This window comes from Stenotrophomonas sp. YJH_SMC_40, assembly GCF_059368615.1.
Genome location: NZ_JCAFRX010000007.1, coordinates 1 through 57,671, shown reverse-complemented (window position 1 = coordinate 57,671; position 57,671 = coordinate 1). Strand labels below are relative to the sequence as shown.

At 67.7% G+C, this 57,671-nt stretch carries 44 protein-coding genes (1 of these 44 running past the window's edge); 28 read left to right on the top strand and 16 right to left on the bottom strand.

The window, feature by feature from the left end; genetic code table 11:
• The 3 genes from rfbC to AC5P6X_RS14495 all read left to right on the top strand — a co-directional run.
• On the top strand, positions 1-491 hold the 3' portion of the coding sequence (gene rfbC / locus AC5P6X_RS14505) for a dTDP-4-dehydrorhamnose 3,5-epimerase (protein WP_099604996.1). 67 nt of this gene lie to the left of the window's left edge; the window shows 491 of its 558 coding nt (coding positions 68-558); the start codon falls outside the window, past its left edge; it ends in the stop codon at positions 489-491.
• Positions 488-1,393 carry a dTDP-4-dehydrorhamnose reductase gene (gene rfbD, locus AC5P6X_RS14500; protein WP_099604997.1) on the top strand — a complete coding sequence of 302 codons (906 nt, stop codon included), beginning with the start codon at positions 488-490 and terminating at the stop codon, positions 1,391-1,393. The genes rfbC and rfbD overlap by 4 nt, the downstream gene beginning before the upstream one ends.
• Before the next feature lie 186 nt (positions 1,394-1,579).
• On the top strand, positions 1,580-2,881 hold the full coding sequence (locus tag AC5P6X_RS14495; RefSeq protein WP_143572887.1) for a hypothetical protein: 1,302 nt from the start codon (positions 1,580-1,582) through the stop codon (positions 2,879-2,881).
• A 49-nt stretch (positions 2,882-2,930) separates the two neighbouring features.
• On the opposite strand, the gene AC5P6X_RS14490 is transcribed toward AC5P6X_RS14495, so the two are convergent.
• The gene (locus tag AC5P6X_RS14490) at positions 2,931-4,334 is read right to left on the bottom strand and encodes a mannose-1-phosphate guanylyltransferase/mannose-6-phosphate isomerase (RefSeq protein WP_099604999.1); all 1,404 of its coding nucleotides are present in this window, start codon (positions 4,332-4,334) and stop codon (positions 2,931-2,933) included.
• Between the two features lie 11 nt (positions 4,335-4,345).
• Positions 4,346-5,692 carry a phosphohexomutase domain-containing protein gene (locus tag AC5P6X_RS14485; protein WP_099605000.1) on the bottom strand — a complete coding sequence of 449 codons (1,347 nt, stop codon included), beginning with the start codon at positions 5,690-5,692 and terminating at the stop codon, positions 4,346-4,348.
• Positions 5,693-5,831: 139 nt separating this feature from the next.
• Here AC5P6X_RS14485 and AC5P6X_RS14480 point away from each other — a divergent pair, with 139 nt between their 5' ends.
• From AC5P6X_RS14480 to AC5P6X_RS14470, 3 genes are read left to right on the top strand one after another with little or no spacing between them, the layout of a single operon-like run.
• Positions 5,832-6,566, top strand: a complete 735-nt coding sequence (locus tag AC5P6X_RS14480) for a CoA transferase subunit A (protein WP_099605001.1) — start codon at positions 5,832-5,834, stop codon at positions 6,564-6,566.
• 1 nt (position 6,567) lies between these two features.
• Positions 6,568-7,200: a CoA transferase subunit B gene (locus tag AC5P6X_RS14475; RefSeq protein WP_099605002.1), complete on the top strand. Its 633-nt coding sequence runs from the start codon at positions 6,568-6,570 to the stop codon at positions 7,198-7,200.
• A 47-nt stretch (positions 7,201-7,247) separates the two neighbouring features.
• Complete coding sequence (locus AC5P6X_RS14470; RefSeq protein ID WP_414539699.1) at positions 7,248-7,835, top strand: alpha-ketoglutarate-dependent dioxygenase AlkB family protein; 588 nt, start codon at positions 7,248-7,250, stop codon at positions 7,833-7,835.
• 18 nt (positions 7,836-7,853) lie between these two features.
• Here the strand turns inward: AC5P6X_RS14470 and AC5P6X_RS14465 are convergent, their stop codons facing one another.
• The 5 genes from AC5P6X_RS14465 to AC5P6X_RS14445 form a co-directional block, all read right to left on the bottom strand.
• Positions 7,854-8,816, bottom strand: coding sequence for a glycosyltransferase family 2 protein (locus AC5P6X_RS14465; protein WP_099605004.1), 963 nt, complete (start codon positions 8,814-8,816; stop codon positions 7,854-7,856).
• Positions 8,817-8,904: 88 nt separating this feature from the next.
• Positions 8,905-9,546 carry an ABC-type transport auxiliary lipoprotein family protein gene (locus AC5P6X_RS14460; RefSeq protein ID WP_099605005.1) on the bottom strand — a complete coding sequence of 214 codons (642 nt, stop codon included), beginning with the start codon at positions 9,544-9,546 and terminating at the stop codon, positions 8,905-8,907.
• Positions 9,543-10,469, bottom strand: a complete 927-nt coding sequence (locus tag AC5P6X_RS14455) for an MlaD family protein (RefSeq protein ID WP_005408000.1) — start codon at positions 10,467-10,469, stop codon at positions 9,543-9,545. Before AC5P6X_RS14455 ends, AC5P6X_RS14460 begins: the two co-directional genes overlap by 4 nt.
• Before the next feature lie 3 nt (positions 10,470-10,472).
• Positions 10,473-11,300, bottom strand: a complete 828-nt coding sequence (locus AC5P6X_RS14450) for an ABC transporter ATP-binding protein (protein WP_005408001.1) — start codon at positions 11,298-11,300, stop codon at positions 10,473-10,475.
• A gap of 1 nt (position 11,301) precedes the next feature.
• Complete coding sequence (locus AC5P6X_RS14445; RefSeq protein WP_005408002.1) at positions 11,302-12,423, bottom strand: ABC transporter permease; 1,122 nt, start codon at positions 12,421-12,423, stop codon at positions 11,302-11,304.
• Positions 12,424-12,516: 93 nt separating this feature from the next.
• Here AC5P6X_RS14445 and AC5P6X_RS14440 point away from each other — a divergent pair, with 93 nt between their 5' ends.
• Positions 12,517-13,776 carry a threonine/serine exporter family protein gene (locus AC5P6X_RS14440; protein WP_005408003.1) on the top strand — a complete coding sequence of 420 codons (1,260 nt, stop codon included), beginning with the start codon at positions 12,517-12,519 and terminating at the stop codon, positions 13,774-13,776.
• An 80-nt stretch (positions 13,777-13,856) separates the two neighbouring features.
• On the opposite strand, the gene AC5P6X_RS14435 is transcribed toward AC5P6X_RS14440, so the two are convergent.
• The 3 genes from AC5P6X_RS14435 to AC5P6X_RS14425 all read right to left on the bottom strand — a co-directional run bounded on the left by AC5P6X_RS14435 (position 13,857) and on the right by AC5P6X_RS14425 (position 17,143).
• A complete protein-coding gene (locus AC5P6X_RS14435; protein WP_005408004.1) occupies positions 13,857-14,240 on the bottom strand; it encodes an H-NS histone family protein in 384 nt (127 codons plus the stop codon).
• 224 nt (positions 14,241-14,464) lie between these two features.
• Entirely contained in the window at positions 14,465-16,168 is a 1,704-nt protein-coding gene (locus tag AC5P6X_RS14430) for a proline--tRNA ligase (protein ID WP_099604687.1), read from the bottom strand.
• Between the two features lie 600 nt (positions 16,169-16,768).
• Positions 16,769-17,143, bottom strand: a complete 375-nt coding sequence (locus tag AC5P6X_RS14425) for a DUF4124 domain-containing protein (protein WP_005408006.1) — start codon at positions 17,141-17,143, stop codon at positions 16,769-16,771.
• Between the two features lie 80 nt (positions 17,144-17,223).
• Between AC5P6X_RS14425 and pssA the strand changes: the two genes are divergently transcribed.
• Genes pssA through rimI form a run of 3 tightly spaced genes read left to right on the top strand, consistent with a single transcriptional unit; the run spans position 17,224 to position 19,000 of the window.
• Positions 17,224-18,000, top strand: coding sequence for a CDP-diacylglycerol--serine O-phosphatidyltransferase (gene pssA, locus AC5P6X_RS14420; RefSeq protein WP_005408007.1), 777 nt, complete (start codon positions 17,224-17,226; stop codon positions 17,998-18,000).
• Positions 17,997-18,506: a hypothetical protein gene (locus tag AC5P6X_RS14415; RefSeq protein ID WP_099606011.1), complete on the top strand. Its 510-nt coding sequence runs from the start codon at positions 17,997-17,999 to the stop codon at positions 18,504-18,506. Before pssA ends, AC5P6X_RS14415 begins: the two co-directional genes overlap by 4 nt.
• Positions 18,503-19,000, top strand: a complete 498-nt coding sequence (gene rimI, locus AC5P6X_RS14410; protein ID WP_049447575.1) for a ribosomal protein S18-alanine N-acetyltransferase — start codon at positions 18,503-18,505, stop codon at positions 18,998-19,000. Before AC5P6X_RS14415 ends, rimI begins: the two co-directional genes overlap by 4 nt.
• A gap of 36 nt (positions 19,001-19,036) precedes the next feature.
• Here the strand turns inward: rimI and AC5P6X_RS14405 are convergent, their stop codons facing one another.
• The 4 genes from AC5P6X_RS14405 to AC5P6X_RS14390 form a co-directional block, all read right to left on the bottom strand.
• On the bottom strand, positions 19,037-19,858 hold the full coding sequence (locus AC5P6X_RS14405; RefSeq protein WP_099606012.1) for an EamA family transporter: 822 nt from the start codon (positions 19,856-19,858) through the stop codon (positions 19,037-19,039).
• Positions 19,859-19,991: 133 nt separating this feature from the next.
• The gene (locus AC5P6X_RS14400) at positions 19,992-22,820 is read right to left on the bottom strand and encodes a valine--tRNA ligase (protein WP_099606013.1); all 2,829 of its coding nucleotides are present in this window, start codon (positions 22,818-22,820) and stop codon (positions 19,992-19,994) included.
• Positions 22,821-22,892: 72 nt separating this feature from the next.
• The gene (locus AC5P6X_RS14395) at positions 22,893-23,318 is read right to left on the bottom strand and encodes a DNA polymerase III subunit chi (RefSeq protein ID WP_005408012.1); all 426 of its coding nucleotides are present in this window, start codon (positions 23,316-23,318) and stop codon (positions 22,893-22,895) included.
• A gap of 82 nt (positions 23,319-23,400) precedes the next feature.
• Complete coding sequence (locus AC5P6X_RS14390; RefSeq protein ID WP_049450010.1) at positions 23,401-24,879, bottom strand: leucyl aminopeptidase; 1,479 nt, start codon at positions 24,877-24,879, stop codon at positions 23,401-23,403.
• Positions 24,880-24,983: 104 nt separating this feature from the next.
• Between AC5P6X_RS14390 and lptF the strand changes: the two genes are divergently transcribed.
• Positions 24,984-26,066, top strand: a complete 1,083-nt coding sequence (gene lptF / locus AC5P6X_RS14385; protein WP_005408014.1) for an LPS export ABC transporter permease LptF — start codon at positions 24,984-24,986, stop codon at positions 26,064-26,066.
• The gene (gene lptG, locus AC5P6X_RS14380) at positions 26,063-27,169 is read left to right on the top strand and encodes an LPS export ABC transporter permease LptG (RefSeq protein WP_005408015.1); all 1,107 of its coding nucleotides are present in this window, start codon (positions 26,063-26,065) and stop codon (positions 27,167-27,169) included. The genes lptF and lptG overlap by 4 nt, the downstream gene beginning before the upstream one ends.
• A 189-nt stretch (positions 27,170-27,358) precedes the next feature.
• Here lptG and AC5P6X_RS14375 read toward each other — a convergent pair whose 3' ends face one another.
• Positions 27,359-27,850 (bottom strand): RDD family protein, encoded by a 492-nt coding sequence (locus AC5P6X_RS14375; protein WP_033834373.1) that lies wholly within the window; start codon positions 27,848-27,850, stop codon positions 27,359-27,361.
• Between the two features lie 56 nt (positions 27,851-27,906).
• On the opposite strand from AC5P6X_RS14375, the gene xerD reads away from it, so the two are divergent.
• Together xerD and AC5P6X_RS14365 are read left to right on the top strand one after the other, a co-directional pair.
• Positions 27,907-28,884: a site-specific tyrosine recombinase XerD gene (gene xerD / locus AC5P6X_RS14370; RefSeq protein WP_024958537.1), complete on the top strand. Its 978-nt coding sequence runs from the start codon at positions 27,907-27,909 to the stop codon at positions 28,882-28,884.
• A 100-nt stretch (positions 28,885-28,984) separates the two neighbouring features.
• Positions 28,985-29,767, top strand: coding sequence for a DsbC family protein (locus AC5P6X_RS14365; protein WP_088437026.1), 783 nt, complete (start codon positions 28,985-28,987; stop codon positions 29,765-29,767).
• Positions 29,768-29,825: 58 nt separating this feature from the next.
• Here the strand turns inward: AC5P6X_RS14365 and AC5P6X_RS14360 are convergent, their stop codons facing one another.
• On the bottom strand, positions 29,826-31,925 hold the full coding sequence (locus AC5P6X_RS14360) for a glycosyl hydrolase family 18 protein (protein ID WP_099606014.1): 2,100 nt from the start codon (positions 31,923-31,925) through the stop codon (positions 29,826-29,828).
• A gap of 828 nt (positions 31,926-32,753) precedes the next feature.
• Here AC5P6X_RS14360 and purL point away from each other — a divergent pair.
• The 14 genes from purL (at position 32,754) to gspD (ending at position 57,143) form a co-directional block, all read left to right on the top strand.
• Positions 32,754-36,638 carry a phosphoribosylformylglycinamidine synthase gene (gene purL / locus AC5P6X_RS14355; protein WP_176414785.1) on the top strand — a complete coding sequence of 1,295 codons (3,885 nt, stop codon included), beginning with the start codon at positions 32,754-32,756 and terminating at the stop codon, positions 36,636-36,638.
• A gap of 439 nt (positions 36,639-37,077) precedes the next feature.
• A complete protein-coding gene (locus AC5P6X_RS14350) occupies positions 37,078-44,259 on the top strand; it encodes an ESPR-type extended signal peptide-containing protein (RefSeq protein ID WP_049451365.1) in 7,182 nt (2,393 codons plus the stop codon).
• Positions 44,260-44,416: 157 nt separating this feature from the next.
• Positions 44,417-46,309: a S8 family serine peptidase gene (locus tag AC5P6X_RS14345; RefSeq protein WP_049451366.1), complete on the top strand. Its 1,893-nt coding sequence runs from the start codon at positions 44,417-44,419 to the stop codon at positions 46,307-46,309.
• A gap of 137 nt (positions 46,310-46,446) precedes the next feature.
• A complete protein-coding gene (gene gspE / locus AC5P6X_RS14340) occupies positions 46,447-48,168 on the top strand; it encodes a type II secretion system ATPase GspE (RefSeq protein WP_005408024.1) in 1,722 nt (573 codons plus the stop codon).
• A 24-nt stretch (positions 48,169-48,192) separates the two neighbouring features.
• Positions 48,193-49,413, top strand: coding sequence for a type II secretion system protein XpsF (xpsF, locus tag AC5P6X_RS14335; RefSeq protein ID WP_049451368.1), 1,221 nt, complete (start codon positions 48,193-48,195; stop codon positions 49,411-49,413).
• 49 nt (positions 49,414-49,462) lie between these two features.
• Positions 49,463-49,906, top strand: a complete 444-nt coding sequence (gspG, locus tag AC5P6X_RS14330; protein WP_004142831.1) for a type II secretion system major pseudopilin GspG — start codon at positions 49,463-49,465, stop codon at positions 49,904-49,906.
• A gap of 6 nt (positions 49,907-49,912) precedes the next feature.
• Positions 49,913-50,407, top strand: a complete 495-nt coding sequence (xpsH, locus tag AC5P6X_RS14325; protein ID WP_005412202.1) for a type II secretion system protein XpsH — start codon at positions 49,913-49,915, stop codon at positions 50,405-50,407.
• On the top strand, positions 50,404-50,829 hold the full coding sequence (xpsI, locus tag AC5P6X_RS14320) for a type II secretion system protein XpsI (protein WP_005408027.1): 426 nt from the start codon (positions 50,404-50,406) through the stop codon (positions 50,827-50,829). Before xpsH ends, xpsI begins: the two co-directional genes overlap by 4 nt.
• Positions 50,826-51,458 carry a type II secretion system protein J gene (locus tag AC5P6X_RS14315; RefSeq protein WP_012479114.1) on the top strand — a complete coding sequence of 211 codons (633 nt, stop codon included), beginning with the start codon at positions 50,826-50,828 and terminating at the stop codon, positions 51,456-51,458. The genes xpsI and AC5P6X_RS14315 overlap by 4 nt, the downstream gene beginning before the upstream one ends.
• Positions 51,455-52,318 (top strand): type II secretion system minor pseudopilin, encoded by an 864-nt coding sequence (locus AC5P6X_RS14310; protein ID WP_005408029.1) that lies wholly within the window; start codon positions 51,455-51,457, stop codon positions 52,316-52,318. The genes AC5P6X_RS14315 and AC5P6X_RS14310 overlap by 4 nt, the downstream gene beginning before the upstream one ends.
• Positions 52,315-53,460 (top strand): PilN domain-containing protein, encoded by a 1,146-nt coding sequence (locus AC5P6X_RS14305; RefSeq protein WP_099605810.1) that lies wholly within the window; start codon positions 52,315-52,317, stop codon positions 53,458-53,460. Before AC5P6X_RS14310 ends, AC5P6X_RS14305 begins: the two co-directional genes overlap by 4 nt.
• Positions 53,435-54,148 carry a type II secretion system protein GspM gene (gene gspM / locus AC5P6X_RS14300; RefSeq protein ID WP_010482015.1) on the top strand — a complete coding sequence of 238 codons (714 nt, stop codon included), beginning with the start codon at positions 53,435-53,437 and terminating at the stop codon, positions 54,146-54,148. The genes AC5P6X_RS14305 and gspM overlap by 26 nt, the downstream gene beginning before the upstream one ends.
• Entirely contained in the window at positions 54,138-54,932 is a 795-nt protein-coding gene (locus tag AC5P6X_RS14295; RefSeq protein WP_099605811.1) for a type II secretion system protein, XpsN-like, read from the top strand. Before gspM ends, AC5P6X_RS14295 begins: the two co-directional genes overlap by 11 nt.
• A gap of 9 nt (positions 54,933-54,941) precedes the next feature.
• Positions 54,942-57,143: a type II secretion system secretin GspD gene (gspD, locus tag AC5P6X_RS14290; protein WP_099605812.1), complete on the top strand. Its 2,202-nt coding sequence runs from the start codon at positions 54,942-54,944 to the stop codon at positions 57,141-57,143.
• Positions 57,144-57,671 lie beyond the last annotated feature (528 nt).

Here is a 57,671-nt window from a genome sequence, read left to right as displayed (position 1 = left end):
GTGGCTACTTCTTCGAAACCTGGAATGCCGAGCGCTTCGCTGCGCTGGGCCTGCCGGATCGCTTCGTGCAGAGCAACGTCTCGACGTCGGCCAAGGGTGTCCTGCGCGGGCTGCATTACCAGTGGCCGCGGCCGCAGGGCAAGCTGGTCAGCGTGCTGGAAGGCGAGGTCTATGACGTGGCCGTCGACATCCGTCGCGGCTCGCCGACCTTCGGCCAGTGGGAAGCGGTGGTGCTGAGCGCGGAGAACAAGAAGCAGTTCTGGATTCCGGAAGGCTTCGCCCACGGCTTTGCCGTACTGTCCGAGCGCGCGGTGTTCAGCTATCTGTGCACCGAGGTCTACCTGAAGGACTTCGATGCCGGCGTGCGCTGGAACGATTCCGATATCGCCGTGGACTGGCCGATCAGTGCGCCGACGTTGTCGGCCAAGGACGAGAATGCCCCCTTCCTGAAGGACATCGCCGAAGACCGCCTGCCGGTCTACGTGCCATGACCGTTCTGGTCTTCGGTGGCAACGGCCAGGTCGGCCAGGAGCTGCTGCGCGCGCTGGCGCCGCTGGGCAAGGTGGTCGCGACCACCCGCAGCGGCACTCTGCCGGATGGCAGCGCCTGCGAAACCGCCGATTTCGGCCAACCTGACAGCCTGCCGGCACTGCTGGATCGGCTGCAGCCGTCAATCGTGGTCAATGCCGCCGCCTACACGGCCGTTGACCGTGCCGAGCAGGAGGTCGACGCTGCCGTTGCGGCCAATGCGCAGGCACCGGGCGTGATCGCGCGCTGGTGTGCGGCGCAGGGTGTGCCGTTCGTGCATTACTCCACCGACTACGTATTCGATGGACAAGGCACGCTGCCGTACCGCGAGGACGAGCCCACGGCGCCGCTGGGTGTCTATGGCACCAGCAAGCGTGATGGCGAGGATGCGGTGCGTGCAGCGGGTGGGCGCCACCTGATCTTCCGCACGGCGTGGGTGTATGCCTCGCATGGTGCGAACTTCCTGCGCACCATGCTGCGGGTGGGCGCCGAGCGCGACCAGCTGCGCGTGGTGGCTGATCAGATCGGTACGCCGACGCCGGCAGCACTGATCGCCGATGTCACTGCGCAGGCATTGCAGCACCCGGGCCAGTTGTCCGGCACCTGGCACCTGACCGCCACGGGCCAGACCAGTTGGCATGGGTTCGCCGAGGCGATCTTCGCCGAAGCGCTGGCGAAGGGGCTGCTGGACAAGGTGCCCGTGGTGGAGGCCATTCCCAGTTCGGACTATCCGACCCCGGCGCAACGCCCGGCATGGTCGGTGCTGGACAACCACCGGATCCAACGGGATTTCGCGATCGAACTGCCCAGTTGGCAGGCCGGTCTGGCGCGGGTGATGGGCGAGATTGAACTGCCCCGCAACTGAGGCTGGGAACCCCCGAGTGGCGCGTTGCGAACGGGATTCGCGGCGCGCCTTCTCTTTGACAGCCCCTACAAATAGCTTCACCATCGCGCGGCATATTCATCGCCGACGAGAAGGATTTTCATGAGCAGAGCGCTTGCAGGGTCCGCAGTGCGGAGTGGGTTGTCTCCGTTTACCGTGGCTGCAGGCGTGGCGTTGATCACACTGCTGGTACGCCTTCTCTACGTCCAGTTCTTCAGTACGCCAATGCCCTTCTGGGACCAGTGGGACGGAGAGGGGGCCACCGCCCTGCAACCCTGGTTGCATGGGACGCTGCAATGGAGCACGTTGCTGCAACTGCACAACGAGCATCGCATACTGCCCACGCGACTGTTTGCACTGCTGTCGTACTTTCTGACAGGGCAGTGGAACAATGTGTATGAAGCACGCATCGGCGCCGTGGTGGCCTGTTTCATACCCGCGATGCTGGTCTGGTACGCCCTGCGTGACGCTGGCCCGATGAATGGGCGCAAGCTGCTGGTCGTGTTCGCGTTGCTGATGTCGGTCCTGCCGTTCTCCTGGGAGAACTTCCTGGTCGGCTTCCAGAGCCAGTTCTATGTCCTGATCCTGTCCAGCATCGTGGCTGTTGGACTGGTTGCACGCCACCATCAGAGCATTCCTGCGCTGTTGGCGGCGATAGCGCTGAGTCTATTGGCGGCGGTTACCATGGCCTCGGGCATGCTGACTGCAGTGGCGGTGGGCGCTACGTGTGTGATGGCCTGCCTGTGCCTACCCGGCAAGCGTGCGCCTGCGCTGTGCACGACGGTGGTGCTGGCGGTGCTGGCGATCGTTGCCTATCGCTCGATTCCGGTGATTGATGGCCATGCCGTGCTGCGCGCGCAGTCGCTTGGCGAACTGTTGTTGGCCACGACACGCATCCTGTCGTGGCCGGCGCGCTCGAACGGCTGGGTTGCCGTTGTATGGCTGCCGGGGGCGGTGATGATCACTCGCATGCTGCTGCGCCGGCAGGCCACCCGGGCCGACCTGGTGATGGCTGGCCTGTGCATCTGGACCGCGCTGCAGGCCCTGGCGATTGCCTACGGTCGTGGCCACAACATGACTTCCCCGGCACCGCGCTATACCGAGCTGTTCGTTCCCGGCCTGTTCGGCAATGCCTGGTTCGCGCTGCAGCTCTGGGGCCTGCTGCCGCGCTCGGGCCTGCGCAGCGCGGCGCGTGCCGCGGTGGTCGTGTTCGCGCTGGTGGCTGTGGGGGCTCCGCTGAGCCAGGTGGGCAAGGACTTCCGCAGGATCCAGACCTTTGCCGCAGAGAGCCGCCTGCAACAGGAGAATGCCACGCGCTATCTGGTCACGGGTGATCCTGCCGCGTTGGACGTGGGCGAGCGCGAACTGCCTTACCCGGATGCTGCCAAGCTGAAAGCACAATTGGATGACCCCAAGCTTCGCCAGATCCTGCCAGTGAAACTTGAGAGCGTTGCCCCCGAAGGGCGATAGGGGCATCGGAGGCGGTCGATCCGACCGCCCACGAAGCGACGCGCAGGCGTCAGCTCCGGCCGTAGGTATCCTCGAACCGCACGATGTCGTCCTCGCCGAGGTAACTGCCTGACTGCACTTCAATCAGTTCCAGCGGCAGCTTGCCGGGATTGCGCAGGCGATGGGTCACGCCCAGCGGTATGTAGGTGCTCTGGTTCTCGCTGAGCAGGATCACTTCGTTGCCCCGGGTCACCTCGGCGGTGCCGCTGACCACGATCCAGTGCTCGGCGCGGTGATGGTGCATCTGCAGGCTGAGCGTTCCACCGGGCTTGACCGTGATCCGCTTGACCTGGAACCGCTCGCCGTTGTCGATTGAGTCGTAGGCGCCCCACGGGCGATAGACCTTGCGATGCCAGGTGGCTTCGCTGCGACCCTCGGCCTTCAGCTGTGCCACTACGGTCTTGACCTCCTGCATGCGGTCGGCCTTGCCGACCAGCACCGCGTCATCGGTCTCGACCACGATCACATCGTCCAGACCGACCAGGGCCACCAACCGCTGGGCGTAGGCATAGGTATTGCGGCAGTCGATGGCGATAACGTCGCCCAGGTGGGCATTGCCATCGCCGTCCTGCTGCGAGACGTCGCGCAGCGCGGTCCACGAGCCCACGTCGTTCCAGCCGGCATCCAGTGGGATCACCACCGCATCGGCGGTCTTCTCCATCACTGCATAGTCGATCGAATCGGACGCAACCGCAGTGAAGGCGTCCTTTTCCAGGCGGGTGAAGTCGGCATCGCGGCGCGCCTGCTGCCAGGCCTGGTGGCTGCCGGCCAGCATGGCGGGATGGAAGCGCTCAAGCTCCTGCAGGTAGCGCGAGGCCTTGAACAGGAACATGCCACTGTTCCAGTAGTACTGGCCGCTGCTGACGTAGCCGGTGGCGGTATCCAGGTCAGGCTTTTCGACGAAGCGCTCGACCGCGCGCAGGCCCCGGCCTTCGGCGGCTTTGATATAGCCATAGCCGGTTTCCGGTCCGGTCGGCACGATGCCGAAGGTGACCAGTTTGCCGGCCTCGGCGGCACCGGCTGCAGCCTGCACCGCGCTGCGGAAGGCGGCCTCGTTGGTGATCACATGGTCGGACGGCAGCACCAGCAGCAGTGCGTCGCCACCGTCACGAGTGGCTTCCAGTGCGGCCACGGCGATCGCTGGCGCGGTGTTGCGCCCCACCGGCTCCAGGATGATCGCGGCCGGCTCGGCGCCGACCTGCTGCAGTTGCTCGGCGACGACGAAACGGTGTTCTTCGTTGGCGATCACCAGTGGCCCACGCGCGGCGATCGGCGCCACGCGCTTCCAGGTGGCCTGCAGCATCGTCAGCTCGCCCGCCAAGGGCAGGAACTGCTTCGGGTACGCCTCGCGCGAAAGCGGCCACAGGCGGGTACCGGATCCACCGGACAGGATGACGGGCTGGATGCTGCTCATGTGTTCCTCGATTACTGCTGGATGAGGCGGGAAATTTCGTCGGTGCGCGCCTGCATCAGTGCGGCATCGCCCCGGGCTTCAACGTTCAGGCGCAGCAGCGGCTCGGTGTTGGAGCTGCGCAGGTTGAAACGCCAATCGCCGAAGTCGGCACTGATGCCATCGGTGTGGTCCAGCGCGGGCGACTGTGCCGCGAAGTGCTCCATCACGCGTGCGACGGCGGCCTTGGCATCGGCGACCTTGAAATTGATCTCGCCGCTGCACGGATAGGCTGCCATCCGGTCTTCGACCCAATCGGCCAGCGAGCGGCCGCTCTCGGAGACCAGCTGGGCGATCAGCAGCCACGGGATCATCCCGGAATCGGCATAGGCAAATTCGCGGAAGTAGTGGTGGGCGCTCATCTCACCGCCGTACACCGCGTCTTCGGCGCGCATCTTTTCCTTGATGAAGGCGTGGCCGCTCTTGCACTGTACCGGCACGCCGCCGGCCTGCTCGACCATGTCCACGGTGTTCCAGACCAGGCGCGGGTCATGCACGATCTTGCCGCCCGGGTTGCGCGCCAGGATCGCCTTGGCCAGCAGGCCGACCAGGTAGTAGCCCTCGATGAAGCGGCCGGTATGGTCGAAGAAGAAGCAGCGGTCGAAGTCACCGTCCCAGGCAATGCCGAAATCGGCACCGTGTTCGCGCACCGCATCGGCGGTGGCGGCGCGGTTTTCCGGCAGCAGCGGGTTGGGAATGCCATTGGGGAAGCTGCCGTCCGGTTCGTGGCAGATGCGGATGAATTCGAACGGCAGATGCGGTGCCAGCAGGTCGACGATGGCACCGGCGCCGCCGTTGCCTGCGTTGACTACCAGCTTCAGCGGGCGCAGCTTGCCGGCGTCGACGTAGCTCAGCAGGTGCTGGATGTACGCGCTCTTGTCGTGCTGGGCGTTCTGCCCGGCGCGCGGCGGTTGCGCCTCGGACGTATCGGCGGCAACCGCATCGGAAATCGCGAACAGGCCGGTATCGGAGCTGATCGGCCGCGCGTTTTCCTTGACCAGCTTCATTCCGTTGTAGTCCATCGGGTTGTGGCTGGCGGTGACCATCACGCCGCCGGCAGCACCCAGGTGGTCGGTCTGGAAATAGACTTCCTCGGTGCCGCACAGGCCGATATCGATCACTTCGCGCCCGGTACCGCGCAGGCCAGCGGCCAATGCGTCCTGCAGCGCGGGGCTGGTCAGGCGCACGTCGTGACCCAGTACCACCGGGCCCGGCGCAAGCTGCGCCGCCAGTGCGACGCCGATACGGCGAGCCAGCACTTCGTTCAGTTCTTCCGGCACGCGGCCGCGGATGTCATAGGCCTTGAAGGCGGGCAGGGGCATCGATCGGATCCTTTGGGAGCTCAGCCTGCGATTGTAGTCCCTGTCCTGTATGGGAATCGTTTCCATGCCGCAACGCCACGTGACCCGCCGCCTTGCTGGCCTAGAATGTGCGGATTACATCAACGAGGTGAGGGCGTAGATGAGCAACCCGGCAACGACCGGCGGAAAGCGCTGCAAGCGCTTCGCCAGTGCGTCCCAGGCCCTGCAGGGGGTGGTCGCCGATGGGCAGACCCTGGCCGTGGGCGGCTTTGGCCTGTGCGGCATTCCCGAGGCGCTGATCGCCGCCCTGCGCGACAGCGGCGCCAAGGGCCTGACCGTGATTTCCAACAATGCCGGCGTCGATGGTTTCGGCCTCGGCCAGCTGCTGGAAACGCGGCAGATCAAGAAGATGATTTCGTCCTACGTGGGCGAGAACAAGGAATTCGAGCGGCAGTTCCTGGCCGGCGAGCTGGAGCTGGAGTTCAACCCGCAGGGCACCCTGGCCGAGCGCCTGCGTGCCGGCGGTGCCGGCATCCCGGCGTTCTTCACCGCCACCGGCTACGGCACGGTGGTGGCCGAGGGCAAGGAAACCCGCGAGTTCGATGGCAAGCACTACGTGATGGAGACCGCGCTGCGCGCCGACGTCGCCCTGGTCAAGGCCTGGAAGGCTGACGAGGCCGGCAACCTGGTGTTCCGCAAGACCGCGCGCAACTTCAACCCGGCCTGCGCGATGGCCGGCAAGGTCTGCATCGTGGAAGTGGAAGAAGTGGTGCCAGTGGGCGCCATCGACCCGGACCAGGTACACCTGCCGGGCATCTACGTGCACCGCATCGTGCACAACGCGCATCCTGAAAAACGCATCGAACAGCGCACCATCCGCGCGGAGGGCAATTGACATGGCGTGGACCCGTGATGAGATGGCGGCCCGCGCTGCCCAGGAATTGACCGATGGCGCCTACGTGAACCTGGGCATCGGCCTGCCGACGCTGGTGGCCAACCACATTCCCGAAGGCGTGGATGTGTGGCTGCAATCGGAAAACGGCCTGCTCGGCATTGGCCCGTTCCCCATCGACGCTGAAGTCGACGCCGACCTGATCAATGCCGGCAAGCAGACCGTCACCGCGCGTGCCGGTGCCAGCTATTTCGGCAGCCATGACAGCTTCGCGATGATCCGCGGTGGCCACGTCAACCTGGCCATCCTTGGCGCCATGCAAGTGACGGCCAAGGGCGACCTGGCCAACTGGATGGTGCCTGGCAAGATGGTCAAGGGCATGGGCGGTGCGATGGACCTGGTGGCCGGCGTGCAGCGCGTGGTGGTGCTGATGGAGCACACCGCCAGGAACGGCGAGCACAAGATCCTGTCCGAATGCACGCTGCCGTTGACCGGCGTCGGTGTGGTCGACCGCATCATCACCGATCTGGCCGTGTTCGACGTGACCGACAAGGGGCTGCTGCTGGTGGAAGCAGCACCGGGTGTCAGCGATGACGAACTGAAGGAAAAGACCGGCGTGCCGTTCCAGCGCGGCTGATTCCCTGCGCGGCGCGAGTTCTGAGGAACGTGCCGCGCCTTTGACGGATGCTCATGGATCTCCACCTGACCGACGCCAGCGTGCATTGGCATCGCCGCTGGCTGGATCGCGACACGGCCGACGTGCTGCACCGGACCTTGCGTGAGGACTTGCCTTGGGAGGTTCACCGCATCCGCATGTTTGGGCGCACGGTCGATTCACCGCGGCTGAGCTGCTGGATGGGTGAACCTGATGCACGCTACCGCTATTCGGGTACCGACTTCATTCCGGCACCTTGGCATGCGGCACTGCTGCCGCTGCGTGACCGCTTGGCAGGCTTTTGTGCGGCACCCTTCAACAGTGTCCTGCTCAATCGCTATCGCGACGGCGAGGACGGCATGGGCTGGCATAGCGACAATGAACCGGAGCTGGGTCCGGTCCCGGTGATAGCCTCCCTGAGTGTTGGTGCCGAGCGGCGTTTCCTGCTTCGGCGTCGCGACGATCATGCGCGCAGGGCGGAAGTGCTGCTCGGGCATGGCGACCTGCTGATCATGGGAGGCGCGACCCAGCGCAACTACCAGCACGCATTGCCGAAGACACAGCGAGCGGTGGGCGAGCGCATCAACCTGACGTTTCGCTGGATCCGGCCGCACTGAGGGGCCGGAAGCGGAGGCTCAGGCGCGGACCAGATCGATACCCGCCGACAGAATGCCGCGGCCGAAGCGATGGTAGTTTCCGCACCACAGTTCGCCCATCACCACCGGCAGCCGGCGCAGGCGTGAGGCAGGGAGCGAGGTCCTTACCGACGCATGCTGATTCTTGCGCTCGACCAGGGCCAACAACGGCTCGGGCAAGCCCAGGGCTCGCCCTCGCGCCAGCAGCAATGCCGACTGCAGCCGTTCGGCTTCCAGCTGTCGCCGGCGTTGAGCCGCGCGCGGCCCACGGGCGTTTCCGCCCAGGCCCAGCTGGTTGTTGCTGTGCAGGCGATAGCCGATAAGTGCTTCAGGGAGGCTGTCAATGCGCCCTCGCATGGCGGCCAGGGTTCCGATCCAGGCGTCATGCACCCAGTCCTTGTCCGGCAGAGGCAGGGCGTCGGTCAGGATCGAACGGCGGAATGCCATTGCCGCGCCGGTCATCAGGTTCCGCTTGAGCATCAGCTGGAATCCATCGCCGGCATGCATCCGCGCACGATCCGCAGGCGTGTAGCGAAGGGCAGCAAACAGCAGTTGATGCAACGGCTTCCCTTCCTCGTCAATCAACTGTGCATCGCTGTGCAGCGCCAGCAGATCAGGGCGGGCATCGAATTCGGCGCAGAAACGTTGCAGCTTGTCCGGATACCAGACGTCATCCTGGTCGCACAGGAAGACGAGGTCGCCGCTACAGGCGCGGAGCGCGCCATCGAAGTTCTGCCGATAGCCGACGTTGCGCGAATTCACCTGCAGGTCCACCGCGATGCCCAGCGCCTCCGCGCGAGGCACGAACGCATGCAGCAACGCCTGGGTACCGTCGGAGGATGCATCGTCGCGGATCACGAGCTGATCCGGATGGCGCGCCTGCGCCAGCAGGCTGTCCAGCTGCTCCTGCAGGAAGCGCTCGCCGTTGTATGTGCAGACGGCGATGGAAACGGACGTGGTCATCGGGAGACGGTGCAGCGAGGGTGCGTTGAGTATCGCATGCCCCCGTCCGAACCCTCTGCCCCTCCGTAGCGAGCGGGGCTGCTATTGATCAGCGCAAGCCGCCCGGCTGGTCGGCCTGTCCGCTCACCAGCGTCCAACCGACCACGTCCTGGGCCAGCTGCTGCAGGCCGCGTTCGAAGGCAGCAGTGACCGCTGGAACGTCGGTGCTGCCGACCGGCTGCGCCTGGCGGAAGGTGCGGTCGGCGACCACGCGCTGGTCGGCGACGTGGATCAGCTTGGCATTGACCTCGATGACCACGGTGGGCGTGGCCTGGCCCTGGTAGTCCGACTCGAAGCGGCGCACGTCGGTGGACAGCTTGTAGTCGGCGCGGATGCCGGCGGTGCTGCGGGCGACGCCGTGGATGCGTCCGGAATCCTCAAAGCCGCGCAGCAGGGTGTCCTCGATCATGTCGGTGGCCGGCTGGGCCCAGCTGGCGCCCTTGTAGATCTCCAGCTGCGACGGGGTCGGCCGCACGTTGATGCGCGGGCTGTCGACCATGCGTGCGGCGCTGGGCTTGGCCAGTACCAGCTGCCAGCTGGCCTGCGGCCACGCCGGATCGGCCTTCACCTGCACGGCGGGCGAGTACAGCGTCACTGCGGTTTTCTCGCTGCTGCCAAGGATGGAGCAGCCGCCCAGCAGGGTGACCAGCGAAGCGGCCAGCAGCAGGCGCGGAAGGGGCATCGGGCTCATTTGGGTTCGAACTCCTTCGGTGCGTCGCGGCCCAGCAGGTAGCGCGCGGGGTTGTTCTCGAGGCGGTCGCTGACCCGGCGCAGATCGCGGATCAGGCCACGCAGTTCGGTCAGCGTCGGGCCCAGCTGGCCGAGGCCATCATTGGCGAAGCTGTTGATCGCGGCGCGGTTCTCGCCAAGGATCGAATCGGCGTTGCCGGCGGCCGAGTCGAGCTTGGCCAGGGTGCCGTCGAGCTTGTCGATGATGCCCGGCAGCTGCTGCACCAGGTTCCTGTCCAGGCGCTCGATGGTGCCGTTGGTGGTCTTCAGCGTGGTGTCCAGGCTGCGGGCGGCATCGCGCGCGCTGAGCAGCAGCGCCTGCGTGCCCTGGTCACGGTCGGCCAAGCCGCCGCTGATCGTCTCCAGGTTGGCCAGCGTCGCGTTGATCGAAGCCACGTTGCGATCGCTGAGGATCTGGTCCATGCGCTCGACAATGCGATTGGCGACGTCGGTGATGTTCTGCAGCGCCGACGGCGTGGTCGGGATGATCGGGGCCGGGTCCTTGTTGACCGTGGTCAGCGCCGGCGACTGCGGCGTGCCGCCGCTGAGCTGGATGATCGACGGGCCGGTCAGGCTGGTGATCGCCAGCTTGGCACGGGTATCGGTCTTGACCGGCGTGGTCGAGTTCAGGCGGATGCGTGCGACCACCTGGCGCGGGTCGTCCGGCACCAGGTTCAGTTCGATGATCGAACCGACCGCGATGCCGTTGTACTGCACCGGGCTGCCCACCGACAGGCCGGTCACGGCCTCGCGGAACACCACGCGGTATTCCTGCCAGGTGCGGTCGGAGGAGTACTTGGCCGCCCACAAGCCGAAGGCCAGCAGGGCCAGGCCGGTGATCAGGGTGAACGCGCCGATCAGCACGTAGTTGGCTTTGGTTTCCATGGCTCAGGCACTCTCGATCTGTTCGCCGCGCGCGGCACGCGCACGCGGTCCGTGGAAGTATTCCTGGATCCACGGATGATCCAGTTTCTCGATGTCCGGCAGTGGCGCGTTGGCCACCACTTTGCGGTCGGCGATCACCGCCACCCGGTCGCAGATGGCGTACAGCGTGTCCAGGTCGTGGGTGATCAGGAACACGGTCAGCCCAAGCGCCTCCTGCAGGGTCTTGATCAGGCGGTCGAACGCGGCCGCACCGATCGGGTCGAGGCCTGCGGTCGGTTCATCCAGGAACAGCAGCGGCGGGTCCAGCGCCAGCGCGCGGGCCAGGCCGGCGCGCTTGCGCATGCCGCCGGACAACTGCGATGGCAGCTTGTTGATCGCATCGGCGGGAAGGCCGGCCAGCTTCACCTTCAGCAGCGCCAGCTCGTAGTGCCAGCGCTCGGGCAATTCGCGGTGGTGTTCCTTCAATGGCACCTGCACGTTCTCGCCCACGGTCAGTGAAGAGAACAGGGCGCCGTCCTGGAACAGCACGCCGGTATTGCGTTCGATGTGCAGGCGGCTCTCGGCGTCGTCGGCACGCGCATCGCGGCCCAGCACTTCGATCTGGCCGGCGTCGGGCGTGCGCAGGCCCAGGATCGAGCGCATCAGCACCGACTTGCCGGTGCCCGAGCCACCCACGACGCCCAGGATCTCGCCGCGGCGCACGTCCAGGTCCAGGTCTTCATGCACGGTCTGGCTGCCGAAGCGGTTGACCAGCCCACGCACGCGGATGGCCAGGTCGTGGCCGTCGCCGTCCTGCATGGGTATTTCTTCGGGAGTCGGATGCGTGCTCATGTCACCAGTCCATGTGCATGAACCACAACGCCGCGAAGGCGTCGATGATGATCACCAGCGAGATCGTCTGCACCACGCTGGAGGTGGTGCGTTCACCGACCGACTGCGCCGTGCCTTCCACCTTCAGCCCTTCCAGGCAGCCGATCAGGCCGATCACCAGCGCAAACACCGGCGCCTTCGACAGGCCGACCAGCATGTGCCGCACTTCCATCGTCTCGTGCATGCGCGCGATGTACATCTGCGGCGGGATGTCGAGGTCGAACGCGCCGACAGTGATGCCGCCGGCCAGGCCCGCGATCATCGCGATGAAGGTCAGCAGGGGCAGGGTGACCAGCAGCGCCAGCAGGCGTGGCAGCACCAGCAGGTCGATCGGATCCAGACCCAGCGTGCGCATCGCGTCGATTTCCTCGCGCGCCTTCATCGCGCCGATCTGCGCGGTGAACGCACTGGCGGTGCGGCCGGCCAGCACGATCGCGGTCAGCAGTACCGCGAACTCGCGCAGGAAGGCGATGTTGACCAGCTCGACCACGTAGATCTCGGCGCCGAAGTCGCGCAGGATGGTCGAGCCGAGGAAGGCGATCACCGCGCCGACCAGGTACGACAGCAGCGCCACCAGCGGTACTGCGTCCAGCCCGACCTGCTCCATCTGGTGGACGGTGGCGGTCAGGCGGAAACGGCGGGGCTCCTTGACCAGGCGTGCTGCCTTGACCAGGTTCTCGCCGAGGAAACTGCACAGCGCCTTGATGTTGTGGCCAGTGGCATGGACGCTGACACCGAGCCGTTCCAGCGCCGCCAGCACGCCGAAATCGCGCTTGGGCCGGGGCCGGTCGTCGGCCACTTCCTCGATGGTGCAGACCAGTGCCTGGTGGTCCGGCCGGAACTGCAACGCGTCCTCGCCAAGGTCGGCGCGATGCGCTACGCGCAGTACCTGCAGCACGCCGGCCGAATCCATCTTCTCGATGCCGGTGGCGTCGATGCCGGTCAGCGTGTCGGGAACGCCGCGCAGGACTTCGGCCGCGGCCAGCGCGGTCTTCAAGGTCCAGGTGCCGGACAGGCGGATCAGGCCCGGGTCATGGGCATCCTGTTCGAGCTGGGGGGCGTGGTTCGGGGTCACTTGGGCCATTCGGGTCGCAGCATAACCGTTCTGTCTGGGGCATCGCGTCGAACCCGGATGAATTTATCCAGTGCGGCCCGGCAGTAGGTAATACTACGGCGCATGTCCGCAGACGCTCACACGATCCCCACGCCCCAGGCCACCTACGCGCAGCGCGTGGCCTTTGTTTCCGAGATCGCCGGACGCCTGCACAGCTACGGCACCACGGCCCAGCGCCTGGAAACGGCGGTGGTGGCACTGGCCCGCCAGCTCGATCTGGATTGTGAACCGTGGTCGAATCCCACCGGTATCATCCTCAGTTTCAGCGACCCGGCACAGGCGATCGGCTCCAGCGACATCACCCGCGTGATCCGCCTGGCACCCGGCGAGAACGACCTGCACAAGCTCAGCGTCGCCGACCATATCGCCGAGGAAGTGGCCAACGGGCGGATGAGCATTGCCCAGGGCCACACCGCGCTGCGCCAGCTGGACAAGGATCCGGGCCGGCGCGGCAAGCTGCGCACCATTCTTTCATTCACCCTCGGCGCGGCCGGCGTGGCTGGCATGTGGAAGCTGCCGTGGCTGGACATCGCCACCGCCGGTGTCATCGGGCTGATGATCGGCCTGCTCGGCATGGTCACCGACCGTCGCCCGGCCACCCGCGAAGCGGCCGAGGCGCTGGCGGCGCTGCTGGCCGGCATGGTCGCAACCCTGGTTGCGTCCTTCGTCGGCGCACTCAACCTCAACACGGTGATCATCGCCTCGCTGGTGGTGTTGCTGCCCGGCATGTCGCTTACCAATGCGGTCAATGAACTCGCCAGCCAGCATTGGGTCTCCGGTACTGCGCGCTTTGCCGGCGCGTTGACCACCATCATGAAGCTCAGCGTGGGCGCGATGATCGCGGTGACCCTGGCCGATGTACTCGGCCTGGACCCGGTGATCCGCGCCACGCGGCCGCAGGGGCCGTGGGTGGAGTGGGGTTCGCTGCTGACCGCGGCATTCGCCTTCGCGATGCTGTTCAAGGCCAACCGGCGCGATTACCCGTGGGTGATCGCAGCCTCGGTGGCGGGTTACGCGATCTCCAAGTTCGGCGGCCATGCCTGGGGCGCGCCGGCCGGCATCTTCCTGTCAGCGATGCTGCTGACCGCCGGTGGCAATCTGTTCGGCCGCCTCGTTGGCCGCCCAGGAGCGATCATCCGCCTGCCGGGCATCATCATGATGGTGCCCGGCAGCACCAGCCTGCGCGGCGTGCTGACCCTGGTCCAGCAGCAGGACGTGGGTGCTGGCCAGAGCGTGTTCCTCACCGTGCTCAACGTGGTGATGGCGCTGGTGGCCGGCCTGCTGTTCGGCAACCTGCTGATGCCGGCGCGCAAAACCCTGTAGGTGTGGACCGTTGGCCCGCACACCGAAGAATGAAAAACGCCGGCTTCCGCCGGCGTTTTTCATTGCATCCCGATCCGGCCTCAGGCCTTCTTGATCAGGAAATCTTCCGGCTTCTTGTTGCCCTTGGCGGTCAGCTCGGCCATCCAGCGCGGCTGCTTGCCACGACCGGTCCAGGTTTCCTTGGGGTTGGCCGGGTTGCGGTACTTCGGGGCAACCTTGCCCAGCTTGCGGCCGGCGGTCTTGGACGGTGCCTTGGCTGCCGGGGCGGCTTTGCGCGCGCGCGGTGCCGGGGCGCCGCCGAACAGTTCTTCGATGGTGTAACCCTCGGTCTTGGCCAGCTTGGTCAGCTGGGCCCGGACCTTGGTGATTGGCCGGCGCTTGGCGACGATGGTCTGCTGCTTCTTGGCGGTACGGATCAGGGCGCCCAGCTCGCGTGCCGACAGGCCGGTCAGGTCAATGCTCATTTACGGTTACTCCGGAAACTAAAATGTGGACGGGACGAGCCAGTCCATGGCGTCGCGGGACAGAATAAAGATGAATTAATCACAGCACAAATGCAGGCGGGTCATGGCCTGGCAGCATCCCGGCTGCATTGCGTCGATTTTGACCGGATTATGTCCGCTGCAATATTGCTCAACTGGGCGACAGGCAAAAAAAAAGACCGGGGCGTGCCCCGGTCTTCTCCTGATCAGCCCTGCAGTCGCTGCAGCAGGGTGGCCTTGTCCAGGCTTTCCGCTTCGCTGGCGCGGCGCGAGCGGTACTCGTAGGTACCGGCGGCCAGGCCGCGCTCGCTCACCACCACGCGGTGCGGGATGCCGATCAGTTCCATGTCGGCGAACATCGCACCCGGGCGCAGGCCACGGTCGTCCAGCGCGGCATCGAGGCCGGCGTCGCGGAGTTCCTGCAGCAGGCTGGCAGCAGCATCGGCCACGGCGGCGTCGCCCTTCGGGTTGATCACGCACACCACCACCTGCCATGGCGCCATCGCGTCCGGCCAGATGATGCCGGCATCGTCATGGTTCTGTTCGATCGCGGCAGCCACCACGCGCGAGATACCGATGCCGTAGCAGCCCATCGCCATCACCGCCGCCTTGCCGTTCTCGTCCAGCACGGTGGCATCCAGCGCTTCGGCATATTTGCGGCCGAGCTGGAACACATGGCCGACTTCGATGCCACGGGCGATCTTCAGTTCGCCACCGTCCAGCGCGCGGTCACCGGCACGCACGTTGCGGATGTCGGCCACTTCCGGTTCCGGAAGGTCGCGGCCCCAGTTGACCCCGGCCAGGTGGAAACCGGCTTCGTTGGCGCCGACGACGAAGTCGGACATCGCGGCCACTTCGCGGTCGGCGACCACGCGGATGGCCTTGACCGGGGCGACCGGGCCGAGGAAGCCCGGCACGCTGCCCAGGTACTCGGCGATTTCAGCCTCGCTGGCAAAGCGCTGTTCGTCCAGGCCGGCAACCTTGGCCAGCTTGATCTCGTTGACTTCATGGTCGCCGCGCACCAGCACCAGCACGAACTGCTGTGCTTCGCCTTCACCGGCGATCAGCGCCACCGACTTCACCGTGCGCTGCAGCGCGATGCCGAGCAGCGCCGCGACGTCCTCGCAGGTTTTCTGGGTAGGGGTGTCGACCTTGCGCATGGCTTCACTGGCAGCCGCGCGCGGTGCCGGATCGGCGGCGATCGCCGCTTCCATGTTCGCGGCGTAGTCCGAACCGGTGGAGAACACCAGCGCGTCCTCGCCGGAATCGGCGATGACGTGGAATTCCTGCGAGGCATCGCCACCGATCGCACCGGAGTCGGCCTGCACCATGCGGAAGTCCAGGCCGAGGCGGGTGAAGATGCGGCTGTAGGCCGACTTCATGTTCTCGTATTCGCGCACCAGGCACTCATCGTGCAGGTGGAACGAATAGGCATCCTTCATCAGGAATTCGCGCGAACGCATCACGCCGAAGCGCGGGCGGATCTCGTCGCGGAACTTGGTCTGTACCTGGTAGAAATTCACCGGCAGCTGCTTGTAGCTGGACAGCTCGCTGCGCGCGAAGTCGCAGGCGGCTTCTTCGGCGGTCGGGCTGTAGCAGAACACCTGGTCCTTGCGGTCCTTGATCTTCAGCAGCTGCGGGCCGAACTTCTGCCAGCGGCCGGTCTGCTCCCACAGTTCCTTCGGCTGGATGGTCGGGATCTGGAATTCCACGGCACCGGCGCGGTCCATTTCCTCGCGCACGATGCGTTCAACCTTGCGCAGCACGCGCAGGCCCAGCGGCGACCAGGTGTACAGGCCCGATGCCAGCTTGCGGATCATGCCCGCGCGCAGCATCAGCCGGTGGCTGGTGAGCTCGGCGTCGCTGGGGGTTTCCTTGGTGGTGTGCAGGTGGAACTGGGAGAGGCGCATCGTCGGCTTCGGATAACGGCAGAGACGCCTATTCTGCCAGCCCGGCCGGGGAGAGGGGTATCGGCAGGGCTGCGCCCTGCACCCGCGGTAGTGCCGGCCGCTGGCCGGCAACCTCAGAAGCAACTGCCGAAGCAACAGCGGGCTTCCCGTGGGATGGCGGGGTGGGTCCGGTTGCGGGAGACGCCGTAAACCCATCCCTGGAGGCTTGGCCGCGGCATCCATGCCGCGGACACTCCCGCAACCGGACCCACCCCGCCTTCGACAGTTTCCTGCGAGCTATCGGAATGGCTTCGGGGGGTCAGATCCGTTTTCCGCAGGAAAACGGATCTGACCCCGGATTCAATTCGAGATCTGACAGATTTCATCCACGCATGGCGTGGATCTACCACCGTCACCAGGAACCTGTCGGGGGTGGGGCGGTGTGGGTTGGCAGGACCGTTGGCGCCATGGATGGCGCCATCGAGCCCCCAGGGATGGGTTTACGGCGTGTCCTGCCAGCCCACACCGCCCCGCCAAACCAGTAGAAAACCAGAGCCGCTTTGGCATTTGACGTTGCCGTTGCTTGAAGCAGGTGCAGGGCTGCAAGCCCTGCCGATACCCTCACTCCGCCGGGCAGTACGCCTTGATGGCCGCTTCAGCCAATCCCTTCTGCGCGCTGCGCTGTTCCGCGGTCAACGCGGTATCGGCCTTCCCGTCGCCATTGGTGTCCTGCATCACCTGGCCGGAGCCTTCCAGCAGGGCCAGGTTGGCACGGGCGGTGCTGCACTGCTCCGGCACCGGCGCGGCCGGGGTCTCGGCGCTGGCCGCGGCCTGCGGGGTGCGGGCCTGTTCGCGGGTCTCGAACTTCTTGCCCGCCGGCGGGGTCTCCGAATACTGGGTCACGCCATGGGCGTCCTTCCATTTATAGACCGGGCCGGCCACGGCGTTGGCACTGGCCAACAGCAGCAGGCATCCAAGGCAGGACAGGGCACGCATGGCAAACTCCGCGGAATGGGCGTAGAACGCCGATTGCAGCATTGGCGCCGAGCACTGGCAAGTCGATTAAACTGGATTCCATGGACCCGATCACACCGCCGCCGCGTTCGCGCACGATTTACCTGCTGCCCAACCTGTTCACCACCGCCGGCCTGTTCGCCGGCTTCTACGCGATCATCGCCGCGGCCAACGGGGATTTCGTCAATGCCAGCATCGCCGTGTTCGTGGCGGCGGTGATGGATGGCCTGGACGGGCGCGTGGCGCGCCTGACCGGTACCAGCAGCGAGTTCGGCGTCCAGTACGACTCGCTGGCCGACCTGGTCAGCTTCGGCATGGCCCCGGCGCTGGTGATGTACCACTGGTCCCTGTCGTGGCTGAAGTTCGATGACCCGCTGCTCGGCCGCGTCGGCTGGGCCGTGGCCTTCCTGTATGCCGCCTGCGCGGCGCTGCGCCTGGCCCGCTTCAACACCCAGGTCGCGGTGGTCGACAAGCGCTGGTTCGTCGGCCTGGCCAGCCCGGCCGCGGCCGGGCTGATGATGTCCTTCGTCTGGGCCTTCGCCGATGGCAACCTGGGCTGGGACGGCAACCAGCTGCGCTACGTGGCGCTGGCGGTGACGATCGTCGCGGCGCTGTTGATGGTCAGCCGTATCCGCTTCTGGAGCTTCAAGGGTGGCGGCGCCAAGGGCACCCGTTCCGACCGCGTGCCGTTCCTGGTGCTGGCCCTGGTGCCGGTCGCCATCGCCATCGCGGTCATTGATCTGCCGCGCGTGCTGTTCGCGGTCGGCATCCTGTACGCCTTGTCCGGCCCGGTGATGTGGGCCGTGCAGCGCCTGCGCAAGAAGCCCGAGGCCGCGTGAGCCAGGAACTGCCCGTGCTGTGGTCACCGGCCCAGCAGGCCTGGCTGCAGGCCATGGGCTACACCGTCTATCACGACGGTCAGTTGGCCGCGGAGCTGGATGCCGCGCTGCAGTTGAGCGTGGCCGAAGCCGATGCGGCTGCCGCGCCAGCGGTGGAGCAGGTGCGGGCACCAATCGCACCCGCGCGCGCGCCCCGGGCTGAAGCCACACCGGTTTCCCGACAGGAACGCCCGGCGCCGCCGCGTCGCGAGACTCCGGTCAGCGCACCGGATACCGCGCCGGCTCCTAGTCGTCCACTGCCGGGCGGCAATGCGCGGCAGCCGGTGGTGCGCCTGCCGGATCGCCTGCAGATTGCCCTGCTGCGTGCGTCCGGCTGCAACCCCAACGATCCGGCCACGCAGGCGCTGATGGACAGCTGGCCGCTGGACCAGCTGCGTCAGGACCCGGCCGCCAAGCGTGCGCTGTGGCCGCAGCTGCGTGCCCTGCGCAAGCGGGGCACGCCATGAGTGCGGTCAGCCTGCCCGGTCCGGTCAGCCTGCGCGCGCTGCGCGAAAGCGATCTCAACGCGGTGATGGCGATCGAAGTACGTGGCTATCCGTTCCCGTGGACCCGCGGCATCTTCGTCGACTGCCTGCGTGCGGGCTACCCGGGTCTGGCCATGGAGCGCGATGGCCAGTTGATCGGCTATGGCGTACTCAGCATCGCGGCCGACGAGGCCCATGTGCTGAACATCTGCATCGACCCGCTGACCCAGTCGCGTGGACTCGGACGCCAGCTGCTGCGCGCGCTGGTGCAGCTGGCCGGTGACCGCGGCGCGCAGCGTGTGTTCCTGGAGGTGCGTCCGTCCAACACGCCGGCGCTGGCGCTGTACCACAGCGAAGGCTTCAACGAGATTGGCCGCCGCCCGCGTTACTATCCGGCCGCACAGGGCCGCGAAGATGCGGTGGTGATGGCGATCGAACTGGTCGACGGCGACCTGCAGACGATGCCACCGTTGTAAAGGAGCAGGGTTGCCGGCCAGCGGCCGGCACTACCGCTACGCCAGCCGCAAGGCCAGCATGCCACCGAGGATGAGCGCCGCTGCCAGCCAGCGCGCGTGCGGAATCCGTTCGCGCAGCAGGAACACCGAGATCAGCAACGCGAACAGGATCGACGATTCGCGCAGCGCCGCGACCATCGCCACCGGTGCCTGGGTCATCGCCCACAACGCCATCGCGTAGGACGCCGTGGTGCCGACGCCACCGGCCAGGCCCAGTGGCCAATGCTGGCGTGCATAGACCAGCACCGCGCCACCGCGGGTGTACAGGGCCCACAGTGGCAGCGGAACGCCCGATAGCAGGAACAGCCACAGCGTGTAACTGAGTGCGCTGCCGGACTGGCGCGCGCCCTGCGCATCGACCAGGGTGTAGGTGGCGATCATCGCCGCGGTCAGCAGCGGCAGCCGCAGTTGGCCGCCGCGCGCACCCACTGCCATGCACAGGATGCCGGTGCTGACCAGCGCCACGCCCAGCCACGCCGCCAGTGGCAGCTTCTCGCCCAGCAGGGTGCCCGCCAGCGCGACCAGGATCGGCGCGCTGCCACGCATCAGCGGGTAGGCCAGGCTCATGTCGACCTGCTGGTAGCAGCGGGCGACCAGGCCGTAGTACGTCACCTGCAGCAGCACTGAAGCGGCCAGCCACGGCCAGCTGTGCGGGGCGGGGAATGGCAGGAAGGGCAGGGCGGCTGCGGACAGCAGCGCGGCGCTGCCGGTGACCAGCACAGTGCCGAGGAATTTGTCCGGCCCGCGCTTGACGATCGCATTCCAGCTGGCATGCAGGGCCGCGGCCGCGAGGACCAGCAGGAAAATGGAAAGAGGCATCCAGCGATGATGCCATGCGCGGAAATGAAAACGCCGGGCATCGCCCGGCGTTTCCGATTCCGCTTCGGTAGGTGCCAACCTCTCCCGCAGTGGTAGGTGCCAACCTTGGTTGGCACGCACCAGAGTGCGGCGCTTACAGCTTCGCGCGCTGCTCGCGCAGGCCGGCCAGCTGAGTATTCCAGTCGGCCAGTCGCACGCGTTCCTGCTCGACCACGGCCGGCGGCACCTTGTCGGTGAACTTGGCCAGCTTGGTCTCGCTCTTTTCCTTTTCGGCTTCGACGCGGGCGATTTCCTTGTCCAGGCGCACGCGCTCGGCATCGAGATCGACCAGGCCTTCCAGCGGCACCAGCAGCTTCAGCTCGCCCACGATCGCGGCGGCAGCCGGCGGTGCGCTTTCGCCTTCGGCCAGCCACTGGACGCTGTCCAGCTTCAGCAGGAACGACAGCGAGGCGCTGAAGCGTTCGATGCGCGCGCGGTCCTGCTCCAGGCCGGCCTGCAGGCGCAGCGGCACCTGCTTGGACGGCGCGACGTTCAGTTCGCTGCGCACGCGACGCACCGCACTGATCACCGCCTTCAGCCATTCCACGTCGGCCTCGGCCTGGGCGAAATCGCCTTCGAACTCGGCGGCGGTCGGGTACGGGCGCAGCGACAGCGTGGTTTCGGCCAGGCCCAGGCGCGGGGCCAGCTGCTGCCACAGCTGTTCGGTGATGAACGGCGTGAGCGGGTGCAGCAGGCGCAGCAGCGCTTCCAGCACGTACAACAGCGTGTGACGGGTGCTCTCGGCATCCGCTGCGTCTGCACCGTTCAGGGCCGGCTTGCTCAGTTCCAGGAACCAGTCGCAGAACGCGTTCCATGCGAACTCGTACAGGCACTGCGCCAGCAGGTCGAAGCGGTAGGCGGCGAAATGGCCCTGCACTTCGGCGGTGGTGGCGGCCAGGCGCGAGAGAATCCAGCGCTCGGCATCGGTACGCGGCCTGGGAACGCCGGTGAACGCCGCGCCCTCGGTGTTCATCAGCGCGAAGCGGCTGGCATTCCACAGCTTGTTGCAGAAGTTCTTGTAGCCCTCGGCGCGGTTCATGTCGAACTTGATGTCGCGGCCGTGGGTGGCCAGTGCCGCGATGGTGAAGCGCAGCGCATCGGCACCGTGGGCGGCGATGCCGTCCGGGAATTCCTTGCGGGTGGCCTTCTCGATCTTCTCCACCATCTTCGGCTGCATCAGGCCGCCGGTGCGCTTGGCGACCAGGTCGTCGATGGTGATGCCGTCGATGATGTCCAGCGGGTCGAGCACGTTGCCCTTGCTCTTGGACATCTTCTGGCCCTGCCCGTCACGGATCAGGCCGGTGAAGTAGACGTCCTTGAACGGGATCTTCCCGACCAGGTTGTCGGTGGCCATGATCATGCGCGCCACCCAGAAGAAGATGATGTCGAAGCCGGTGATCAGCACCGACGACGGCAGGTAGCGGTCGAAGCCGCGCTCGGCCATGACCTGCTCGTTGGGCCAGCCCAGGGTGGAGAACGGCCACAGCTGCGAGGAGAACCAGGTCTCCAGCACGTCGCTTTCCTGGTTCAGCACCACCTCGCTGCCCAGGTTGTGCTTCGCCCGCACTTCCTCTTCGCTGCGACCGACGTAGCAGCTGCCGGTGGCTTCGTCGAACCACGCCGGAATGCGGTGGCCCCACCACAGCTGGCGGCTGATGCACCAGTCCTGGATGTTGTTCATCCAGTGGCGGTAGGTGTTGATCCAGTTCGGCGGCACGAAGGAAATGCTTCCGTCCTCGACCAGTTCCAGGCCGCGCTTGGCCAGGTCGTCCATCTTCACGAACCACTGGTCGGTCAGGTACGGCTCGATCACCTGGCCGGTGCGGTCACCGCGCGGCACCTGCAGCTTGTGCGCCTTGGTCTCGACCAGGATGCCCAGGTCTTCCAGTTCGGCCAGCACGGCCTTGCGCGCGGCGTAGCGGTCCAGACCCTGGAAACGCTCCGGCGCGTTTTCGTTCAGCGCTGCCACCGGGGTGAACAGGTTGATCATCGGCAGGCTGTGGCGCACGCCCACTTCGTAGTCGTTGAAATCATGCGCTGGGGTGACCTTGACCACGCCGGTGCCGAACGCGCGGTCCACGTAGTCGTCGGCGATCACCGGCACGCGGCGGCCGGTCAGCGGCAGCACCACGCTCTTGCCGATCAGGTGCGCGTAGCGCTCGTCTTCCGGGTGCACCATCACCGCCGTATCGCCCAGCAGGGTTTCCGGGCGGGTGGTGGCGACCACCAGGTAGTCGCGGGTTTCGCGCAGGGTTTCCACGCCGTCGGCATCGCGCTCGACGTGTTCGTAGCTCAGGCCCTCATCCAGCGTGTAGGCGATCGACCACAGGAAGCCGTCTTCCTCGGCGCTCTCCACTTCCAGGTCGGAAATGGCGGTCTTCAGCACCGGGTCCCAGTTGACCAGGCGCTGGCCGCGGTAGATCAGGCCCTGCTCGTACCAGCGCACGAAGGCTTCGTTGACCGCCGCCGACGGCTGCGGGTCCATGGTGAAGGTGCTGCGCGACCAGTCGGCGGAGGTGCCGAGGCGGCGCATCTGGCGCTCGATGGTATCGCCGGACTGCTGCTTCCACTCCCAGACCTTGCCGATGAAGCCTTCGCGGCCCAGCGAATCACGGGTCTCACCCTTGCCTTCCAGCGCCAGGTTGCGGCTGACCACCATTTCGGTGGCGATGCCGGCGTGGTCGGTACCGACCTGCCACAGCGTGTCGTAGCCGCGCATGCGGTGGTAGCGCACCAGCGCGTCCATCAGGGTCTGCTGGAACGCATGGCCCATGTGCAGCGTGCCGGTCACATTCGGCGGCGGCAGCAGGATGGTGTACGGCTCGCCCTTGCCGGACGGCTTGAAGTGGCCGGCCTTCTCCCAGGCCTCGTAGAGGTCGGTCTCGAAGGACTTCGGGTCGTAGCTGGAGGCGAGTTGGGTCATGCGGGGGAACCAGGAGGTAATCGTTGAAGGATCAGGGCGCGGCGGCGGCCCATCAAGGGGGCCGGGGCGCGCTTACATGTCGTGCTTGTTCAGCTCGTAACCGGCGGCCTTGTACTGGCGCCAGCGTTCGCGCAGCGGTTCGCGCGCTTCCGGATCGGCCGGGACCACTTCCAGCACGCGTTCGCACTGGCCCAGCCAGGGTTCATCGCGCAGGTTGATCACCAGCGGGCGTGCCGGCGCGTCGGTGCCGGGTACGGCGATCAGCACCAGGGCCTCTTCCTCGTCCATGTCTTCGCCGGCGATCTGGTGCGGGATGTAGGCATCGTTGTCGAACGCCCACAGCAGCTCGTCCAGCTCCTCGGCCTGGGCCTGGTCGCGGGCCAGCACCAGGGTGAACAACCCGGCGTCGTTGGCCTTGCGCGCCAGTTCGCAGACCAGGCGCAGCGGCTCGGTCAGGAAGCGGGGCTTGGCGATCAGGTAGAAGTCGGCGCGGGGCATGGCAGGATCCGGGTCAGGCAGGGGCCCGGCGGTGCCGGGCGAGGCCCTGGCCAGCGGGGGCCGGCCAGGGTCGGGTACGGCATCAGGCGCGGGCGGCCTGGTCCAGCAGCCACTGGCTCAGCAGGCCGACCGGGCGGCCGGTGGCCATGCCACGCTTGCCTTCATCGCTGGCCACGCCGGCGATGTCCAGATGGGCCCAGCGCTGGCCTTCGGTGAAGCGCGACAGGAAGCAGCCCGCGGTGATCGCGCCGGCCCAGCGGCCGCCGATGTTGTAGACGTCGGCGAAGGTCGAATCCAGCATCGGCTGGTACTCGTCCCACAACGGCAGGCGCCAGGCGCGGTCGAACACATGCTCGCCGGCGGCCAGCAGTTCATTGGCCAGGTCGTCGTGCTTGCTCATCAGGCCGGCGGTCTGGTGGCCCAGGGCGACCATGCAGGCACCGGTCAGGGTGGCGACGTCGACCAGCGCGGCCGGTTCGAAGCGCTGCGCATAGGTCAGCGCATCGCACAGGATCAGGCGGCCTTCGGCGTCGGTGTTGCCCACTTCGATGGTCTTGCCCGACATCGAGGTGATCACGTCGGACGGGCGGTAGGCGTTGCCGTCGATGGCGTTTTCCACCGCCGGCACCACCACCACCAGGTTCAGCGGCAGCTTGGCCTTGACCGCGGCGACGAAGGTGCCGATGACGTTGGCGCCACCGCACATGTCGTACTTCATCTCTTCGATGCCGCCCTGGGTCTTCAGGTTGACGCCACCGGTATCGAAGGTGATGCCCTTGCCGACCAGCACGTACGGCTTGGCGTCGCCGCCGCCGGTCCACTTCAGCACCACCAGGCGCGGGCGGTTGGCCGAACCACGCGCCACGGCCAGCAGCGAACCCATGCCCAGCGCTTCCATCTGGTGCTCATCGAGAATCTCGGCCTCGGCACCGTCATGCTCACCGGCGAACTTCACGCCCACCTCGGCCAGGTAGGCCGGGGTGCAGTAGTTCGGCGGCAGGTTGCCCAGCTCGCGGGCGAACTCGACACCGGCGGCGATGGCCTGGCCCTGGGCCAGGGCCTGGGCGTCGTCACCGGCGATGGCCAGCTGGGCCAGGCCGGCGTCGTCGGCCTTCTTCTTGCCCAGAGTGGCGGTGTAGCGGTAGGCAGCGTGATCGGCGGCGATCACCGCCTGGCGGATCGCCCAGGCCGCGTCGCGGTCCTTGATGGCCACTTCGGACAGGGTGAACAGTGCGCTGCGGGTAGCGCCCGCCTTCAGCGCGCGCACCGCGTCGCCAACGGCCTTCAGGTACTGCGGCACACCGAAGCGGGCGGCGTCACCGAGACCGACCACCAGCACGCGCGGGGCGGACACGCCCGGCAGGTCGTGCAGCAGGGTGGTGGCGCCGGTCTTGCCGGACAGGTCGCCGCGCTGGGCCAGCGAGGCCAGGCGGCCGCCGCTGGCGGCGTCCAGGGCCTGTGCGGCGGGGGGCAGGGTATGGTCGGCATACGCGCCGACCACCAGGCAATCAACGGCGGCGGCGGCCGGAGCAACGTGGTTCAGGGTGAATTCGAGGGCCATTGAGCAGATTCCATTGGCGAGTCCGTACAATCGCAGGCCGTTTACGCCCAGACAGTAGACTGGGCGGCACCGCGAACGAACCCCAGAGTTTAAACCACCGCCCCATGCTGAAGCTCGACCGATACCTGCTGGGCGATTTCGTCCAGAGTTTCCTGGCTACCCTGATCGTCCTGCTGGTGGTCAGCGTGGGCGGCGTGCTGGTGGACATCCTCGGCAACATCGCCGACGGGCGCCTGCCGGCCAAGCTGCTGTTCTCCCAGCTGGGCCTGCAGTTCATCGCCTACCTGCCACTGATCCTGCCGCTGGCGTTGATGCTGGGCCTGCTGCTGGCGGTGGCCCGTCTCTACCGCGACTCGGAAATGGCCGTCATCACTGCCATTGGCGTGGGCCCCAAACGCCTGCTGCGGCCGCTGCTGATGCTGGTGGTGCCGGTAGTGGCGCTGGTCGGCGCCTGCTCCTTGTGGCTGGGCCCGTGGGCCGGCCGGGTGGCCGAGCAGATGATCATCGAGGCCAATCGAAGCGTGCTGATGGCGGGCCTGGAGCCGGGCCGCTTCACCCAGCTGCCCAATGGTGGCGTGGTCTACCTGTCCTCGATCTCGCCCGATGGTACCCAGCTGGGCCGGGTCTTCCTGCAGCGGCAGAAGGACGATCGCCTGGAAGTGGTGTCCGCCGCAGGGGGGCGCATGTTCTTCGAAGGCGCCCGCCAGCGCTTCCTGGAGCTGGATGATGGCCACCAGGTGGAAGGACCGGTGGCCGGGGGGCTGGATTACCGCCTGGCCACCTTCGCCCGCAACGATGTGGCCCTGCCCGACGGTGCGCAGACCCGTACCGGCGATGATCCGGAACTGATGCCGACCACGCAGCTGTTCGGCGATGACCGGCCCGAGGCGCAGGCACAGCTGCATCGCCGCCTTGCCCCGCCGTTGATCGCACTGGCGTTTGCGCTGCTGACCGTGCCGCTGGGCCGCAGCTCGCCGCGCCAGCAGCGCTACGGGCGGATGATGCTGGCGCTGATGGCCTACATGGTCGGCACCAACCTGATGTTCATCGGCAGTGGCTGGATCGCCAACGGCAAGATTCCGCCTGCGCTTGGCCTGTGGTGGCTGACCCTGCCGCTGCTGGCGCTGGCGATCTGGATGTATGCACGTGATGGCCGCCTGGGCCGCCCGAAGGGAGCCCGCGCATGAGACTGCGCCCGATGCGTTTCGACCTGTATCTCGGCCAGTCGGTGTTCACCACGGTGCTGCTGACCTGGGCCGTACTGGTGGGCCTGGACGTGGTGATGGCGTTTTCCGGCGAGTTCAAGGACATCGGCAAGAACGGCTACACCCTGGGGCATGCGGCCGCCTGGGTGCTGTATACGGTGCCACGCCGTGCCTACACCATGTTCCCCACGGCTGCGGTGATCGGTGCGCTGATGGGCCTGGGCCAGCTGGCCGCGACCTCCGAGCTGACCGCGCTGCGTGCGCTGGGCCTGTCGCGCAAGCGCCTGAGCGTATCGGTGGCCATCGCCCTGTCGTTGCTTACCGCAGTGATGGTGCTCAGCGCCGAGACGCTGGGCCCCTGGGGCCAGGACCGTGCCGATGCGCTGAAGTCCAGTGCCAAATGGGGGCGGGACATCTCCACCACCCGCTATTCCGGCCTGTGGGCGCGCGAGGGCGATACCTTCCTCAGCGCCGCCGGTGGCGAAGAGCAGCTGGTGGGCGACAAGGGCACGCGGCTGATCCTGCGTGACGTGCGCCTGTATCGCATCGCCGAGGATGGTCGGATCGCCTCGCTGACCCATGCGGACACGGCCGAGCATGACCGTGACGGCTGGGTGCTGACCGGCGTGCGCCGCGATACCTTCGGTGAACGTTCGGCCACGCGCGAGGAAGTGGCGCGCGAGCCGTGGAACTCCAAGCTGGACGCCGGCGCGCTGGCCACCGGCATCGCCAAGCCGCGCAACCTCAGTGTGGCCGAGCTGCGTACCAGCATCGAATACCGCGAGCGCAACGGTCTGGACGCGCGCGACTACGAGGATGTGTACTGGAGCCGCTGGTTCTACCCGGTGAACGTGCTGGCGCTGTGCCTGGCGGCGGTGCCGTTCGCGTTCGGCTCGCTGCGCAGTGGTGGCATGGGCAAGCGCCTGTTCCTCGGCATCCTGTTCGCGCTGGGCTTCTGGCTGCTGCAACTGTTCTTCGGCCGCATGGCCGGCGCGTTGAAGTTCGATTACCGCATTGCCTATGCGTTGCCGCCGATCGTGATGCTGGCGATATCGGGATTGCTGTTCCGGCGCAAGTCGGGCTGATCCTCGTTGTTGTAGAGCCGAAGGTAGCGGCAGGAGCCGCTGCCAACGTCGCTGGCGACGGCCTGAAAGGTGCCGGCCAGGACGGCAGGCATAGCCCACGCTCGGCTGCTTTGCGCGCACCGCCCGCCAACCGAGCATCGGCTCGACTCTGCACAAGCGCCGCGCAGGATCGGATTGAAAGGTGATGCGTTACCGCTTCGGCATGCGCAGCAGGCGGGTGCCGCTGGCGCGGTCGTGCCAGGTCAGCCGCTGGCGGTCAGCCCATGCCCACCAGAATCCCAGGCCGCCCAGCAGCAGCGACAGCGTGCCCACCACGAAGCGCAGCCAAAGCTGCGTGCGTCGCAGGGGCGCGCCATCACTTGATTCCAGCTTCAAGCGCCACGGCCGCATGCCCAGCGTCTGCCCGCCGCGGCGCCAGCTGGCCGTGGCATACCACCCGGTGACCAGCCAGCACACCGCCCACAGCAGCCACTGCCAGGCGCTGAACGGTGCGATGTTCTCGCGCTGGGCGTGGCCGCTGAAGGTGTAGGCAAGGGTGAACAGGGTGCCGGCCAACATCCACAGCGCCAGCACCGGCAGCGCGTCGTAGACCATCGCCAGCACGCGCCACAGCAGCAATGCACGCGGGCGGGGCAGCTCGGTAGTGGCCGCAGGGGCCGTATCAATGGCGGGGCGGGACATGCGCCGAGCATACGCAATGCTGGCCGCATCCGCAGTGGCCCTCGTATCCTGCACGCATGGCCCTTGTTTCCACCCCCGCCGAACGCCGCCAGCTGGTCCAGCAACTGCCCGAACTGCGCGCCGACGACAGCATGCGCATCCAGCGCTTCCTCGATGCGATCTGGGCCGAGAACGGTCTGGCCCGCGCCACCCTCGACAGCTACCGGCGCGACCTGGAAGGGCTGGCGCGCTGGATGGATGGGCGCGATGGTGGCCTGGCCGGCATCGAGCGCCCGGGGTTGTTCGACTACCTGGCCTGGCGCACCCGTCATGGCTGGTCGCCGCGCAGCAATGCGCGGTTGCTGTCGGCGCTGCGGGCGTTCTTCGCCGATGGCGTGCGCCGTGGCGAGCGCGGCGAGGACCCCAGCGCGCTGCTGGATCCGCCCAAGCTGCCACGATTGCTGCCCAAGGCGCTGGCCGAAAGCCAGATCGACGCGCTGTTGGCAGCGCCGGATATCGACAGCCCGCTGGGCCTGCGCGACCGCGCCATGCTGGAGTTGATGTACGCCGCCGGCCTACGCGTGAGCGAGCTGGTGCTGCTGCCGGCCACCGCGGTCAACCTGCGCCAGGGCGTGCTGAGGGTCACCGGCAAGGGCAGCAAGGAACGGCTGGTGCCGCTGGGTGAGGAATCGCAGCACTGGCTGGAGCGCTATCTACAGGCATCGCGCCCGCTGCTGGTCGGCAAGGGCAAGGTGCAGGCGCTGGCCGATGGGCAGACCCCATTGTTTGTCGAGCCGACGCTGCATGCGCTGACCCGGCAGGCGTTCTGGCACCTGGTCAAACGCCACGCGCAGGTGGCCGGCATCGACCCGGCGCGGATCAGCCCGCACGGCCTGCGCCACAGCTTCGCCACCCATCTGCTCAACCGCGGTGCCGACCTGCGCGCGCTGCAGATGCTGCTTGGCCACAGCTCGTTGTCGACCACCCAGATCTACACCCTGGTGGCGCGCGAGCACCTGCAGAAACTGCACGCCCGGCATCATCCGCGCGGCTGAGCCGTGTCCTGAACCCCGGCCCCGGGCGGTGCGCGGCGTCGCGGCCCGGTGCCGGTGGCTGTGTCAGAATCCGGGGTCTTCTTCTGTCGCGGACTGCTCCATGCTCCGATTTGCCATCGCCGCCGTGTTCGGTGCGCTCAGCCTGACTGCCTGCGCCCAGCCGGCCCCGCCAGCCGCCAAGGCGCCTGCCGCCGCTGCCAAGCCCGGCCCGGCCGCCAACGCGCCTGCCGACCAGGCCGTGCGCGCCGCGTTGACTGCCCTGAACCCCGGTTTCAAGGTGGACTACATCGGTGCCGCGCCGTTCCCCGGCTTCCGCGAGGTGGTCGTTTCCGGCCAGCTGCTGTACGTATCCGACGACGGTCGCTACCTGTTCCAGTCGCAGCCTTACGACACCCGTGCCAAGGGCCCGGCCAACAGCGAAGGCCTGCTCGGCTATCGTCGCGATCTGCTGGCCAAGGCCAACCACGGCGACCGCATCGTGTTTGCTGCGCCGAATGCCAAGTACACCATCAGCGTGTTCACCGACATCGAGTGCGGCTATTGCCGCAAGCTGCACCAGGACATCGCCGAGCTCAACCGCAACGGTATCTCCGTCGAGTATCTGGCATTCCCGCGCATGGGCCTCGGCAGCAAGGACTACTCCGACATGATCTCGGTCTGGTGTGCGGCCGATCGCCGCCAGGCACTGACCAACGCCAAGCGCGGTGGCAACGTGCCGGCAAAGAACTGCACCAACCCGGTGGCGATGCAGTACGCACTGGGCCAGCAGCTGGGCGTGAACGGCACGCCGGCGATCTTCGCGCCGGACGGCACCCAGCTGGGGGGCTACCTGCCGCCGGCGCAGCTGCGCGCGGCGCTGGAAAAACTGTCGGCCAAGCGCTGATCGTCGCCGACCTTTTCCTGTAGAGCCGGGGATGCGTGTCGCATCCCCGGCTTTTTTCTTACTTCAGGCCATCACTGACCGCCTTGGTCAGCGTGCCCTGTGCATCGTCACCACTGAACTCCCAGACGAACGCGCCGCCCAGGCCCTGGGTCTTCACGTAACCCATCTTGCGGGTGATGTTGGCCGGGGTGTCGAAGCTCCACAGCGTGCTGCCGTTGTAGATCCAGGTGGCACCTGCGGTGTTGTCGGTGTAGCCCGGCCACGCCAGGTTCTTCAGCACCTTCCAGTCTTCGATGCCGGCCTCGTAGGTACCCGGGGCAGCGCCGGTCGCGGTCTGGTACAGGCCGTTGTTGGCGTTGGCCACACCGGTCCAGCCACGCCCGTAGTAGCCGATGCCCAGGTTGAGCTTGGCGGCAGGCACGCCACGGCTGATGAAGGCCTCGATGGCGTCGTTGCTGTTGTACAGCTTCTGGTCGCCGGTGGACGGATCACTCGGCGAATCAAACAGCGCCGACTGGTGATTGGTCTTCGCATCCCACGCGCCGTGGAAGTCGTAGGTCATCACGTTGATGTAGTCCAGGTACGGGTGGTACGCGGCCGGGTCGGTGACGCGGATCTTGTCGATGCCGGCACCCACCGCCACCGTCAGCAGCAGGCCCGGACGCACTGCATCGAGCTGGCGGCGGAACTCGGCCATCAGCGCGGTGAAGTTGGCGTTGTCTTCCGGCTTGCCGCATTCGATGCCGCACGCCACCGGGTATTCCCAGTCGATGTCGATGCCGTCGAACACGCCCAGCGCGGCACCGGCACCACCGGCACCGTCGGTTACCGGCAGGTTGCCCTTGATGTAGGCATCGATGCACGAGGCGACGAAGGCCTGGCGGTTTTCCGGGCGCGCCGCGCTGGAGAAGCCGCGCGACCAGGTCCAGCCACCCAGCGAGATCAGCACCTTCATGCCGGGGTACTTGGCCTTGAGCTGCTTGAGCTGGTTCCAGTTGCCGCGCAGCGGCTGGTCCCAGGTATCGGCGCTGCCGCTGACACTCTCGGCGGCACTGAAGGCCTTGGTGTAGTCGGCGAAGGCATCACCACCGGCACCGCTGTTCGGATCCGACGGCTGGGTGACGCCCACTTCGCAGCGGTTGTTGCGCACGTTGCCGAACGCGTAGTTGATGTGGGTCAGGCGCGCGGCCGAACCGCTGCTGTCGATGTTCTTGACCCGGTAGTTGCGGCCGTAGATGCCCCACTGGGTGAAGTAGCCGATGACCCGCTTGCCGGTAGTGCCGCCGTCGCCGGCCAGCGTGGTGGCGCTGATCTCGGTGCCCTGGGCGGACGCGTTGCCGGCGTTGTCGCGGGCACGCACACGGTAGCGGTAGGTGGTCGATGCAGTCAGGCCGCCATCGACGTAGCTGGCACTGGATGGTGAACCGACCAGGCTGCCGTTGCGGTACACGTCATAGCCGGCCACGCCGCTGCCACCGGTGTTGTCGGTGGACGGGCTCCAGCTGAGCGCGATGCTGTTGGCGGTACGCGTGCCGACCGCCAGTCCGCCCGGCACGCTCGGTGCGGTGGTATCGCCACCGGCGGCGTTGACGGTGATGGTGATGGTCGCGGTGCTGCTGGTGGCGTTGTTGTTGTCGGTGGCTACCGCGCGCAGGGTGTGGCTGCCGGCGCTGGCATTGGTCCAGCTGGCCGCATACGGCGCACTGGTGGCCACGCCCAGCGTGCTGCCATCGCGGAAGAACTCGACCTTGGCGACGCTGCCGTCCGGATCACTGGCGGTGGCGGTCACGTTGACCGTGCTGCCGGCGCTGAAGGTGGCGCCGTTGGCCGGCGAGGTCAGGCTGACCACCGGCGGCTGGTTGGCGCCGCTGCCATCGCAGGCACCGAGGTTGGTGTAGTAGGGCGCACCGGCCGGATGGTCTGGCGGCGCGTTCCAGATGTCCTGGTTCGCCCGATAGAGGACGCCTCCTTTCTGCAGGGTATCGCCGGCCCGGTAGATCTTGGCCTGGTCCCACTGGGCCACGCCGGCACAGCTGGCGGCCTGCGCCAGGCCGGGCAGGGCAGCGGCACCGGCGGCCACGGCGAGCAGCCAGGCCAGGCGGCGGGGACGACAGCTTCGGGTCGCACGTTCGGCACTGCGCACAATCGGGTCGTACATGGGTAAGTCTCCGATCAAAGGGCGCGCGGGCCCCGATGGCGCCGCGCGTGACGCAGGTCCGGGCGTCGCCCGGGAAGGCGACGGGTGGGGCCGGACGGAGGTACCTGGGAGGCCGGGGAGAGAGTCCGGCACCAGGTGGGGACAACGTTGTCATCAATCGCGTGGTCAATCCGTGAGCAAGCGCATGGTTCCGGGATTCGGATGGAGAGCGGCGCTGCGCGCGGTCGGCGGCCATCGGCGGAGCCCCCTCGTGGCTGGGGTGGGTCGCTTACAGCGGATTTCTGGGGGTTGGCCGGGCGGGTGGGCTGCGCAGGGGACGCTGCAAGTACGTCCATGTAAGCTCGGTCGCCGCATCCATGCGGCTCACGCCCCTGCGCAGCCCACCCGCCCGGCCACGGACAGGTTCCTGCGCGGCCAGCCACGAAAGGCAGAACAAAAAATCAAAAGCAGAAGCCGGTCGCTGCGCTCTCCAATGCCTGATTTCTGATGTTCCCTGGTTGCCGGTCAGCGGCCGGCACTACCGGGGAGTATCCACGCATGGCGTGGATCTACCGTAGATCGCGGAAATCTGTCGGAGGCGGGGTGGGTCCGGTGGCGGGGGTGTCCGCGGCATGGATGCCGCGGCCAAGCCCCCAAGGACGGGTTTACGGCGTCCCCCGCCACCGGCCCCCCCCCGCCATCCCACGGGAACCCCGCTTTTGCTTTGGCCGTTGCTGTTGCTGTTGCTGTTGCCCTGGCCTCGGCGGGTGCCGGGCGCCGCCCGGCCAAAGCCCTTCCCCCGCTTCCGGTACAATGTCGGGCCCGTTTCCCAACTACGGTTCCCCGGACATGATGGTCCTCGAGGGCGCGCCCGCCCTGTCGCCGTTCCGCCGCGAACGTCTTGAATCCCGCCTGCAGTCCATCGCTCCCTCCCTGCGCATCAGCGGTGCCTGGCACGTCTACTTCGTGCAGCCCGAAGGCAGCGCCGCTCCCGACCTCGCCACCCTGTGCCGCATCCTCGAAGCTGCGCCGCAGGCAGAAGCCGTGGCCGACGGCGCGGTCAGCCGCATCGTGGTGCCGCGCCTGGGTACGCTGTCGCCGTGGTCGAGCAAGGCCACCGAACTGGTGCGCGGTGCCGGCCAGCCGGTGAGCCGGGTCGAGCGGGGCCTGCGTATCGACGTGCAGGGCTGGCCGGCCGATGCCGACGTGCAACAGGCCCTGGTCAAGGCGCTGCACGACCCGATGACGCAGTCAGTGCTGGAGACCGTGCAGCAGGGCCAGGCGCTGTTCTCGGCGCCCGCCCGCGGCGAACTGGAACGCGTGCCGGTGGACCAGCTGGAGGCTGCCAACGAGCGCCTCGGCCTGGCCATGGCCCAGGACGAGATCGATTACCTGCGCGAACGCTTCACCGCGCTGGGCCGCTCGCCGTCGGACGTCGAACTGATGATGTTCGCGCAGGCCAATTCCGAGCACTGCCGCCACAAGATCTTCAACGCCAGCTGGACCATCGACGGCCAGGAGCAGGACCGCTCGCTGTTCCGGATGATCAAGAACACCCACCAGCAGACCCCGCAGCACACGCTCAGCGCGTACAGCGACAACGCCGCGGTGATCGAAGGCCATCCGGCGTCGCGCTACCGCCCCGATCCGGCCAGCGGCGAGTACCGTCGTGAACCACAGGTGCCCAGCGCGTTCCAGATCAAGGTGGAGACCCACAACCACCCGACCGCCATCGCACCGTTCCCGGGCGCCTCGACCGGCGCCGGTGGTGAAATCCGCGACGAAGGCGCGACAGGCCGCGGCGGCAAGCCGAAGGCCGGCCTGACCGGTTTCTCGGTCTCGCACCTGCGCATTCCCGAGCTGCCGCAGCCGTGGGAAGCGCCGCGCGCCCTGAACCCGCGCATGGCGCCCGCGCTGGAAATCATGACCGATGGTCCGCTCGGCGGCGCCGCGTTCAACAACGAGTTCGGCCGCCCGAACCTGCTTGGCTACTTCCGCAGCTTCGAGCTGCCGGAAGGCGCCGATCTGGTGCGTGCCTACGACAAGCCGATCATGCTGGCCGGCGGCCTCGGCGCCATCGACCGTACCCAGGTCGACAAGATCCAGCTGCAGCCCGGTGATGCGGTCATCGTGCTCGGTGGCCCGGCGATGCTGATCGGCCTGGGTGGCGGTGCCGCCAGCTCGGTGGCCTCCGGCGAAAGCGCCGAGGACCTGGATTTCGCCAGCGTGCAGCGCGACAACCCGGAAATGGAGCGCCGCTGCCAGGAGGTCATCGACCGCTGCGTGGCGATGGGCAGCAACAACCCGATCAAGTTCTTCCACGACGTCGGTGCCGGTGGCCTGTCCAATGCCATCCCCGAGCTGCTACACGACTCCAAGGTCGGTGGCGTGATCGATCTGGGCAAGGTGCCCACCGATGATCCGTCGCTGTCGCCGATGCAGCTGTGGTGCAACGAATCGCAGGAACGCTACGTGCTCGGCGTCGCCCAGGAGCGCCTGGCCGAGTTCGCCGCGCTGTGCGCCCGCGAGCGCTGCCCGTTCGCTGCGGTCGGCGTGGCCACCGCCGAGGAACACCTGGTGGTGGCCTATGGCGCCGTGCCGGGCCACACCCCGGCCGAGGCGCCGATCGACCTGCCGATGGACGTGCTGTTCGGCAAGCCGCCAAAGATGCACCGCGATACCGCACACCCGCCGGCACCGCGCTGGCCGGCGCTGAAGACCGCGGGCCTGGACCTGCAGGAAGCGGGCCTGCGCGTGCTTGCGCACCCGACGGTGGCCTCGAAGAACTTCCTGGTCACCATCGGTGACCGCAGCGTCGGTGGCCTGACCGCACGCGAACAGATGGTTGGCCCGTGGCAGCTGCCGGTGGCCGATGTGGCCATCACCGTGGCCGACTTCGACGGCGTGGCCGGCGAGGCGATGTCGATCGGCGAGCGCACCCCGCTGGCCCTGCTCGATGCGGCGGCTTCGGCACGCATGGCCGTGGGCGAAGCGTTGACCAACCTGTGCGCGGCCTCGGTCGATGCGCTGGATGAGATCAAACTGTCGGCGAACTGGATGGCCGCGGCCGGCCACCCGGGCGAAGACGCGCTGCTGTACGACGCGGTGAAGGCCGTGGGCATGGAACTGTGCCCGCAGTTGGACATCAGCATTCCGGTGGGCAAGGACTCGCTGTCGATGCAGGCGCAGTGGCACGACCAGGGCCAAGCGCACAAGAGCGTGTCGCCGGTGTCGCTGGTGATCTCTGCGTTCGCACCGGTCGCCGATGTGCGCCAGCAGCTGACCCCGCTGCTCGACCGCGACGTGGAAAGCGAGCTGTGGCTGATCGGCCTTGGCGCCGGCAAGCAGCGCCTGGGCGGTTCCATCCTGGCTCAGGTGCATGCCGACCACGGTGACCTGCCGGCGTTCGCCGGCGCTGCCCCGGATCTGGACGACCCGCAGCGCCTGCGTGGCTTCTTCGAGCTGATCCGCGATGCGCGCCAGGCCGGCCTGCTGCTGGCCTACCACGACCGCAGCGACGGCGGTGCCTTCGCCGCGCTGTGCGAAATGGCCTTCACGTCGCGCCTGGGGCTGGACATCACCCTCGATGCCTGGGGCGACGATCCATTCCGCAGCCTGTTCAACGAAGAGCTGGGCGCGGTGGTGCAGATCGCACGCGAAGACCGCGCAGCGTTCGCCGATCTGGTCGAGCGCCATGCACTGACCGAGTGCGCGCAGCGCATCGCCAAGCCGACCACCGCACCGGTGGTGCGCGTGTCGCTGGCTGGCGAGAACCTGGCTGAATGGCGCTGGGAGTCGCTGTTCGACGCATGGTGGTCGGTCACCCACGCGATGCAGAAGCGCCGCGACAACCCGGCCAACGCCGACGCCGAGCGTGAGATCGCCCGTGCCTTCAACGCACCGGGCCTGAAGCCCAAGCTCAGCTTCGACATCAATGAAGACGTGGCCGCCCCGTTCATCAGCACCGGTGCGCGTCCGCGCGTGGCCGTGCTGCGCGAGCAGGGCGTCAACGGCCAGATCGAAATGGCGAACATCTTCGAACGTGCCGGCTTCCGGCCCTTCGATGTGCACATGAGCGACCTGATCGAAGGCCGCGTCGCCCTGCAGGACTTCACCGGCCTGGTCGCCTGCGGCGGCTTCAGTTACGGCGACGTGCTTGGCGCTGGTCGTGGCTGGGCCACCTCGATCCTGGAGCGCAGCGCGCTGCGTGATGCCTTCGCCGCGTTCTTCGCGCGCGAGGACAGCTTCGCCCTGGGCGTGTGCAACGGCTGCCAGATGATGAGCCAGCTGAAGGACATCATTCCCGGTGCCGAACACTGGCCGCAGTTCCGCCGCAATGCCAGCGAGCAGTTCGAAGCCCGTACCGCGCTGCTGGAAGTGGTGGAATCTCCGTCGATCCTGCTGCGTGGCATGGCCGGTTCGCGCCTGCAGGTGGCAGTGGCGCATGGCGAAGGCCAGGCGGTGTTCGACAACGCGGTCGACCAGGCCGCGGCCCGTGTTTCGCTGCGCTATATCGATGGCCACGGCAACGTGGCCAGCCAGTACCCGCTGAATCCGAACGGTTCGCCGGACGGCATCACCGGCCTGACCAGCAGCGACGGCCGCGTGACCATCATGATGCCGCACCCGGAACGCACCCCGCGCGCGCTCAACATGAGCTGGGCCCCGGCGGAGTGGCAGGGTGATTCGCCGTGGATGCGCATGTTCCGCAACGCGCGGGTGTGGTGCGGCTGATCGCACCACACCGCGCAGGCTTCAATGCCGTTGCGTATGGAAAAACCCGCCGTTGATCGGCGGGTTTTTTCTTTGCGCGTGTGAAAATCCTGATGCACCCGCGAGTTACATGGATTTTCAGGCGACAGGGTTGCGTCACGCGCCGCTAACAAAATCCTTTCATAAACAGGGAAAAGAGTGAACTGCTTCACGGCAATAGGATTTGTCGTGTCAAAGTCTTGACGATCTGCAAAGTTGCCGTTAACACTTGAACCCCGTTTCAGAATCATTCATTTCGCAGTAACCGGTTGGCGCACGCGCTCGGTTTTCTGTCGCTGCGCGCCGTTCGGCAATACCCCGCAGTAAATCACGCGAATAAACGCCCCCAGGGGACGTTGGGCCGGAAAGCCCAGCGGTGGCGTTGCTTTGCCCAAAACCAGTCCAATCAGGAGCCGTACCGATGAATCGGATTTATCGCAAGGTCTGGAACAAAGCATTGGGTCAGTTGGTGGTGGCCTCGGAACTGGCTTCCTCCGACAGCAGCAGCGGTGGGGTTGTCGACCAGCGCCGTGGTGCGACACAGGCCACGCCCGCACTGCTGGCGGTGGCACTGGGCCTGGTATTGGGATTGGGCATGAGTGGCTCTGCCACCGCACAGTCGGTGCAGATCGGCGGTAGCGCCACCTGCGTGGCATTCAGCGGCAAGCTGCTCGAAAAGTGCCTGATCGAAGGCTCGGCCACGGCCAAGGGCAGCAATGCGGTGGCGATTGGCAGCAACAGCAGTGCCAGTGCGGCCAACAGCGTGGCGCTGGGCGCCGGCTCCAAAGCCACGCGTGCCAACACCGTTTCCGTCGGCGATGCCGGCAAGGAACGGCAGGTCACCAATGTCGCCGCAGGCACGCAGGCGACCGACGCAGTGAACAAGGCGCAGCTGGACGCGCAGGCGCGCGCCACGCAGGCCGCGCTGGCCGACGTGGCCGCCGACGGCAACCGGTACTTCAAGGCCGACGGCGCAGGCGATGACAGCGATGCGGCGAAGATCGAGGGCGAGGGCGCACTGGCCGCCGGTGCCGGTGCGCAGTCGCTGGCCAACGCCACCACTGCCATCGGTACCCAGGCCATTGCCGCAGGCATCGGCGCCAGCGCATTCGGCCAGGGCGCGCTGGCGATCGGCGATGCCAGCGTGGTGGTCGGGCAAAGCGCAGCAGCCTTCGGCCTTGGCGATACCGCCGTCGGTGCCAGCGCGTACGCCGCCAGCGAAAACGGTGCAGCAACGGCACTGGGTGCACTGTCCGAAGCCACCGCCGATGGCGCGACCGCCGTCGGTGGCGGTGCCGTAGCGATGGGCCCCGGCAGTACCGCATTGGGCCGCGGCGCCACGGCTGCCAACGAAGCCTCGATTGCAGTAGGTGCGTTCAGCACGGCCGTCGGTGAATACAGCACCGCGCTGGGCTCCAATTCGGCCGCGGTCGCTACCGGCAGCGTGGCGTTGGGCGCCGGTTCGCTGGCTGATCGTGTCGATACCGTGTCCGTCGGTGCCGCCGGATATGGCCTGACCCGCCAGATCACCAGCGTTGCCGCCGGCACCGAAGATACCGATGCGGTCAACGTTGGCCAGTTGAAGGATGTTGCCGCGGTGGCCGATGCCACCGCCAAGCGCTTCCAGGCCACCGGCAGCAGCAACAGCGATGCCGGTGCGCTGGCTGAAGGTGACGACGCGCTGGCCGCAGGCGAGGCCGCCAATGCCATCGGCCCTGGCACCACGGCGGTCGGTGCCGGTGCCACTGCCGTTGCGCAGAACGCGACGGCGGTGGGCAACAACGCGCTGGCCTCGGGCCAGAACAGCGCAGCATTCGGCAACAACGCGCAGGCCAACGGACCGGGCAGCGTGGCCGTCGGTGGCGCTGCGGTGGATGCCAACGGCAACCCGCTGATCACCAGTGGTGGCGTGCCGGTGGTCACCGGCGCCACCAGTGCCGGTGTGGGTGGCACGGCCGTCGGCGCCAGTGCCGATGCCAGCGGTTTTGCCGCGTCGTCCTATGGCGTGGGGGCCTATGCGTCCGGCGCGCAGGCGTCGGCGTTCGGTGCGGTCTCCAATGCCATCGGTGATTACTCCACGGCATTGGGTACGCAGAGCAATGCCACGGGCACCAGCAGCGTCGCCATTGGTGGCCCGGCCGACCTGATTCCCGGCCTGGGCTTCTTCGTACAGACACAGGCCAGTGGTGAAGCCGCGACCGCGGTGGGTGCCGGCGCCATCGCCAGCGGCGACCGTGCCGTGGCCAACGGCAGCCTCAGCGAAGCCTCCGGCGCCGAAGCCACCGCGGTGGGCTACTTCGCCTATGCGCCGGGCGAGAACGCCAGCGCGCTTGGCGCGCAGACCTGGGCCAGTGGTGCGCAGAGCACCGCAGTGGGCTACTACGCTACGGCACGCGGCGCCAACAGCGTCGCGCTGGGCGCGAACTCCGAAGCGGTACGTGCCAACAGCGTGGCCGTCGGCAGTGCCGGCAACGAGCGGCAGATCACCAGCGTTGCAGCCGGCAGTGAAGCCACCGATGCGGTGAACAAGGCGCAGCTGGATGCGGTGGCCAGCACCGCCGACAGCACCGCGCGCTTCTTCCAGGCCCAGCCTGAAGCTGGCAGTGATGCCGGTGCGCTGGCGGAAGGCGAGGGTGCCATCGCGGCCGGTTCGTCGAGCAATGCGATCGGTGCCGGCGCGGTTGCACATGGCGCGGCCGCGTCGGCCATCGGCGATGACAGCGTGGCGGTGGGCCGCAACAGCACGGCCACCGGCAATGGCGGTGTCGCCATCGGTGGCCTGGGCCAGGCCTACGACGAGTTCAACCAACCCATCATCGGTGCAGATGGCAAGGCGCAGCAGGTGGGGACCACGGCCGTGGCCGATGCCACGGCGGTCGGCAGCGCTGCGCAGGCCAGCGGTGCAGCCAGCAGCGCCTTCGGCAATGCGGCCAAGGCCAGTGGTGACAACAGCTTCGCCGCCGGCGGCAAGTCGCGCGCCACCGGCGCGTATGCGGTGGCGGTGGGTGACAGTGCGTTTGCCAGCAGCGATGACAGTACCGCGGTGGGCGGCTACAGCTGGGCCACCGCCAGCGGCGCCAGCGCCTTTGGTTCCGGTGCGTGGGCGACCGCCACCAATGCCTCGGCGTTCGGCAACGCGGCGTGGGCCAGCGGCGCTGGCGCCACGTCGATCGGTTACAACAGCTGGGCCAACGGAACCAGCGCCACCGCAGTCGGCCGTGGTGCCTTCGGCTACGGCGACAACAGCGTGGCGCTGGGCTTCCAGGCACTGGGCAACAGCATCAACAGCATCGCCATCGGCACCAACACGGTGGCCGGCGGCGAAAGTGCGATCGCGCTGGGTGCGGGCAGCAATGCCAGTGCCAGCAACGCCGTCGCACTCGGCGCGGGCTCGGTCGCCAACCGCGCACGCACGGTGTCGGTGGGCAGCAGCGGCAACGAGCGTCAGGTCACCAACGTCGCCGCCGGTACCCAGGCCACCGATGCGGTGAACAAGGCACAGCTGGATGCGGTGGCAAGTACCGCAGCAACCACCAGCCGCTTCTTCCAGGCCAGCGGCAACGGCGACGATGTGGCGGGTGCGCTGGTGGAGGGCGACAACGCAGTGGCCGCAGGTGATGCAGCCAACGCCATCGGCAATGGTGCCACCGCGCTTGGCAGCGGTGCCAATGCGCTGGCCGGCAACGCGCAGGCGATCGGCTTCAACGCGCTGGCGACCGCCGCCAATGCCAGTGCCGTAGGCGCCAATGCACAGGCCACCGGCGAATACGCCACCGCGCAGGGTGCGGAAAGCGAAGCCAGCGGTGAGCAGAGTGCAGCGTTCGGCGCGGCCAGCATCGCCAGCGGCGCAGGCAGCACCGCCAGCGGTGCCTTGTCCGAAGCCTCCGGCGAAGAAGCCGTAGCCGTGGGCTACTTCAGCAACGCCAGTGGCAGTGGTGCCACCGCGGTCGGCGGCGAGAGCGTGGCCAGCGGCACGGCTGCGGCAGCGTTCGGTATCGGTGCCGAAGCCACCGGTGGTTACAGCACCGCCATCGGCGGCTACGCACAGGCCTCGGCCTTCAATGCCACCGCCTTCGGCAACTTCGCCAACGCCTCGGGTTCCAACAGCGTGGCCCTGGGCGGTGATTCGCAAGCGTCCGGCGCCTACAGCACCGCCACCGGCCAGGGCAGCCTGGCCACCGGCACCAACAGCGTCGCCGTCGGCGGCTCGCTGTTCGGCGTGCTGGCTACCGAAGCCTCGGGCAACTACTCCACGGCGGTGGGCGGTGGCGCTTGGTCGGGGGGCATCAACAGCACCGCGCTGGGCAATGCAGCGGAATCGCGCGCGGCCAACAGCGTGGCGCTCGGTGCGGATTCGATTGCGGACCGCGACAACACCGTATCGGTGGGCGGCGGCGGCAACACCCGCCAGATCACCAACGTGGCCGATGGCACGCAGGGCAACGATGCGGTCAACAAGAACCAGCTCGATGCCGTAGCCGCCGCTGCGGAGAAGACCAGCAGGCAGTTCCAGGCCAGTGGCAATGCCGATGGTGAAACCGGCGCGCTGGTGGAGGGTGACAATGCGCTGGCGGCCGGTGATGCGGCCAACGCGATCGGCAACGGTGCCACTGCGCTCGGCAGTGGTGCCAATGCGCTGGCCGCCAACGCCACCGCCGTCGGCATCGATGCGCTGGCGACCGGCACCAACGCGGCGGCACTGGGCAGCACCGCACAGGCCACCGGCGAGGACAGCCTGGCCCTGGGCAGCGGTGCCAGCGCCAGCGAAGTGGGGACAAGCGCGGCGGGCGCGCGTGCACAGGCAAGCGGTGTCTACAGCACCGCCAACGGTACCGAATCCAACGCCAGTGGCGCACAGTCCCTTGCCAGCGGCTTCCGCAGCGCGGCCTCCGCCGATGGCACCACAGCGGTGGGTGGCTATGCCGAAGCAACCGGTCGCCTTGGCACCGCACTCGGCTACGGCTCGGCTGCCAGCGGTGCCAACACCACGGCGGTGGGCTTCGGGGCCGCGGCGGCGGGCACCGGCGCGGTTGCGGTGGGTCAGTCGAGTGAAGCCAGCGGTGCGGAAAGCGTGGCGATCGGCGGCAGCACCTTCTTCGGCCTGATTCCGTCGCGCGCCAGTGGCACCGGTGCGGCAGCATTCGGTGCCGGTGCATGGGCCACCGAGGATTACGCTACCGCCATCGGCTGGAATGCCTGGTCGGCAGGCAGCAACGCCACGGCGCTCGGTGCCAATGCCACCGCCAATGGCAGCAACAGCGTTGCGCTCGGTGCCGGTTCCAAGGCTGACCGCGACAACACGGTGGCCGTTGGCAAGGCCGGCAGCGAACGCCAGGTCACCCACGTTGCAGCCGGTACCGAAGCCACCGATGCGGTGAACAAGGGCCAGCTCGACGCCGTTGCCAGTGTCGCCGACAAGACCAGCCGGCAGTTCCAGGCCAGCGGCAATGCCGATGGCGAGGCCGGTGCACTGGTCGATGGTGAAAATGCGCTGGCGGCCGGCAATGCGGCCAATGCGATCGGCAACGGCGCGACCGCGCTGGGCAGCGGCGCCAACGCCATGGCCACCAACGCCACGGCGGTTGGCTTCGATGCACTGGCCACCGGCAACAACGCTGCCGCACTGGGCAATGCTGCGCAGGCCAGTGGAGTCGACAGCGTTGCGCTGGGCAGCGGCGCCAGCGCCAGTGAAACCGGCGCCAGCGCCACTGGCGCCGGGGCCCAGGCCAAGGGCCCCTACAGCACGGCCAACGGTGCGCAGGCCACGGCTACCGGCACGCAGTCGCAGGCCAATGGTTTCCGCGCCAGTGCCTCGGCCGATGGCGCTTCGGCGCTGGGCAGCTATGCCGAAGCCAGCGGCCGCCTGGGTACTGCGGTCGGTTACGGCAGCAAGGCCACCGGTTTGAATGCCACGGCGGTGGGTGTCAGTGCCAACGCTTCGGCTGCCGGCAGTGTCGCACTGGGTGGAGGCTCGGTGGCCGATCGTGCCAATACCGTGTCCGTCGGCAATGCCGTCAACAACCGGCAGGTCACCAATGTCGCCAACGGTACCGAAATCAATGACGCAGTGAATCGCGGGCAGCTGGACGCCGTTGCGTTCACCGCCAACACCACCAACCGATATTTCCGCGCCAATGGCACGGGAACCGCGAACGCCATCGGTACCGATTCGGTAGCGATGGGCTCGGTGGCCAATGCGGCGGGCGCACGCAGCATCGCGCTGGGTGCCAATGCCACGGTGTCTGCCTCCGGCGCACTGGCCGTTGGCGCCGGTGCGGGTGCGGTCGGCGTCAACTCGGTTGCAATCGGTGCTGGAGCGCGTGCGCTGGATGCCAATGTTGTGTCGGTGGGCAGTGGCAACCCCACCGATGGCCCGGCCACCCGCCGCATCGTCAACGTGGCTGATGGCCGCATCGCTGCCGGCAGCAGTGACGCGGTGACCGGTTCCCAGCTCAATGTCACCAACCAGCGCGTGGGCGCGGTGGAAACCCGCGTGGGCGATTTTGATTCGCGCATCGCCACGGTGGAGACCACGGCGGCCAGTGCGGTCGGCTACGACGACGCCAGTCGTGACCGCCTGACCCTGTCCGGCTTCCAGGGCACCACCATCGACAATGTCGGTGCCGGCAGCATCGCCGCCGGCAGCCGCCAGGCGATCAATGGCGGCCAGCTGTTCCAGTCGCTCAGCGATGCCGCCAGCTTCCTCGGCGGCGGTGCCAGCGTCGGCATGCAGGGCGTATTCGTGGCACCGAACTATGTGATCCAGGGCGCCACCTACAGCAACGTCGGCGATGCATTGGGTGCGCTGGACCGCAAGGTCAGTGAGATTGATCGCCGTACTGCAGGTGGCACGCGTGCAGGTGCTGCCAGCCTGCGCGCAATGAGTGCCTCCCTGGATGAAAGCGCACTGGCCAGCGTTGCCGAAGCACCGGCGGCGGCCGACGCAGCACCGGCCAGCAGCGCACGCGTGCAGGGCACGCCGACCGCTGCGGCGGCGGGCGCGGGCATCCCGGTGGGCACCCCGGCATCGGGCCTCAACGCGGTTGCCATGGGCGACGGCGCAGTGGCCAGCGGCGCCTCGTCCACCGCCATCGGCCAGGGTGCCAATGCAACCGCTGCGAACGCGGTGGCGCTGGGCCAGGGCTCGGTCGCTGATCGTGCCAACACGGTCTCGGTGGGCAGCGAAGGCAACGAACGCCAGGTCACCAACGTTGCGGCCGGTACCACCGCCACCGATGCGGTCAACAAGGGCCAGCTCGATCGTGGCATGGCCACCGCCAACAGCTACACCGACAGCCGCGTGCAGGCCGTCGCCGACAGCTTCGATGTGTTCAAGGGCGAGATCGACGGGCGCCTGCGGCACATGGATCGCCGCATCGACCGCCAGGGCGCGATGAGCGCGGCGATGCTCAACATGGCCACCAGTGCTGCCGGCATCCGTACCCAGAACCGGGTCGGCGTCGGCATCGGCTTCCAGGGCGGTGAATCGGCACTGTCGCTGGGTTACCAGCGTGCGATCAGCGATCGCGCCACGGTGACGTTCGGCGGCGCCTTCAGCAGCGACGACAGCTCGGTCGGCGTCGGTGCCGGCTTCGGCTGGTAAGCCACTCCATCGCGCCGGCGGCCACCCACGCCGGCGCAGCACCTGCAACGAGGGCCTGGGGGGAGGTCACGGCAATCCCGGCTGGGCCGGCCGGGAGTCGTCAAGGAATGATGGCCGCAGTGTTGGTTCGATCCATGACCCAGAAGAGGAATTCGACGTGATCAAGAAGCAGAACCTTCGCATCAATGTGTTGGCAGCCGCCGTGCTGTCGCTGACCGGTGTTGGCCTGGCACAGGCCGCCGACCTGAAAGCAAATGCGCCGTTGTCCGGCCCGAAGACGCAGCAGGTTGATGGCATCATCGTGAAGTACCGCGCTGGCAGCGCCGCAGCTGCCGATGCGAACGCCAAGCTGGCCGTGGTCAACTCGGCCATCGCCCGCGCCGTGCCGGCAGGTACCAACGCGGCTGCGCGCAGTGCCGCGCTGCGCCCGCAGGTGGCCCGCAAGCTGGGCATCGGTGCCGATCTGATCCGCCTGCAGGGAGGGATCGCGCGCGCCGAACTGGACAAGGTGCTGGGCGAACTGAAGGCTGACCCGACCGTCGAATATGCGGTGGCCGACGCCATCATGTATCCGATCGATGCCGCGTCGTCGTCGCGTGCGGATGCCGTCGCGAAGTCCGATGCGTCGCCCAGCTTCGTGCCCAACGATCCGTACTACCAGAGCCACAACTGGCACTTCCACAACCCGGTCGGTGGCGTGAACGCACCGGCCGCATGGGACGTCTCGCAGGGCGAGGGCATCGTGGTGGCCGTGCTCGATACCGGCATCCTGCCCGAGCACCCGGATTTCGCCGCCGGCACCCTGCTGGAGGGCTACGACTTCATCAGCCAGGCCAGCCGCTCGCGTCGTGCCGCCGATGGCCGCGTGCCGGGTGCACTCGACTACGGTGACTGGATGCCCACCGCCAATGCCTGCTACGACGGTTCGCCGGTACGCGACAGCAGCTGGCACGGTACCCATGTGACCGGCACCATCGCCGAGGCCACCAACAACGGCCTGCATACCGCCGGCCTGGCCTACAAGGCCAAGGTGTTGCCGGTGCGCGTGCTCGGCTACTGCGGTGGCACCCTGTCGGACATCACCGACGCCATCACCTGGGCCTCGGGCGGTACCGTGGCCGGCATCCCTGCCAACCAGAATCCGGCCGAGATCATCAACATGAGCCTGGGCGGCTCCGGCAGCTGCGATCCGGCCTACCAGGCGGCCATCACCGGTGCCACCAACCGCGGTACCCTGGTGGTGGTGGCAGCCGGCAACGACTCGATGAATGTCGCCAACGCCCGCCCGGCCAACTGCGATGGCGTGGTCTCGGTCGGCGCGACCGGCATCACCGGCGCCATGGCCTACTACTCCAACTTCGGTACCCGCATCGATCTGTCCGGCCCGGGCGGTGGCGTCACCGACGGCAATCCGAACGGCTATGTATGGCAGGCGGTGTCCAGCAGCAAGACGTCGCCGCCGGCAGCCGGTTCCACCGAGGGTTACACCCTTGGCGGCAAGGCCGGCACGTCGATGGCGGCACCGCATGTGGCTGCCGTCGCCGCGCTGGTGCAGAGCGCGCTGATCGCCGCCAACCGCGACCCGCTCGCGCCGGCGGGCATGCGTACCCTGCTGAAGGAAACGGCACGTCCGTTCCCGGTCAGCATCCCGTCCGCCACCCCGATCGGTACCGGCATCGTCGATGCCAAGGCCGCGCTGGACAAGGCCCTGGAAGAGCCGTGCACCGAGAGCTGCGGGCCGGTGGCCAAGCCGCTGACCAACAAGGTGGCCATCGGCGGGTTGAGTGGTGCCGCCGGCAGCAGCGTGCTTTACAGCTTCGAAGCTGCGGCAGGCAAGCAGCTCAGCGTCATCACCTATGGTGGCACCGGCAACGTGTCGGTCTACCTGGCCAAGGGCCGCGAGCCGAGTGCCACCGACAACGATGCGCGCTCGACCCGTCCGGGCACCTCGGAAACGGTGCGGGTGACGGCACCGACTGCCGGCACCTACTACATCAAGGTGGTGGGCGAGGCGGCTTACAGCGGTGTGAGCATTCTCGCCACGCAGTAAGCGCGCAGTGCGGTAGTTGAATGGCCGAAGCCCGTCACCCGCATGTGACGGGCTTCGTCTTTTTACGAAAGCGGGCGGCGGGGCGACGGAAATCACGACGTAACTGCTAAAGTCGAGCCGATTGACAGGAGAGTCACGTGAACGCCCTTGCTGCAACCGCTGCCGACGACGCTGAAGGCCGCATCCTGGATGCGTTGTTGGCGCGTGGCCGCCTCAAGGAGAGCGATCTTGCACGGGCACGGCCGCTGCACGCGGAGGCCGGCGGCAGCCTGCTTGGCCTGCTGGTGCGGCTGGGGCTGGTGTCCGAACGTGACCAGGCGCAGGCCAGCGCCGAGGTGCTGGGCCTGCCGCTGCTGGATGGCAAGCAGCTGCCGGATTCACCGCCCCAGGGTCTGGCCGAGGGCCTGCCTCTGTCCCTGCGTTTCCTCAAACAGTTCCATGTATGCCCGCTGGCGCTGGATGAACAGGGTGTACGGCTGTGGCTGGCCGATGCCCACGATCCCTATCCGCAGCAGGCTGTGCAGCTGGCACTTGGCGTACCGGTGACCCCGGTGCTGGGCATGCGTGCGGAGATCGATGATCTGGTCGAGCGCTGGTTCGGCCAGGGCCGCAGCGCGATGGGCGCGATTGTTGAAACCGCAGACGGCGAGGGCGGCGCGGTCGACGATATCGAGCACCTGCGCGACCTGGCCTCGGAAGCGCCGGTGATCCGCCTGGTCAACCTGGTGATCCAGCGTGCGGTGGAACTGCGCGCTTCGGACATCCACGTCGAGCCGTTCGAAAGCCGGCTGAAGGTGCGTTACCGCGTCGACGGCGTGCTGGTGGAAGGCGAAAGCCCGCCGGCCAACCTCACCGCAGCGGTGATCAGCCGCATCAAGATCATGGCCCGCCTCAACATCGCCGAGCGCCGCCTGCCGCAGGATGGCCGCATCATGCTGCGCGTGCAGGGCAAGGAGCTGGACCTGCGCGTGAGCACGGTGCCGACCGCGCACGGCGAGAGCGTGGTGATGCGCCTGCTCGACCGCGAAACGGTGGTGTTCGATTTCCATCGTCTCGGCTTTACCGATGCGTTCCTGCCGCAGTTCCGCAAAGTGCTGGAACAACCGCACGGCATCCTGCTGGTCACAGGCCCGACCGGTTCGGGCAAGACCACCACGCTGTACACCGCGCTGAGCCAGCTCAACACCGCCGACGTCAAGATCATCACGGTGGAAGATCCGGTCGAGTACCAGATCGAGGGCATCAACCAGATCCAGGCCAAGCCGCAGATCGGCCTGGACTTCGCCAACGCACTGCGCAGCATCGTGCGCCAGGACCCGGACATCATCATGATCGGCGAAATGCGCGACCTTGAAACCGCGCGCATCGCGATCCAGTCGGCGCTGACCGGCCACCTGGTGCTGTCCACCCTGCACACCAACAATGCGGCCGGCGGCATCACCCGCCTGCTCGACATGGGCGTGGAGGACTATCTACTCACGTCCACCATCAACGGCATCCTGGCCCAGCGCCTGGTGCGTCGGCTGGAGCCGACCCACGCCGAGCGCTATGAAGCCTCGCCGGAGGAGATCGAGCGTTTCGAGCTGCGCCGCCTGCAGCCGGAAGGGCCGATCCATCTATACCGCCCGAAGCCTTCGGCACTGGCGCCGACTGGTTACCTGGGCCGCACCACCATCATGGAATTCCTGGTGATGAACGACGCGCTGCGGCGTGCGGTGATGCGCCGCGATGGCATGGGCGAGATCGAACGCATCGCCCGTGAAGCCGGCATGCGCACCATGTACGAGGATGGCCTGGCCAAAGCACTCAGCGGCCAGACCACCATCGAGGAAGTGCTGCGCGTGACCGAGGAAAGCTGATGCGCGCAGGACGCCGGGGCTGACATGCCGAACTACCGCTACAAAGCGCTCAATTCGCACGGCGAGATATTCGACGGGCAGATGGAAGCCGCCAGCGAGGCCGAACTGGTCGCGCGCCTGCAGGATCAGGGCCATCTGCCGATGGAGACCCAGCTGGCCGATGGCGGCGTGGTCGGCGGCAGCAGCTGGCGCACGCTGCTGCGCCAGCGCCCGTTGCAGGGCGCGGCGCTGCTGCAGTTCACCCAGCAGCTGGCGACCCTGCTTGGTGCCGGCCAGCCGCTGGACCGTGCACTGTCGATCCTGCTCGGGCTTCCGGAAGACGAACGCTCGCGGCGTGCGATCACCGACATCCGCGACGTGGTGCGCGGCGGTGCGCCGCTGTCGACCGCGCTGGAGCGCCAGCACGGCCTGTTCTCGCGCCTGTACGTGAACATGGTGCGTGCCGGCGAGGCGGGTGGCAGCCTGCACGAGACCCTGCAGCGGCTGGCAGACTACCTCGAACGCAGCCGCGCGCTGCAGGGCAAGGTGATCAACGCACTGGTCTATCCGGCCATCCTGCTGGTGGTGGTGGGCGGTGCGCTGCTGTTCCTGCTCGGTTACGTGGTGCCACAGTTCGCGCAGATGTACGAAAGCCTGGACGTGGCGCTGCCGTGGTTCACCAATGCAGTACTGCAGCTGGGCCTGTTCGTGCGCGACTGGTGGGTGCTGCTGCTGGTGGTGCCCGCACTGCTGGCATTGTTCTTCGAACGCAAGGTACGGCAACCGGCGTTCCGGCTGGCGCTGGATGGATGGCTGCTGCAGCGTCGCGGCATCGGCCGCCTGCTGGCCGAACTGGAAACCGCGCGGCTGGCGCGCACGCTGGGCACCCTGCTGCGCAATGGCGTGCCGCTGCTCGGGGCGCTGGGCATCGCACGCAACGTGCTGGGCAACCGCGCGCTGGCCGCTGATGTGGAAGCGGCCGCCGACGAAGTGAAGAACGGTGCCGGCCTGTCGCTGGCACTGTCGCGCGGCAAGCGTTTCCCACGCCTGGCCCTGCAGATGATCCAGGTCGGCGAGGAATCCGGTGCCCTCGATACCATGCTGCTGAAAGCTGCCGACACGTTTGAACAGGACAGCGCCCGTCGCATCGACCGCCTGTTGGCCGCGATGGTGCCGGCGATCACCCTGGTGCTGGCCTCGGTGGTCGGTGCGGTGATCGTCGCCGTGCTGGTGCCGTTGTACGACCTGACCAATGCCATCGGCTGACGATGGCTCCCTACGCAACCCCGACACTCCGCAACTGAAAGGACCGACCATGATTGCTTCCCGTCGACCGATCCGCCTTTCCTTCACTGCCGCGCGCAACCAGTCGGGCATGAGCCTGCTGGAGATCATCATCGTCATCGTGCTGATCGGCGCGGTGCTGACCCTGGTCGCCAGCCGCGTGCTGGGCGGTGCCGACCGTGGCAAGGCGAACATCGCCAAGGCCCAGGTGCAGACCGTTGCCTCCAAGGTCGACAACTACCAGATCGATACCGGCAAGCTGCCTGGCTCGCTCAACGATCTGGTGACCGCACCGGCAGGTGTCGGCGGCTGGCTGGGCCCGTACGCCAAGCCGGCCGACCTGAATGACCCGTGGGGCCACGCGCTGGAGTACCGCGCGCCGGGCGAAGGCCAGCCGTATGAACTGATCAGCCTGGGCAAGGACGGCAAGGCCGGCGGCAGCAGCGTCGACGCTGACATCCGCTACCAGCCGTAACCGGGCATGACGCATTTCCTGCCGCGCCGGCTGCCTCGCCCGCGCCTGCACGGCAGGCGCGCAGCGGGCCTGTCGCTGCTGGAAATGCTGCTGGTGATCGCGCTGATCGCCGCGATCGGCCTGATCACCGCCGCGGGTCTGTCGCGCGGCTTTGCCGGCATGCAGCTGCGCAGCGCCGGCAAGGACATCGCCAACCAGCTGCGCATGGTGCGCGCCCAGGCCATCGCGCGCGGTGAGCCGCAGCGCTTCGTGATCGAACCGGCGCGTCGCCGTTGGCAGGGGGCCAACCAGCGGCAGGGCGATGTGCCGACGCAGCTGCAGGTGCAGTTCGAAGGTGCCGCGCAGCTGGCCACCGCGCCGGGGCAGGGCGTGATCGAGTTCCATCCCGATGGTGGCTCCAGTGGTGGCCGCATCCGCCTGCAACGTGAGGGCGCCGAATGGCGCATCGATGTCGGCTGGCTGACCGGCGAGGTCCGCTCCGGCCCGTGGCAGGCGCCATGAAGCGGCAGGCGCGTGGTTTTACGTTGCTGGAAGTGATCATCGCCTTCGCCTTGCTGGGCCTGGCGCTGACGCTGCTTCTGGGCAGCCTGTCAGGTGGCGCGAAACAGGTCCGAGAGGCCGAGCTGCGCACGCGTGCGGTGCTGCATGCGCAATCGCTGCTGGCCGAAGCCGGTGTCGCCGCGCCATTGCAGGTGGGCAGCCAGCAGGGCGACTGGGAACAGGGCCGATACCATTGGGAGCTGCAGGTACAGCCATGGGTCGAGCCGCGTGCCGCCAACGCGGTACAGGCACAGGCGCAATCGCCGGGGGCTCCCTGGCTGGCCGAGCTGCAGCTTCAGGTGCGCTGGGGCGAAGGCGAACGCGAACAACTGCGCTGGCGCAGCCTGCGCCTGCTGCCGCCGGACCTGGAGAGCGCGCGATGAAACGACGCGCCGCAGGCTTTACCTTGGTGGAAGTGATGTTGGCCACGGTGCTGTTGGCCGGTGGCCTGGCATTGGCCTTTGCCAGCGTGCGCTCGGCGATGGCGGTGAGCCAGCGTGGCGAGCAGATTGCCGCCGAGAGCGAACGCATGCGTGCGGTCGAGGCTCTGCTGCGGCGGCAGCTGGCCGGTGCGCTGCGCACGCCGCTGGAAGTGCCCGATCCCACCCGCGAACCGATCTTCTTCCAGGGCGAAGAGCAACGCATGCTGTTCGCGGCCGATCTACCGGGCTATCTGGGCCGTGGCGGTGCCTACCTGCACGCACTGCAGGTGGATGGCCGCAGCGGCCAGCAACGCCTCCTGCTCGACCTGGTGCTGCTGCAGGAGGGCGAGCGTATCGCCGAAACTCCGCCGCGCCCACCGGAGGTGCTGGTGGAGAACCTCAAGTCGGTGCAACTGCGCTATCGCGGCATCGATGCCAGCACCGGGCAGGTGACTGATTGGATGCCGCGCTGGGATGATACCCGGCGCTTGCCGATGCTGGTGGAGATCCAGATCGTGCCCGCCAAGGGCGCTCCCTGGCCTGCACTGGTGGTCGCTCCGCGCGCGGGCGGCAGTGGAGGAGCGCGATGAGCCGGGCGCACGGCGCGGCGCTGGTACTGGTCCTGTGGCTGATCGCCCTGATGACGGCGCTGGTGGGCGCGTTCGCGTTGAGCGCGCGGGTCGAGCACCTGCAGCAGCGGGTGCTGGATGATGATGCGCGTGGCCAGGAGCGTGCACGGGCGGGACTTGAGTACGCGCTGACGCGCCTGTCCGCCGATCCGCAGCGGGCGCCCTGGCGCGCCGATGGCCGTGTCTATCGTTGGCAGTTCGATGACGCCAGCATCGAGATCAAGGTGCTGGACGAGAACGGCAAGATCAACCTGAACCTGGCCGACGTGGCCCTGCTGAGCGCCTTCCTCAAGGCGCTGGGTGAAGACGAAGCGCAGGCCCGCCAGCTGGCCGGCGCGATCGTCGACTGGCGCGACGAGGACAGCCTGCTGCAGCCCGGCGGCGGTGCCGAAGCGCCCGACTATGCCGCCGCAGGCCTGCCCTATGGCCCCCGCAACAAGCGTTTCGAGACGCTGGGCGAGCTGCAGCGGGTACTCGGCATGCGCGGCCCGCTGTACCAGGCCATGCTGCCGCACCTGACCCTGTACAGCCGCCAGGCGCGCCCGGATCCCCAGTTTGCCAGCGCGCCGGTGCTGACCGCACTGGGCCTGGATGCGGATACCGTGCTGGCGCAGCGCGCACAGCAGGAGCGTGACGCAGATACCGCTGGCGGTGCGACAACGCTTGCCAGCAGCAGCGGCACCTATAGTATCGAGTCTCGTGCAACCGACGGCAGTGGACGCCGGTCGGTGTTGCAGGCAGTGGTACGCAATGGCTCGGGCGGGGTTCCCGGGCGGTCCTACACAGTGCTTCGCTGGGAGCAGGGAATGACAGCAAGATGACGGCATGGCAGGACAGTGTGCGGCAGGTACAGGGCCGGATCGGCCCTGGCGCCGGCCGTTTCCTGCGCTGGTGGCGGCAATCGCTGCTGGCTTGGGTGCCGGCACGTTGGCAGTGGGCACTGGGCTGGGCACAGGCGCGCCTGCTGCTGCAGCGCGAAGGCGACCACCTTCAGGTCTGGCGTGAGGCGGGGGAGCGCCGCGAACCGGTCGTACGGCTGCCGTGGCCGCTGTCCCCGGCCGAACTGGATCGCGTGCTGGAAGCCCGCCTGCGCAGCTTGCCGCGGGTGTGGCTGCTGCCGGCAAGCGATGTGCTGCGCCGGCAGCTGCGCCTGCCGGCGGCGGCGGCTGACCGTCTGCGTGCGGTGGTCGGTTTCGAGATCGACCGGCAGACGCCTTTTGAATCCAGCCAGGTCAGCTATGACGTGCGTGAACGTGGCGCGGCGGGCGAGGGCCAGCTGCAGGTCGAACTGGTGGCCTGGCCGCTGCGGCAGCTCGAGGCTTGGCGCAGCAACGTGGGCCAATGGGCCGATGCACTGTCCGGCGTCGATGCCATTGATGCGCAGGGCAACATCCTGCAGGTGAACCTGCTGCCGCCCGCGCAGCGTCAGCTGCAGGCCGACCCGATGCGGCGCTGGAACCTTCTGCTGGCCGTGGCCGCGGTGGTGATGCTGGTGCTGTCTGGCCTGCAGGTGCTGGACAATCGCCGCGCGGCAGCCGACGAACTGCGTGCCCAGGTGGAGCGCAGCGCGCGCAGTGCGCGTGGCGTGGCCAGCGAACGTGCCCAGCTGCAGGCGCTGATCGACGGTGCCGCATTCCTGGAAAAGCAGCGCAGCCAGCGCGCCGGAACGGTGGAAATCTGGAATGAACTGACCCGGCGCCTGCCGGAGGGCACCTACCTGGAAAAGCTGGCCATCGAGAACAACAACCTGCAGCTGATCGGCCTGAGCCGCGAGGCCTCGCAGCTGGTGCAGCTGCTGCAGGATGCGCCGCAGTGGCGCAAGGTCAATCTGACCGGCGTACTGCAGGCCGATGGCGCCGCCAGTGGCCGTGACCGCTTCACCATGACCGCCGAACTGCAGCCCTTGCCGGCTGCGGCCCCGACCCGGGAGGCGGCCGATGCCGATGCCAAGCGCACGCCGTGACCGCTGGCTGGCACTGGCGCTGCTGCTGGCAGTGCTGGGCCTGGCCTACCTGCTGCTGGTGCACCCCTGGTTCACCCAGCCGCTGCGCGAAATCGATGCCGACGTGGCCGCCCTGCGCGAGCGCGAACAGCGCGTGCAGGCGCAGCTGCAGCAGCAGCCGCAGATCGAACAACGCCTGCGCGCCACCCGCGAGGCACTGCAGCAGCGGCCGGGCTTCCTGCGTGAAGCCACCGCCGAAGCTGCAGCCGCTGCGCTCGGCGCGAAGCTGCAGGATGCGGTGGCGATGGCCAGCCCGGGCAACCGCAGTTGCACCATCAGCAACCGCACGCCACTGACCGACAACCGTCGTGACGCCGAGTTCGTGCGCGTTGCCATGCAGGTGCGCCTGCGTTGCGGTGTGGCCGAACTGGCCACGGTGCTGCACAGCCTGGAAACCGGCAGCCCGCGCCTGTTCGTCGACAACCTCAACCTGATCGCGCAGCGCTTCCAGCAGTCGCCGAATGAATCCGGGCTGGGCCTGGACGTGTCGTTCGAACTGGCCGGCTACCTGCTGCCCGGTGCCGCTGCCGATGGCGCTGCGCCGGCACCTGCAGCCGAGCCGGGCGCGGCGCCGCAACCGCCTTCGGCTGCACCGGCACCCTCACCGGCGGTGCCGGAAGAGGGGCAGGAGGTGGCTGATGAAGCTTGAGCAGATCAGCCTGCGCACCGGTTTCCTGCTGGCACTGGCCGGCTGGGCGGCAGCGGTCTGGCTGGCCACCGGCTTCGGCCTGGGCAGCCAGCTGCCAGGTGCGGATGGCGATGCCGATGTGGTGCCTTCGTTGCCGGTGCTGCCGCCGTTGGCCGCAGAACGCATGGCCAGCGCCGACAGCTACAGTGCCATCGGCGAGCGACCGCTGTTCGCCGAGGACCGCAGGCCGAAGCCCTACCTGCTCGGTGGCAGCGAGCCTGCCGCCAGCGCCGCGCTGCGCCTGACCGGCGTGCTGCTGACCGGCGACTTCGGCATGGCCACCTTCACCACCGAACAGAACCGTTCGTTGCGCCTGCGCCTCAACGGTGAAGCCGTCGACGGCTGGCAGCTGGTGGCACTGCAGCCGCGCCAGGCCACCGTGATCGGCCCCGGTGGCAATCAGGTGCTGGAACTGGCGGTCTTCAACGGCCAGGGCGGTGAGCCGCCGACCGTGCTGCGCGGCGCCAACGGTGCGCCGCCGGCAGGTGCGATCGTTGTGCCGCCCCCGGCAGGTGCTCCGCCGACACCGCCGCCGGCTGCGGCAACCCCATCGCCGTCGCCTGCTGCCAGTACGCACGCGCCCTCGGCTGCGTCGGCCGCCACACCGCCTGCCACCAACAACGGCCCCAGCGAAGCGCAGATGCAGGCCATCCGCGAACGCATCCAGGCCCGTCGCCGCCAACTGCAGCAACAACAACAGCAGCAACAACCGTCGCCGCCCCCGGGCGATGGCACCAACCGATAGAGTGAATGCATGAGCCTGCGTTTCCTTCCCTGGTCCTTTGCCCTCGCGCTGCTGGTCGGCTGCAGCACCGTGTCCGCGCCGCATGTGCAGCGCAAGGGCAATCTGTCGCCCACCGCCGAGGCCGGCCAGGCGGCCGATGTCGCCGCGGATGCTGCCCGTGATGCCCAGGGCGCTCCGCAGGCAGTGATCCGCCGTGGCACCGGCACCATGATCAACCGCGAAGCAGCACGCGCACCGGCACCGGCACTGCATGGTGCCAGCACCGGTGAAGCAACCTTCAATTTCGAAGGCGAATCGGTGCATGCGGTGGTCAAGGCCATCCTCGGTGACATGCTGGGCCAGAACTACGTGATCGCACCGGGGGTGCAGGGCACGGTCACCCTGGCCACGCCCAAGCCGGTGTCGCCGGCGCAGGCGTTGAACCTGCTGGAGATGGTGCTGGGCTGGAACAACGCACGCATGGTCTACAGCGGTGGCCGCTACAACATCGTCGCCGCCGACCAGGCGCTGGCCGGTACGGTCGCGCCGAGCACGGCGCCCGCTGCCAGTGCGCGAGGCTTCGAGGTACGGGTCATCCCGCTGCAGTTCATCTCCGCCACCGAAATGAAGAAGGTACTGGAGCCGTATGCGCGGCCCAATGCCATCGTCAACGTCGACAGCGGCCGCAATGTGATCACCCTGGGTGGTACCCGCGCCGAGCTGGAAAACTACATGCGCACCGTCGAGATCTTCGACGTCGACTGGCTGTCGGGCATGTCGGTGGGCGTGTTCCCGATCCAGTCGGGCAAGGCCGAACAGGTGGCTGCCGACCTGGAGAAAGTGTTCGGCGAGGAGAGCAAGACGCCCAGCGCCGGCATGTTCCGCTTCCTGCCCCTGGAAAACGCCAACGCGGTGCTGGTGATCACCCCGCAGGTGCGCTACCTGGACCAGATCCAGCAGTGGCTGGACCGCATTGATACGGCCGGTGGCAGTGCCCGCCTGTTCTCCTACGAGCTGCGCTACATCAAGGCGCGTGACCTGGCCGAACGGCTCAGTGAAGCCTTCGCCAGCAGCGGCAACCGTGGCGGTTCCAGCCCGGCCTCGCTGGCCCCGGGTGCGATGCCGTCGCAGCTGGGCAGCGACGGCGACCGTGGCATGGACAGCAACAACAACAGCAGTTTCGGCTCGACCCCGGGCAGCGGTTCCAGTGGTGCCGGCAACGGCAGCATGAACCTGCCGCAGCGCCAGTCCGGCAACGTCAGCGTCAGCCTGGAAGTGGAGGGCGATCGCGTGGGCGTGTCGGCGGTGGAGGAAACCAATACCCTGCTGGTGCGCTCGACCCCGCAGGCCTGGCGCTCGATCCGCGAGGTGATCGAGAAGCTGGACGTGATGCCGCTGCAGGTGCACATCGAAGCGCAGGTGGCCGAAGTCTCGCTGGACGGTGACCTGAAGTACGGCGTGAACTGGTTCTTCGACAATGCCGTGGCCGGGCGTGCACTGACGGGAGCCTTGGGCGGCGTGACCCTGCCGGCAGCAGCGGGTGGCTCCTGGAGCAGCTTCGCCGGTGCCGCGACCGGTGGCGAAGGCCTGGGCTGGGCGTTTACCGGTCACAATGGTGCGGCGGTGGTGAGCGCGCTGGACAAGGTTACCGATGTACGCCTGCTGCAGACCCCCTCGGTGTTCGTGCGCAACAACGCCGAGGCCACGCTCAACGTGGGCGACAAGGTGCCGATCAACACGACTACGGTGAACACCGGCATCGGCACCAGCAGCTACAGCTCGGTGCAGTACATCGACACCGGCGTGATCCTGAAGGTGCGCCCGCGCGTGACCCGCGATGGCACGGTGTTCCTCGACATCGTGCAGGAAGTGAGCAGCGCCTCGAACGTACCGGAGAACTGCAACCCGCAGGAGCGCAACTGCAACCCGCGGATTTCCACCAAGAAGCTGTCGACCGAAGCGGCGGTGCAGAGCGGCGACACCATCATGCTGGCCGGCCTGATCACCGATACGGCCACCGATGGCAGCAGCGGCATTCCCGGCCTGAGCCGGATTCCGGTGGTGGGCGCGCTGTTCGGGCAGAAGAGCCGCACCAGCCGCCGTTCGGAGGTGATCGTGCTGCTGACCCCGAGCATCGTGCGCAACGGGCAGGAAGCGCGGAATCTGACCGACGAGTACAGCCAGCGCTTCCGCGCGATGGAACCGCTGAACCAGCCGCGCGCAAAGAAGTAAGGGGTTTACGGCCGGGCTGCGCCCGGCACCCGCAGAGGCCAGAGCCGGAGCAAGAGCCAGAGCAACGGCAACAGCGGGTTTACTGAGGGGTGGCGGGGCACTGTGGGTTTGCGGGGACGCCGTAAATACGTCCATGTAGGCTTGGTCGCCGCATCCATGCGGCTCACACCCCGCAAACCCACAGTGCCCCGCCTTCGACAGTTTCCTGCTGCTGTTGGCAGGTGTCGACCTTGGTCGACACGATCCACGCCATGCGTGGATGACTCTCCATCGAAATCGAATATTTCGATATCTGTGAGATCTGAGCCGAGCATGGCTCGGCTCTACAGAAGTTAAGGCCGAGAGGTCGCGGAAAACTGTCGAAGGCGGGGTGGGTCCGGTTGTGGGGGCGTGAGCCGCATGGGCCCGAGGCATGCCTCGGGCGGGTTGGGCAGGACGCCCAACCCCGGTCTTGCCGTGTGCGCAGGACAGCGCACACGAGCAAGCGGCGACCGAGCTTACATGGGTGAGGGCGCTTTGCTTGCGAAG

Excerpts from the sequence above, each read along its gene's own strand:
- AC5P6X_RS14310 (WP_005408029.1), top strand. The coding sequence starts at position 51,455 with ATGAGCCGGGCGCACGGCGCGGCGCTGGTACTGGTCCTGTGGCTGATC.
- purL (WP_176414785.1), top strand. The coding sequence starts at position 32,754 with ATGATGGTCCTCGAGGGCGCGCCCGCCCTGTCGCCGTTCCGCCGCGAA.
- AC5P6X_RS14395 (WP_005408012.1), bottom strand. The coding sequence starts at position 23,318 with ATGCCCCGCGCCGACTTCTACCTGATCGCCAAGCCCCGCTTCCTGACC.
- xpsI (WP_005408027.1), top strand. The coding sequence starts at position 50,404 with ATGAAGCGGCAGGCGCGTGGTTTTACGTTGCTGGAAGTGATCATCGCC.
- lptG (WP_005408015.1), top strand. The coding sequence starts at position 26,063 with ATGAGACTGCGCCCGATGCGTTTCGACCTGTATCTCGGCCAGTCGGTG.
- pssA (WP_005408007.1), top strand. The coding sequence starts at position 17,224 with ATGGACCCGATCACACCGCCGCCGCGTTCGCGCACGATTTACCTGCTG.
- AC5P6X_RS14295 (WP_099605811.1), top strand. The coding sequence starts at position 54,138 with ATGAAGCTTGAGCAGATCAGCCTGCGCACCGGTTTCCTGCTGGCACTG.
- AC5P6X_RS14445 (WP_005408002.1), bottom strand. The coding sequence starts at position 12,423 with ATGGCCCAAGTGACCCCGAACCACGCCCCCCAGCTCGAACAGGATGCC.
- AC5P6X_RS14455 (WP_005408000.1), bottom strand. The coding sequence starts at position 10,469 with ATGGAAACCAAAGCCAACTACGTGCTGATCGGCGCGTTCACCCTGATC.
- AC5P6X_RS14470 (WP_414539699.1), top strand. The coding sequence starts at position 7,248 with ATGCTCATGGATCTCCACCTGACCGACGCCAGCGTGCATTGGCATCGC.
- AC5P6X_RS14450 (WP_005408001.1), bottom strand. The coding sequence starts at position 11,300 with ATGAGCACGCATCCGACTCCCGAAGAAATACCCATGCAGGACGGCGAC.
- AC5P6X_RS14365 (WP_088437026.1), top strand. The coding sequence starts at position 28,985 with ATGCTCCGATTTGCCATCGCCGCCGTGTTCGGTGCGCTCAGCCTGACT.
- gspD (WP_099605812.1), top strand. The coding sequence starts at position 54,942 with ATGAGCCTGCGTTTCCTTCCCTGGTCCTTTGCCCTCGCGCTGCTGGTC.
- AC5P6X_RS14435 (WP_005408004.1), bottom strand. The coding sequence starts at position 14,240 with ATGAGCATTGACCTGACCGGCCTGTCGGCACGCGAGCTGGGCGCCCTG.
- AC5P6X_RS14430 (WP_099604687.1), bottom strand. The coding sequence starts at position 16,168 with ATGCGCCTCTCCCAGTTCCACCTGCACACCACCAAGGAAACCCCCAGC.
- gspM (WP_010482015.1), top strand. The coding sequence starts at position 53,435 with ATGCCGATGCCAAGCGCACGCCGTGACCGCTGGCTGGCACTGGCGCTG.
- AC5P6X_RS14400 (WP_099606013.1), bottom strand. The coding sequence starts at position 22,820 with ATGACCCAACTCGCCTCCAGCTACGACCCGAAGTCCTTCGAGACCGAC.
- AC5P6X_RS14475 (WP_099605002.1), top strand. The coding sequence starts at position 6,568 with ATGGCGTGGACCCGTGATGAGATGGCGGCCCGCGCTGCCCAGGAATTG.
- rfbD (WP_099604997.1), top strand. The coding sequence starts at position 488 with ATGACCGTTCTGGTCTTCGGTGGCAACGGCCAGGTCGGCCAGGAGCTG.
- AC5P6X_RS14480 (WP_099605001.1), top strand. The coding sequence starts at position 5,832 with ATGAGCAACCCGGCAACGACCGGCGGAAAGCGCTGCAAGCGCTTCGCC.
- rimI (WP_049447575.1), top strand. The coding sequence starts at position 18,503 with ATGAGTGCGGTCAGCCTGCCCGGTCCGGTCAGCCTGCGCGCGCTGCGC.
- AC5P6X_RS14465 (WP_099605004.1), bottom strand. The coding sequence starts at position 8,816 with ATGACCACGTCCGTTTCCATCGCCGTCTGCACATACAACGGCGAGCGC.
- AC5P6X_RS14360 (WP_099606014.1), bottom strand. The coding sequence starts at position 31,925 with ATGTACGACCCGATTGTGCGCAGTGCCGAACGTGCGACCCGAAGCTGT.
- xpsF (WP_049451368.1), top strand. The coding sequence starts at position 48,193 with ATGCCGAACTACCGCTACAAAGCGCTCAATTCGCACGGCGAGATATTC.
- AC5P6X_RS14485 (WP_099605000.1), bottom strand. The coding sequence starts at position 5,692 with ATGCCCCTGCCCGCCTTCAAGGCCTATGACATCCGCGGCCGCGTGCCG.
- xerD (WP_024958537.1), top strand. The coding sequence starts at position 27,907 with ATGGCCCTTGTTTCCACCCCCGCCGAACGCCGCCAGCTGGTCCAGCAA.
- gspG (WP_004142831.1), top strand. The coding sequence starts at position 49,463 with ATGATTGCTTCCCGTCGACCGATCCGCCTTTCCTTCACTGCCGCGCGC.
- AC5P6X_RS14315 (WP_012479114.1), top strand. The coding sequence starts at position 50,826 with ATGAAACGACGCGCCGCAGGCTTTACCTTGGTGGAAGTGATGTTGGCC.
- AC5P6X_RS14305 (WP_099605810.1), top strand. The coding sequence starts at position 52,315 with ATGACGGCATGGCAGGACAGTGTGCGGCAGGTACAGGGCCGGATCGGC.
- AC5P6X_RS14350 (WP_049451365.1), top strand. The coding sequence starts at position 37,078 with ATGAATCGGATTTATCGCAAGGTCTGGAACAAAGCATTGGGTCAGTTG.
- AC5P6X_RS14440 (WP_005408003.1), top strand. The coding sequence starts at position 12,517 with ATGTCCGCAGACGCTCACACGATCCCCACGCCCCAGGCCACCTACGCG.
- AC5P6X_RS14390 (WP_049450010.1), bottom strand. The coding sequence starts at position 24,879 with ATGGCCCTCGAATTCACCCTGAACCACGTTGCTCCGGCCGCCGCCGCC.
- xpsH (WP_005412202.1), top strand. The coding sequence starts at position 49,913 with ATGACGCATTTCCTGCCGCGCCGGCTGCCTCGCCCGCGCCTGCACGGC.
- lptF (WP_005408014.1), top strand. The coding sequence starts at position 24,984 with ATGCTGAAGCTCGACCGATACCTGCTGGGCGATTTCGTCCAGAGTTTC.
- AC5P6X_RS14425 (WP_005408006.1), bottom strand. The coding sequence starts at position 17,143 with ATGCGTGCCCTGTCCTGCCTTGGATGCCTGCTGCTGTTGGCCAGTGCC.
- AC5P6X_RS14375 (WP_033834373.1), bottom strand. The coding sequence starts at position 27,850 with ATGTCCCGCCCCGCCATTGATACGGCCCCTGCGGCCACTACCGAGCTG.
- AC5P6X_RS14490 (WP_099604999.1), bottom strand. The coding sequence starts at position 4,334 with ATGAGCAGCATCCAGCCCGTCATCCTGTCCGGTGGATCCGGTACCCGC.
- AC5P6X_RS14460 (WP_099605005.1), bottom strand. The coding sequence starts at position 9,546 with ATGAGCCCGATGCCCCTTCCGCGCCTGCTGCTGGCCGCTTCGCTGGTC.
- AC5P6X_RS14405 (WP_099606012.1), bottom strand. The coding sequence starts at position 19,858 with ATGCCTCTTTCCATTTTCCTGCTGGTCCTCGCGGCCGCGGCCCTGCAT.